This window comes from Anaerobiospirillum sp. NML120449 (genome assembly GCF_023051105.1).
Lineage (GTDB): Bacteria > Pseudomonadota > Gammaproteobacteria > Enterobacterales > Succinivibrionaceae > Anaerobiospirillum.
Genome location: NZ_JALKIL010000017.1, coordinates 1 through 57,671 on the forward strand (window position 1 = coordinate 1; position 57,671 = coordinate 57,671).

A 57,671-nucleotide genomic window follows, 5' to 3' on the forward strand; every position below is an offset into this window, starting at 1 on the left:
TTTCTGCCTTAAGAGAGTCTGTTCTGTCAAAGATTGTACCTGATTGATGATCATTGCCTGGACTGCGCTGTGCAGTCTTGCGGCCCCTGGGCTTGCTCTGCCTTCGTTGAGCGGCTGCTGCCCCACTGGTTCCTGAGGAAGATTCAGTACTCAAAAAGCCTCCAAAAGTTGAATGAAACTTTGTGCTGAGCGGCTGATGAACATACAGCCGGGCTGGTTCTGATACACCAGGTTCAGGTCTTTATGCAGCCTGGGGTACCAGTGGTTAGATTACCAGGAATATGAGCTTATAACCATGATCTGTATCTTGTTTTACGATATTTTCCTGAGCCATCGTTCATGGCTATAACAGCAGGTACATGCCGCTACAGTTAAACCCGGCCTAACAGTTTTCAAAGCAGGATCATATGCTGTTTTGGATACAAGATGGCTACATGAGATGGATCTTATATGGTCAGTAATATTTAAGTACCTTATGCAGCACAAATCAGCTCAATAAGGCATGAATTTCTGTTTATGAGGGGTATTCTTGAGACGGGCGTTATCCAGCTCCTGAAAATTTAGTACGGATCGAACATTTACTTCTATTAATCAATTTCTCGATAAAGCATATAAGAAACAGGCTGTACGGCTCAGCAAAATCAAATCATTGTGTATCACAATGGTCCTCTTTATGCTTTGACGGGCGGCCCTGAATTTTCGATGTTAACAGGGACAAGTTATTCCCATAGTCCACATCAAGGTCAGCTTCAGCTTAGGGCTTTGCAGAGGCTGAAGCCGAAGATAAGCCCCAGGCCCAGGCTGAAGCCCGAGACGATTCAATAATGAAAACAAGGTCATCAGCTTTGCTACTATGCATGGTGAGGGCTCTGTCTGAAGGGGGAGAAATTGAGGATATAGCGGTATTTAGAGATATCGATATTAAATCCGTTTCCAGAGACAGGGGTGAGGTTCTCACCTTATTCAGCCTCATCGCATAGAGCAGCCCGCATAAGCACGTAGCTGCAGGTCTCTGCCTGCAGGGTCAGGGTGAGTTTCACTGGTAATATACAAGGGCAGCCTCGGGCTGCCTTTTTTGTTGTCATGTCACGAACTCTGTGCGTCTGCTGCGATTTGTGTGACTGGCCGCACTTGTCAGAAGGCCGCAGTATATTAGGATTTGCAATGGACATTATCATTGGCCTGTATGCATTTGCATCAACCAGGGGCTGGGCAGTTGTTAAAAAGGAATGCCCTGTCACAACCCCTCCATGCTTGCATGCCTGATACAGGCAGTGCGAGGGGCAGTGAGATCGTTTAACAGCTGTCGGCTTACAGTGACTGGTTCATTGCGACAGGTTCACAGTGACTGGTTCATCGCGGTCGACCCACAGCGATTGGTTTATAGAGGTCGCATTACAGTGGTTGGTTCAAGCGTTCGAACCACAGCGTTTGGTTTATAGCGGTCGGCTCACAGTGATCGATTTACAGGCATAGATAATATAGCAAGTTCGATATTAGAGACCGCAACGGAGAAAGCACATGTTTATGGCTAAAAAGCACAGGGACTCAGAGAGCAGTCCATACAGACAGCTGCAACAGCATGCTCAAAACATCATAAAGACAGGGGAGAGATTGAAGGCGTATGCAGCTCAAATGGACAGTGTCAGATCTGGATCTGCATCTGCATCAGTATCAGCCACGGGTGAGGCACCTGGCGCAAAGCCAGACGCAGAGAACGGCTCTGCATCAGTATCAGCCACAGGTAAGGCACCAGTCACAAAGCCAGACGCAGAGAACAGCTCTGCCAAAAGAGACAGGCAGGATTGACCTGGCAGCTGCATGGTCTGGTTAGGGAGCCAGATGTAATCTGGTACTTAAACAGGCAGCGGCTTCCTGAGTTCCGACAGGAGCCTTAAGTCTGGCACAGTCCTCTGCGGTATCTGCCCCCGTGGTAGCATCTTGTCCATTTAAGGCTCAGATTACAAAAGGGGGACCTGACGGACAGGCAGACCTGCTCCGCATAAACAGTACAGGCATAGCTTACCTGCCCAGCAAGAGGCAATTTCCGGGGCTGCATGACAGTACCTGACGTGCTGAACAGTGTATCCAAACAGTGTGTCTGGATTACTTAACAGGCCCATGTTCCCTGGCAATAATGTTTTTGTATCAGTAGTGATTTTGATGGCACATATACCATATTTTTATCCGTGTTGTTTTGAGCGATTTGACGTGTAGATATTGCCGACACCTGTTTTAAATCTCTCAAAACAGCACATGTTACAAAGATAACTGATTTGATGCCTGTAAACTGTGTATTTATAAGGTTTAACGTAACATTTCTATAAAATCTTGATACATCATAAGACCAGAGTCATTTATCTGTCTTGAAATACCTTTAACTGCCGCATTTTAAAGGCTGCAGCAGTCAGTTTTCTCATGGCGATAGCAAGAAAGTGAGCAAAAACAGGGTCCAAAAACGCCGTCTAATTTAACATATTCTGTATTTACACAGTACTGTAATTATAAAAGAACAGATGCATCAATTAAGTGCATCAATGGGGCATAATAGTGCATTTTTGGTACTGAACAGCAGTACTGCTAAGTACCAAGGACAGCCTTAGCTCCTTAAAACCAGCCATCACATTAATTTATGGCCCTGGCAGAGCTGTCTCATACAGGGGCTATATTGGGCGTGATTTAGCTGTAGAAGATGTGCAAATTACAGGGCTGATGACATAAATGCAAATTAATTACAGGGGTAAGTTAGAACATGAATGGGGTCAACTGGCTGTCCTGGCAGCCCCTGGTTCAGCCTCAATACCGCATGAAACGGGACTGGTGAGGGGCGGCATAATCCCTGATTCGTGACTGCAATGGAGTTCTTAAGTCTAACGTTAACTGCTCAAATCAGGGGTCGCGGTCTACCTGGTCAGTACCAGATAACTGTGATCATGTGACGAGCTTTTTGCTGTATGCAAATGTGCTTGAGAAGTAGCAATATGGTCACCTGAACATGGTGTAGAGCTGACTGACAGGGCCTGTCGTCTGCCATGCAGCAGGGCCCTTAACACCGGTAGCCAGGTGGGGAAGATAAAAGCTCAGTGGGTGTGACTGAGGCCTGGTTTGTGCTTCTGCTGTACCCTGATTTTCAGTATCTATAACAGGGTGGATCATGAACATCATGACGGCTATACTCAGCCTCTTGATGGCAGCTGCGTACTCTCCTTTCCTTCTGAACAAGCCTGCATATGTACCATAATGTACAGCTGCTCAGTATCAAATCTCTGTGACATATAGTAAGGATATTTGAGCTGTGCAAACCATATGTGCAATGGATAAATGGGCCTTTTAAGATACAGGAACAATCAATGGCGAGAGCTGCCGAAAGCAGTGTGGAAGGCAGCTGATCATGGCCTTAAGGTTCACAATGTGCCCTCAGAAAAGAGGGGCGAACAGAGTATGCAGCAGGTGAGTCAGAGAACCTGTATGACGGAGATTACACGCCTGCATCAGCCCTGCTCTATGACCTCAAAATTATTTTACCTGCAGCATGTAAGTTAAGTTCCAATATTGTGCATCAGTACCGGCTGGCCTGCTCTGACTGCAATGGAAAGACAGGTCAAGTGCGCTGCCGGCAGACCATTAGCCAATAGCCGTGCGAGTAGTTTAAACGGTAAATATTCATTTTAATTGGACTCAACAGGCTGGACTGAAAAGGGCAGTTCTGACCTGAACAGGTGGGATTAGAAGCAGTATGCAGGGTTCCAACTGGGGAATGCGATGAGTATGGCCAGGGCCAGGATTCATAATTTTCTGGCTGCTTAAAGGCAGTTTGAGCTCTCCTGTATTGAGGGTCCAGAGCGCCTTCATTACCAGTGTTGGCAGCTGGTGGGGCAGGTATCAGGGCAGGGGTAGAGGGCTGTGGCTACAGCCAGAAAACGGGCAACGTGGCAGGGGATTTGGGACAATTATCCTGGTGTAACAGTATCTGTCAGTTGTGACACGTACTATTAGTAATACAGCAGCCAGCACCGGGATCGGCCAGGGGAAGTCTCCCAAATCCTGGGTATGTAAAGAAGGGAGAGGGAGGAGGAAACAGGGGCTGCGGCATGAGCAGGTTAATGCCAGGCAGCTCTAAGAAAGGTGGTCATAAAGTGGTGATGAGGCAGTGTTGCAGCTCTGCCCTGGGCAGCTGCTTCCGGCGGCTTGAGCATTCTCTATATAGGGACATTACAGATGTCAGTCGGCGTTAACGAGCAATAATTTGTGATAAGGGGGTATGACCATTCTCCGTGCGGGCTGCCCGTAACTTTAACTATATTATTTGTCCAGTTTGGACCTCTGCCCATGGTACTGATTAACGCTCTGCTCTGGTCTCTGGCAGCAGACTTTTACCGGCTGACATGCCCGGGCATTTCCTTTCTGTCCCAGGGGGCCGTCGCCTGCCTGAGAATTTAACATAATGGCAATTATAGGAACCACACAGTGCCACCAGATGCTTATATATCAAATAAGTCAAAATGCGATCTCCTCGACAAATCACCACAACGAGAGTTACAGACAGCTCCCGCAACTCTTGATTTCCCCTCGCCAACATGATCTTCCATCCCCAGAGCCCAGAGCAGCTGCACAGACGTAATCACCCTCAAAGTACTATTAAATTTGTCCAGGCAGCAGCGCTACAGGCAGGGGCAGACAGGGTAGGGGCAGGGCAGAAAATCGGACGGTCGAGAAGAGCAAATTTGATCACTATGAAGCTGCCCTGTCAGATCTTCCCCCTCAGCTATTGATACTATATAGTTTGTCCAAGTTAAGGATCGACCCAGAGGACTTTCCGGCAGGCCAGACTCACTCAGGTATATCGACATAATCTAATATCACCCCCCTGCCAGCATGCCCCTGCCCTGCTCATTGAGCAGCCAGTAATCCCCTCCTCTACTCTTCAGACAGATAGTCCTATGGGCGCAAATTATTTGCATAGAGTAAATTTGCATGTCACAGTATTTTGAGACTTGGTCGCTTGCTGCTGTATAGGGCTCAGCAGGCCATACCTCAGAGTTTTACGGAGGCAGTGACAGCTGCCTTACAGCCCCTGCTCTGACCTGTGCCACTCACTATGGAGGTTCGGAATCGCCTGGTAACCAGTGAGCAAAAGACGGAGTACACTCCCGGCTTTTGTCCCCTTGTAGAGAGCCAGCAGCCACTGTGCAATCTGCCTCTTCCTCTATATAAAGGAAGCATAGTGCCGGGCCAAAACTGGCAAGGACAAATACAGTTGATTTTCATATACAGCGGTCCCGTCTGGCGACAGTATTGATACTGGTATTGCGAGCAATCTGACCGCCATCGAGCCAATGGGCCAGCTCGGGGAAACTCCCCTGTCTGACGACAAAAAGTGTGCCAGTTTGCTTGCTGTTGTACCTGTTGGGGCGGGCCTGCTGGGGCTGATGTCGCAGGCTTCCAGGTGTGCCTGACCTGGCAGCAGGTCTTGCAAAGCAGTGCCGGAGTCACCAGTTTTGGAGGTGGTCAGGAGGGCAGTGACCTCCCGTATCAGGGCGTGAAGAAGGAATCAGGCAGGCAGGATAAGGTCTCCCCTGTCGCCCTGCCCAAGCATGTTTTGAGGACCTGCTTAACCTGCGTATTGCACAGTTTGCACAGAAAATTTAGATCACAAATATTGATACTTTCAGGCTATGTTACAGCTGTCTATGGCTGGCGGCAATCGGCCACAACCACCCTCTTGCCCTGCTATATATAGAAGCTTCCCCCTGGGCCTGTCCCCTCTGGAAAAGCTGCCGCGCGGCAGCAAAATGCATCATTCTCTGTACGCTCAAACGACCCCTGTGAAGGAGGTCAGAGAGCAACGTATTCAGGGTGTTACTGATGGCTTTTCACGCCCTGCGTCAGGAGCAGCACGTGACCATGTTAAGAGCTGCAAGCGTCCCTGTTGTGCAGTGCTGCTTACAAAGAAATGCTAGTTTGCATAGAGAATCAATGATCACACTTAGTGATACTTTTGCTGACTTACAGAGTGATCAAACAGGCCGGTCAGAATCGCGGGATCAGACTGTAATAAGCCTGTGAGGTTACTTCTCAGGAAGGTCTGAATGTACCAGGCAAGTACACTCGTGGCAGCTCAAGAGTTTTGCAAGGAGCCCCGAAAGCTGCTTCTAAAGGTTCAGAAAAGTATCATTGACTGTGACACTGTACTTCGCACAGACGGCCTCAATATTTTGAGCATACTGACAGTCAATTCTGTGCAACCAGGGCTGTCTGCCCCCATGGTCAGGTTCATTTGATATTGCAGTTCTTCCATATGACCCTTGCACTATTTTGTTACCCTGCCCAACTTGCTGTCTGCTAAATATTTAACATATTATTCAAAGCTGAACAGATACAATTTGCCCTGCCACTTTCACCACCTCCCAAACACCATAAAAATACCCCTGCTGTACGACCGCTGAGCTGACTAAGGACAGCCGCACAGTTCATAAAATCGCTCAAAACAACACTAATTTAAAAAACTTGATGCAGATCCCATATATATGCAAAAACTAGATACATGTCACAGATTAGGCGTTTACCTGTCCGATCTCTTCGACTTAACTTTTATAAAATTCGATTGATTTAAGGATGGTTAGCGCCGTCTAACTTGGAGATTACTTTCTAATCTATATAGCTCTATATGTATGCAGGTAACAACTCTTTTGTCCATGTGCAGATTAGTCTATTGCTGTTGCTTCGTAATAAGACCTCTCTCACCTGCTTGATTGGGAGCTGTTGCTGCACTTCAGGCTCTGCAGATATGGCGTATTAGGAAGTCACCATAGCGGACTCTGTATTGGGGGATGGGCTATAAATCCCTACTTAGCTTATATGGGGACTGAAGATGACTGTAACGCAGCTACAAAGAGTCTGTATGCGGCTCTACGAGTGTGCTCTGCACCAGGTGATCATGCCCCCGTACTAAGCGGTAATGCGCTGTATGAGCCTCTGAGAGGCCTCTGAGCAGTATCTCATGTACCCTGCTTTCCCTTCATTCGCTGCGGGCCTGTGACTCGGCTGCCCCATAAATGTACCCTGCCGGGCTTCACAAGAACTCCGTTCCGGCCCAGTGGAAGCGCTTAACAGGCGAGGAATGATGAATAACTCACCTGCATCAGCCAGCATGCATATAGCGTAGAAGAGCCATAAATGGGCTGCATAACATGGCTTGTCCCTGCTATGGGAAGGCTCCCTGTCTGAGCAGCGTTATAGTCTTTTAAGGGCTGCACTCCTAAAGCTCCTATGCCTGCCCAGTACCCTACTGAAGTATGTCGCTCCGACTACCATACATTTGAAGTTCCGACTGAGCGGAAGTTATTCCACGCGCGCTTTTTGCCCCATCACTCAGGGCCATGTCCCCTGTCTACCCCGGCCAAAATAATCATCAATACAGCGCCGCCGAAACTTAGATGCCTGTCTTGTACCCTCCTGAAGTATGTCGCTCCGACTACCATACTTATGAAGTTCCGACTGAGCGGAAGCTATTCCACCCGCGCTTTGAAAGCCCACCCTTTCCCGCATCTTTCCTGTCTCACCCGGTCAAAATCTCTATCAATACAGAGCAGTCGGAACTTCGATGCCTGTCTTGTACCCTCCTGAAGTCTGTTGTTCGGACTGCCATACTTTTGGTGTCTGAGCGAGAGGAGGATTTTCCACCTGCTCTTTAAAAGCTCATCAATTGCGGCCTTATCCTCTGTCTACCCCAGCCAGAATCATAATCAATACAGCGCCGTCGGAACTTCGATGGCTGCCCGGTACTCTCCTGAAGCATGTCGCTCGTACTGCCATACTTTTGGAGTACGACTGAGCGGAAGCTATTCCACCTGCGCTTTGAAAGCCCACCCTTTCCCGCATCTTTCCTGTCTCTCCCGGTCAAAATCTCTATCAATACAGAGCAGTCGGAACTTCGAGGCCTGTCCGGTACCTGCCTGAATCTGTTGGTACGGCCAGCCCCCATCTCTAACCAGGTGCCCTCTATAACCGTGTCTCCGTGCAGGTGCTCGGGCAGCATCTGGTTGGCGGCTGAACAAGCTGCTGGGTGCGCCATGGATGACTTCCCTTCACCCTTTTCGACTCAGTTAATGATGCAGCTGTGATTTTCTGCTAAAAGTGCCTGTCAAAAGTACCTTTTTATCGGCGTTTGTGCATCATAAAACTTGGATCCAAGGGCGGATTTACGGGCTTTTTAGTGATCTCAGATTTGTTACTCTTTTGTACGTAAGAGGTGCACTGAAAGTGACATTTGGCTGTACCAAAACACGATCTGTTTCATACTTTTTAATTAAGCCCTGTCTCCTGTTGAATAAATGTGATCAACTGAAAATTTCGTTTCAGGTGCTTTGCTAAAATTTTGCGCTATTCGAGGATCTGTATGTACCACTCCCGACCATAGTTTGCCCGGGCACGGCGCTGTTGTGCTGAGCTTTTGGGGCTGCGGTATGACCGCCAGGTCTTTACCAGGATATAAGGAGTTTCGGGAGTATCTGTAAGCTGTTGAGGCTTATGCCATTGAGGCTTCGGCTGGAGTTCTTACCGGGGCCTGACAACAGCCGGTACCTGTTTATATGAAGAGATTGCTATGCAGAAAGTTACACTGAAACTGGACTTTGATGGTTTTGCAGCTGAGGCCCAGCAGAGTTCCTTCAAGGATCGTGTCTATACTGATTTCTTACGCCGTTTTGCCTACGGTACTGATGCCTCCTGCTACCGCTATATTCCCCGCATAGTGGTCCGTGCTTTTGATGAGCAGGAAATCCGTGAAATCTACCGTCTGGCCAGCAAGTACGAGACTCCTGTTACCTTCCGTGCTGCCGGTACTTCGCTTAGTGGTCAGGCCTCCTCAGACTCCATTCTGGTACTGGCCAATGCCCGCTGGCAGAAGATCAAGGTAAGCGATGACCGCAGCTCCATTTTCCTTGACTGTGGTGTTATCGGCTGTGAGGCTAATGAGGCCCTCAAACCATTTGGCCTGAAGATCGGTCCTGATCCGGCCACCATCAACAATGCCATGATTGGCGGTATCTTCAACAACAACTCCTCAGGCATGTGCTGTGGTGTCAAGCAGAACAGCTACAACACCATCAAGTCCGTACGTGTCATTCTGCGTGACGGTACCGTACTGGATACCTCTGCCAATGCAGCTGCTGGTGAGGACGTTGCCAGCTTTGCCCAAAAGCACCCTGAGATGGTTGAGGGCCTCATGAAGCTGCGCAACAGCATCCTCGAGGACAAGGAGCTCTGTGCCCAGATCGCCCGCAAGTTCGCCATTAAGAACACAACCGGCTACTCCATCAACTCCCTGCTTGATTACTCTGAGCTCAGAGACATCCTCAATCACATCTTTATTGGCTCTGAGGGTACCCTGGGCTTTACCTCCAGAGTTGAGTATGAGTGTATTAGCGACAGCGCTTTCAAGGCCTGTGCTCTGCTGTTCTACCCTGATCTGGACAAGGCAGCTGTAGCGGTTAAGATTCTGGCCAAAAATCAGGACATAGTAAGCTCAGCTGAAATCATGGATTACGCCTGCCTCAAGTCTGCAAAGGACATTGATGGTGCCCCTGCCGAGCTTCAGACTGCTGTTGAGGGTCAGTGTGCCCTGCTGGTACAGCTTGAGGATGCTACCCAGGAAGCTCTTGATGCAAAGATTGCAAAGGTTACCAGCCTGCTTGAGCCTGCTCCATCCATGTTCGGTACTAACTTTGTATCCGATCCAAAGGTTATGGCGTCTAACTGGACTATCCGTAAGTCTATTCTGCCGCTGACTGCTTCCTTACGTCCATCCGGCACCGTAGTTATCACTGAAGACGTCTGCTACCCTGCTGACAACTTTGCAAAGGGTATTGCTGAGATTACCCGTCTGTTCAAGGAATACCAGTTCGAGGGCTCTATTTTCGGTCACGCCCTTGCCGGTAACGTTCACTTCATCATTACCCCTAACCTCTCCGATGCCAAGGAGTCAGCCCGCTTTGCCGGCTTTATGGAAGCCCTGGTTGAATCCGTATGTCAGCTCGACGGTTCTACCAAGGCTGAGCACGGTACCGGCCGCATGGTAGCTCCATTCGTTGAGCGTGAGTGGGGTAAGAAGGCTTATGACATCAACGTAGCTATCAAGGAGCTATTTGATCCTAAGTACCTTATCAACCCTGATGTCATCATTACCGATGACCAGAACATGCACTCCAAGAACTTCAAGGGCTCTTCTGAGGTTGAGGCCTTTATCGACAAGTGCATGGAGTGCGGCTTCTGCGAAAAAGTATGCCCAAGCCGTGAGCTCACCCTGACCCCACGTCAGCGTATTGCCGTACGTAAGGAAATCGTACGACTTGAGAGCATGAATCACCGTACCGAAGAAGAGACCCAGCAGCTTGAAGAGCTCAAGAAGGGCTATGAGTACTTCGGTATTGAGACCTGTGCCACCTGCTCCATGTGTTCTACCTTATGCCCACTGGAGATCGATACTGCCAGGATTGCAGAGACTCTCAAGCCTCTGATGCGCAGCCCTGCCCGTAAGGCCATTGCCATCGCATCTGCTGAGTCCTATGCCACTACTCTGGGTCTTGCCAAGGCCGCTCTGGTATTTACCAATACCGCCATGAAGGTAGCCGGTGACAAGAAGCTCAGCGACCTGAGCCGTCCAATCAACCAGAAGTTCAAGATTCCTTTCGTACCTGTTTCCATGCCTAAGGCCAATATCCGCAAGTACGAAAACAAGACTCAGGCTGGCAACGATCTCAAGGTGCTCTACTTCACCTCCTGTATTAACCGTATGTTTGCCCCACGTCTTGAGAAGCTCGACCAGCGCCCTCTGCAGGATGTCTTTGAGACTTTGTGCCAGAAGGCCCGCATCGACGTAATCTATCCTGAGAAGCTCAAGAGCCTGTGCTGTGGCAAGTCCTATAAGGACTATCCTGAGGTTCAGAAAAACAAGATGCAGGAGCTGATTGATACCATCAAGGGCATTACCGGCAGCTACAACAACTACATCGTTGTTTGCGACCACTCTGCCTGCTCCTACGAAATTCTCAAGAAGCTCAAGATCGACGGCCAGCCACTCAACTTCTACGATATGCCTGTATTTATCGAGAAGGTACTGCTCGATCGCCTCACCATTACCAGAACTGATGAGGATGTAGCCGTTTACCCAATGTGTGCCACCGTCAAGGGCAAGTGGGACAGCTCCTTGAAGGCTGTGGCTCAGGCCTGTACCACCGGTAAGGTTTACGTCCACGAGCGCACCAGATGCTGTGGCTTTGCCGGCAACAAGGGCTTTAACTGCCCAGAACTCAATGACAGCGCCCTGCGTCTGTTCACTGAGTACTATGAGGGCGAGCAGCGCGCCAATCCGAAGCTGCAGCGTGGTTACTCCAGCTCCAGCACCTGTGAGGTTGGTCTGAATACCCACAGCGACATTGCCTGGCAGAACCTGCTCTATCTGGTGGATAAGGTAGCCTCAGCCAAAGAGTAGTACTGGTAACAAACACAGGCACAAAATCGGACAGCAGCTGCAACCTGTTTTCAAAAAACTCATAAAGGCCCGCAGGCGTTTCACCAGGGCACTTTATCCTCTCGGATAGGTACAGGTACCACCTGCCATAGAAAACGCGCTGTAGCGCGCTCTATGGGGCTGTAGCTGCGATGTTCTGAATTTGTTGATTCAAGGGCCTCTCCTTTTTCAGGGGAGGCCCTTTTTCTATGCCTGTGAACAGCCATAGTTTTACACTACTGTGTAATTATTGAATATGTTATATTGTGTTACATCGATTGATTTTGCTCAAAAAGCTCATATGTCATAATATGACGCATAAAGTCCGTATATATCAGATTTGTGAGCACTACAGTATGCACCAAAGGCTGATTGTGCTGACTGCTATTGAGAATAAAACCGCTTATTTATCAGCTTTTTAAAGCATGATGCAAGAAAGGCATGCCATGAGGTTCTACTGCATCTACGCACCGGTTAATTCATGACAGGTGCGGGCGCCTGCAACTCTCCATGCTTTGCTGGGTATATATTCGTTTGATAAGTAAGCCACCCTGCCAAGGAGTAAGTCGTGCCTGCTATTGAAGAGTTCATCAGCGAGCTGCGTTCTTTTCCCTTTTTCGAACACAGAGAAAGCGCTGACCAATACACCGTGATTAAGTCGGTCTTTGAGGCTGACGGGGTATGGAACGGCTCTATGCTCAGGCACTGGATGAAGCACATTAAGCCTCTTGAGAGCCGTGCTGTTGAGCAAATTGGTGATGAGCAGATTGATAAGGTATTCGAGCAGATATCGGTGGATCTCGGGGACCTGCTCTGGGAGAAGTGGAGTGCCTTTATTGAGCGCGAGGGGCTGGAAAACGAAACCGGACTTGATAACGAGATGCTCGACAACGTCAAAAGAGACCTGGCCTGGGCCTGTGTCGAGCACCTGCTTGAGACCCCGGGATTCTTTACCTCCCTGCTGTCTGTCTATCGCGCAGGCTACCTGCCATGCTCATGGGATGAGGCAAATGAAGGCGGACGCCTTGTGGTGCTGTAGAACTGCCGGAAAGCTGGAGTCCATGCTGTGGCATGGCTATGCAAGGATGTCTTAGCCCCACATGGCAGTTTGATTACAAATAGGCCTGCTAACAGCGATAAAAGCATTAGTCCACGGGTAGAACAAGGACTCCTCCACACATACATCAGAGCTGCATCGCCCTGAATCATTGATCCTGCTCTGACGGACTTGATATATCCCGGCAAACTTGCCCCTGCAATTGCGCTGAGACAGTCAGGGCAGTAAGGTGAAGTTTGCTTACTCTCTTTATCATTCAAGGCGGATCTTAACGATCCGCCTTCTTGTTTGCCTTTATTTAACATGGTGTAAAAATTGCGAGCCTACATACAACACTGACATTTCATAACCAGGCGCTGATCTGCCTGATTATGCCAACCGTTGCAGCGGTTAAAAAGCAAGAAAGAGAGAGAAAAAGAAGATGGCACTTTACGTTAATACGAACGTCAGCAGCATCAATGCCCAAAGAAAGCTGAGCAACGCGACTCTGAACCTCAATACCAGTTACCAGCGCCTTTCTTCCGGCCTGAGAATCAACTCTGCCAAGGATGACGCAGCCGGTCTTCAGATTGCTGACCGTCTCACCTCACAGATCAATGGCCTCAACCAGGGCAACCGCAACACCAACGACGGTATCGCCCTTGCCCAGACCATCGAAGGTGCCCTCGACGAAACCACCAACATGCTCCAGCGCATCCGTGTGCTTGCAGTCCAGTCTGCCAACGGCACCAACTCTGCCTCCGACCGCAAGGCCCTTCAGGAAGAAGTTACTCAGCTCTCCCAGGAAATCAACCGTATTGCCCGCCAGACCACCTTTGCAGGCGCTACTGTGCTCAATGGCCCACGAGTAACTGGTAAAAACGACTACACTAATAATCCAACAAGCCTTATTCCAAGTGTTGGCGCTGCTAATGCCGGTAAGGTTGTTTTCCAGGTAGGTGCTAACGCTGGAGATACCTTAACACTTAACTGGGCGGATGCGTTTACTTTGTCTGGTCTGGCTAAGATGGCTGGAATTGGCGAAGCTAAGAACATTGCTGGTGGTTCTGGCGCTGTTAATCAGAATGGTATCGTAATTGACGGTACAAACAAGTCTGAAGTTCGCTGGACCGTATCATCAGCCAAGCTGGCAACAGACACTCTGACCAAGATTGATGCTGTAATTCAGGCTGTAGACTCCAAGAGAGCCGGACTGGGCGCTTTACAAAACAGAATGGAGAGCGCAATCCGTAATCAGGCCTGTATTTCAGAGAACGAGGCCGATGCCCGCTCCAGGATCAGGGACACAGATTTCGCCGCAGAGACAGCTGCTCTTACTCAGGGAAATATTATTCAGCAGGCATCCCAGACAGTTCTGGCCCAGGCTAACCAGCGCCCTACCATTGCGCTCAGTCTGCTGGGCCGCTAACCCTTTTCCAATATTTCTTACTTTCTCAAGTTTATCAAGGCGGGCACAGACCCGCCTTTTTAACACCTATTAAATTTGGTGTAAAAATTGCTGGTTTTTTGACACATAAGTAAATTATGAGAGACAGGCAGTTGCAGCTGCCCATTTTTGCCGCATGCGGCAAAACAGACTTAAGAGAGAGAGAATGAAATATGGCACTTTACGTTAATACGAACGTCAGCAGCATCAATGCTCAAAGAAAGCTCAGTAATGCGACTTTGAACCTCAATACCAGCTATCAGCGCCTGTCCTCAGGCCTGCGCATCAATTCAGCCAAAGATGATGCAGCCGGTCTCCAGATAGCTGACCGTCTTACCTCCCAGATCAATGGCCTCAATCAGGGCAACCGTAACACCAACGACGGTATCGCCCTTGCCCAGACCATCGAAGGTGCCCTCGACGAAACCACCAACATGCTCCAGCGCATCCGTGTGCTGGCCGTTCAGTCTGCCAACGGCACCAACTCCGCCTCCGACCGCAAAGCCCTCCAGGAAGAAGTTACTCAGCTCTCCCAGGAAATCAACCGTATCGCCCGCCAGACCACCTTTGCAGGTGCTACTGTTCTTAATGGTCAGCGAGTTACTGACAAAACACAGGGCGCTGATAAATATCTAAATAATCCAACCAGTTTAATCCCTAGTGCAGGCAGTGCCAATGCTGGTAAGGTCGTATTTCAGGTAGGCGCTAACGCCGGTGATACCTTAACACTTAACTGGGCAGATGCGTTTACTTTATCAGGCTTGGCCAAAATGGCTAACATTGGCGAGGCTAAGAACATTGCAGGTGGTTCCGGCGGTATTAATCAGAATGGTATCGTAATTGACGGTGCTAACAAGTCTGAAGTTCGCTGGACCGTATCCTCAGCCAAGCTGGCAACTGATACTCTAACCAAGATTGATGCTGTAATTCAGGCCGTAGACTCCAAGCGTGCCGGTCTGGGCGCTTTACAGAACAGAATGGAGAGCGCTATTCGTAATCAGGCATGCATTTCAGAAAATGAGGCTGATGCCCGCTCAAGAATCAGAGACACAGATTTTGCCGCTGAAACTGCAGCTCTGACTCAGGGCAATATCATTCAGCAGGCATCCCAGACAGTTCTGGCCCAGGCTAACCAGCGCCCTACTATCGCGCTGAGCCTGTTAGGCCGCTAACAGATTACACTCTTTCTCTTTATCGTTCAGGGCAGGCGCAAGCCTGCCTTTTTAATTCACGGTATCTAGATATTGAAAAATGGTGCAGAAGTTGCAGCCATTTTTGATATATAAGCAATTTAAGAGAGAAAGACAGTTGCAGCTGTCTACGTTTGCCGCCTGCGGCAAACATACTTAAGAGAGAGAATGAAATATGGCACTTTACGTTAACACGAACGTCAGCAGCATCAATGCGCAAAGAAAGCTGAGCAATGCGACTCTGAACCTCAATACCAGTTACCAGCGCCTGTCGTCAGGCCTGCGCATCAATTCTGCCAAAGATGATGCAGCCGGTCTCCAGATAGCCGACCGTCTTACCTCTCAGATTAATGGCCTCAATCAGGGCAACCGCAACACCAACGACGGTATTGCCCTCGCTCAGACCATCGAAGGTGCCCTCGACGAAACCACCAACATGCTCCAGCGCATCCGTGTGCTGGCAGTACAGTCCGCAAACGGCACCAACTCCGCCTCCGACCGCAAAGCCCTCCAGGAAGAAGTTACTCAGCTCTCCCAGGAAATCAACCGTATCGCCCGCCAGACCACCTTTGCAGGCGCCACTGTGCTGAATGGCCCATATGTTGCCGGTAAGACTGCTGGCGAAGCACATCTAAATAACGAAAACAGCCTTATTCCGGCCACAGGTCCTAGCAAGAACTCAGTTCTTTTCCAGGTAGGTGCTAATGCAGGAGATACACTCGCGCTTAGCTGGGCCGACGCTTTTACAATGTCAGGTCTTGCAAAAATGGCCGGACTTGGCGAAGCTAAAGATATTGGCGCTAACAAGGATGCCCAGAAAGGTATCGTAATTGACGGTACAGATAAATCACAGGTACGCTGGACTATTTCAGCTGCGTCACTTGCTACGTACACACTCGCAAATATCGACAAGGTAATTCAGGTTGTAGATTCCAAGCGAGCTGGCCTTGGCGCTTTACAGAACAGAATGGAAAGCGCTATCCGCAATCAGGCCTGTATTTCAGAAAATGAGGCCGATGCGCGCTCAAGAATCAGGGACACAGACTTCGCCGCTGAGACTGCTGCACTGACTCAGGGCAACATTATTCAGCAGGCTTCCCAGACAGTACTTGCTCAGGCTAACCAGCGCCCAACCATTGCACTAAGCCTGTTAGGCCGCTAATTATTTACTCTCTTTCTCTTTTAATTAAGGCGAGCACATGCTCGCCTTTTTAATGAATTCGATAAATATGAGCTTTATGGCTTGCTTATTGCTTGTTTTTTAATACCTATGCCATTTAAGAGAGAGCGACAGTTGCAGCTGTCATGATATTGCCGCAATTCGGCAAGACAAACTAAGAGAGAGAGTGAAATATGGCACTTTACGTTAATACCAACGTAAGCAGCATCAATGCTCAGAGAAAGCTCAGCAATGCAACTCTGAACCTTAATACCAGCTATCAGCGCCTCGCTTCCGGCATGCGCATCAACTCTGCCAAAGATGACGCTGCCGGCCTTCAAATCTCCGACCGTCTTACCTCCCAGATTAACGGCCTTAACCAGGGCAACCGCAACACTAATGACGGCATTGCCTTAGCTCAGACCATTGAAGGTGCTCTCGACGAGACCTCCTCAATGCTGCAGCGTATCCGCGTCCTGGCCGTTCAGTCCGCCAACGGCACCAACTCAGCCTCCGACCGCAAAGCTATCCAGGAAGAAGTAACTCAGCTCTCCCAGGAAATCAACCGTATTGCCCGCCAGACAACCTTTGCTGGCAACACCATCCTCAATGGCCCGCGTGTAACAGGCAAAGCTGATTACACTAACAATCCTACAAGTATTATTCCAAGTAAAGGTGCTGCTAACGAAGGCAAAATAATTTTCCAGGTTGGCGCAAATGCGGGTGATACTCTTACCTTAAACTGGAGTGATCCTTTTACAATGTCTGGCCTTGCTGTCATGGCTGGCCTAGGTCCTGCTAAAGATACAGCACAAGGTGGTAAGGATTACAACAAGGGTATTGTCTATGATGGCGACAAATCACAGGTTAGATGGACAGTTTCTGCAGCCTCTCTGGCCACATACACTCTTGCTAATATTGATGCCGTAATTCAGGCCGTTGATTCCAAGCGTGCTGGCCTGGGCGCTTTACAGAACAGAATGGAGAGCGCTATTAGAAATCAGGCGGGTATTTCTGAGAATGAAGCCGATGCCCGCTCAAGAATCAGGGACACAGACTTCGCCGCTGAGACTGCGGCTCTGACCCAGGGCAACATCATCCAGCAGGCCTGTCAGACAGTCCTTGCTCAGGCCAACCAGCGCCCTACCATTGCTCTGAGCCTGTTAGGACAAGGCTAAGCATCAAACAAATAAGCATATTTCTCTATCCCTACAAGGCGAGCTGAGTCTCGCCTTTAGGAGCAGATAGAGCTTTGATGTACTTTCAGCTCAGATCTGATAAGTACCATTGAGAGAGAATAGACAGTTGCAGCTGTCCGATTTGCCGCATGCACGGCAAATCCAAGAGAGAGAGTATGAATTATGGCACTTTACGTTAATACAAACGTCAGCAGCATCAATGCGCAAAGAAAGCTCAGTAATGCCACCCTGAACCTCAACACCAGCTACCAGAGGCTGGCTTCTGGTATGCGTATTAACTCTGCCAAAGACGACGCTGCAGGTCTTCAAATCTCCGACCGTCTCACCTCCCAGATTAACGGCCTTAACCAGGGCAACCGTAACACTAACGACGGTATTGCCTTAGCTCAAACTATTGAAGGTGCACTCGACGAGACCACCTCAATGCTCCAGCGCATCCGTGTTCTGGCCGTACAGTCTGCCAACGGCACCAACTCTGCATCGGATCGCAAAGCAATCCAGGAAGAAGTAACCCAGCTCTCCCAGGAAATCAACCGCATTGCCCGCCAGACTACTTTTGCAGGCAACACAATTCTGAATGGCTCAAACAACCCGAACGCCAACGATCACCTGAAAGAGACCAAAAGTATTATTCCCAGTGCTGGTTCAGCTAATGCCGGCAAGATTATTTTCCAAGTAGGTGCAAATGCAGGTGACACACTGGCATTAAATTGGTCTCAGGCATTTACAATGTCAGGACTTGCCAGGATGGCAAATCTGGGTGAGGCCAAAAACATTGCCAATGTTAAAGATGCAAAGTCAGGTATTGTAATTGACGGTAACGATAAAACACAGGTACGTTGGACCGTCTCTGCTGCATCGCTGGCAACATATACACTTGCCAACATTGATAAGGTTATCCAGGCAGTAGACTCCAAGCGTGCAGGCCTTGGCGCTTTACAGAACAGAATGGAGAGCGCTATCCGAAATCAGGCCGGTATTTCCGAGAATGAGGCCGATGCCCGCTCAAGAATCAGAGACACAGACTTCGCTGCTGAGACCGCCACCCTGACCCAGGGCAACATTATCCAGCAGGCCTGTCAGACAGTCCTTGCTCAGGCCAACCAGGGCCCTACTATCGCTCTGAGCCTCTTAGGCCAGTAAATTCTACAGAATCATCACTTTCTCTTTATCGTTCAGGGCGGGCCATTGGCTCGCCTTCTTAAGGGATAGGAGAAGTAATACGAATCTACAGTTTTAATAGTGGATACAGTGCCTGCACTCATCTTAAAAGTTAGATTGAGGAGATTAAAACCAGCTCCTGAACTTCGCAAAGGTGCTTGCCGATATAGACCTGATATTGAGGTCTGGAAAAGTATCCATTGATCCGGTTTTGTCAGCCAAGAGGCTGATATTTATCGTTTCTCTTTCTCTTTTGAAATAAGGCGAGCGCAAGCTCGCCTTTTTCATGAATACTGGCATCATGGCTTGCAAATTGCTTGTTTTTTGACATCTATTCCAATTAAGAGAGAGCGACAGTTGCAGCTGTCGAATTATTGCCGCAAGACGGCAAGACAAACAAAGAGAGAGAGTGGAATATGGCACTTTACGTTAATACGAACGTAAGCAGCATCAATGCCCAGAGAAAGCTCAGTAATGCTACTCTGAACCTTAATACCAGCTATCAGCGCCTCGCTTCCGGCATGCGCATCAACTCTGCCAAAGATGACGCCGCCGGCCTTCAAATCTCCGACCGTCTTACCTCCCAGATTAACGGCCTTAACCAGGGTAACCGTAACACCAACGACGGCATTGCCTTAGCTCAGACCATTGAAGGTGCTCTCGACGAGACTACCCAAATGCTGCAGCGTATCCGCGTCCTGGCCGTTCAGTCCGCAAACGGCACCAACTCAGCCTCTGACCGCAAAGCTATCCAGCAGGAAGTTACCCAGCTTTCAGAAGAAATCAACCGTATTGCCCGCCAGACCACTTTTGCTGGCAATACCATTCTGAATGGTCCAAAGGATACGACCAATCAAAATGCATGGTTAAAAAATGCAACCAGCATCATTCCCAGTGCTGGTTCTGCCAATGCAGGAAAGATTATTTTCCAAGTAGGCGCTAATGCAGGTGATACTCTTACCTTAAACTGGAATGAGCCGTTTACGATGTCAGGCCTGGCCAAGATGGCCAATATCGGTGAAGCTAAAAATATTGCCGCGCAAGGATCAAAAGGTGTTGACCAAAATGGCATTGTTATCGATACAAACAAATCACTTGTTCGCTGGACTGTCTCCTCTGCTAAATTAGCAACTGATACACTGGCAAACATTGATAAGGTTATCCAGGCCGTAGACTCCAAGCGTGCAGGACTGGGCGCTTTACAGAATAGAATGGAGAGCGCTATCAGAAATCAGGCGGGTATTTCTGAGAATGAAGCCGATGCCCGCTCAAGAATCAGGGACACAGACTTCGCCGCTGAGACTGCGGCTCTGACCCAGGGCAACATCATCCAGCAGGCCTGTCAGACAGTCCTTGCTCAGGCCAACCAGCGCCCTACAATTGCTCTGAGCCTGTTAGGTCAAGGCTAATAATCAATCAAATAAGCATATTTCTCTATCCCTTTTAGGCGAGCTGAGTCTCGCCTTTAGGAGCAGATAGAGCTTTGATGTACTTTCAGCGCAGATCTGATAAGTACCATTTAGAGAGAATAGACAGTTGCAGCTGTCCGATTTGCCGCATGCACGGCAAATCCAAGAGAGAGAGAGTATGAATTATGGCACTTTACGTTAATACAAACGTCAGCAGCATCAATGCGCAGAGAAAGCTCAGTAATGCTACCCTGAACCTTAACACCAGCTACCAGAGACTTGCTTCTGGTATGCGTATTAACTCCGCCAAAGACGACGCTGCAGGTCTTCAAATCTCCGACCGCTTAACCTCTCAGATTAACGGCCTCAATCAGGGCAACCGTAACACTAACGACGGTATTGCTTTAGCTCAGACCATTGAAGGTGCACTCGACGAGACCACCTCCATGCTCCAGCGCATCCGTGTTCTGGCCGTACAGTCTGCCAACGGCACCAACTCAGCCTCTGATCGCAAAGCTATCCAGGAAGAAGTAACCCAGCTCTCCCAGGAAATCAACCGAATTGCCCGCCAGACTACTTTTGCAGGCAACACCATTCTTAATGGTTCAAATAATCCAACTGGAACAGGTCACTTAAAAGAAACAAAAAGCATCATTCCAAGTGCAGGATCAGCAAATGCTGGCAAGATAATATTTCAGGTAGGCGCTAATGCTGGAGATACACTTGCCCTAAACTGGTCCGAAGCCTTTACCATGTCCGGTCTCGCTAAGATGGCACAGCTTGGCGAGGCTTTAAAAATTGGCAATGCAAATGCCGGTAAGAATGGCCTTGTAATCAGCGCCGCAAACTCTAAAGATCAGGTAAGATGGACAGTGTCATCTGCATCATTAGCTACTTATACCTTGGCTAATATTGATGCAGTTATTCAGGCTGTTGATTCCAAACGTGCAGGCCTTGGCGCTTTACAGAACAGAATGGAGAGCGCTATCCGAAATCAGGCCGGTATTTCTGAGAATGAGGCCGATGCCCGTTCAAGAATCAGAGAAACAGACTTCGCAGCTGAGACCGCTGCTCTAACCCAGGGCAATATCATTCAGCAGGCCTGCCAGACCGTTCTTGCACAGGCCAACCAGCGCCCTACTATCGCTCTGAGCCTCTTAGGTCAGTAAGCTCAATAGATTAATCACTTTCTCTTTATCGTTCATGGCGGGCTATTGGCTCGCCTTCTTAAGAGCGAAGAGAAGTAATATGGATATACAGTTTCACTCGTGGATACAGTGCATATAGGCATGACGAAGTTCTGTGGTTTGATATTGAAACCAGATCATAAGCATCGCACACATGTCATCCGTCAGACCCATGAAATAGATGCTTCAAAAAGTATCCATTGAAACAGTTTATGTCAGTCGTTCAGGCTGATATTTATCAGATCTCTTTCTCTTTTGAAATAAGGCGAGCGCAAGCTCGCCTTTTTCATGCATCCGGGCATCATGGCTTGCTAATTGCTTGTTTTTTGACATCTATTCCAATTAAGAGAGAGCGACAGTTGCAGCTGTCTAATTATTGCCGCAAGACGGCAAGACAAACAAAGAGAGAGAGTGGAATATGGCACTTTACGTTAATACGAACGTAAGCAGCATCAATGCTCAGAGAAAGCTCAGTAATGCTACTCTGAACCTTAATACCAGCTATCAGCGCCTCGCTTCCGGTATGCGCATCAATTCTGCCAAAGATGACGCCGCCGGCCTGCAGATATCCGACCGTCTTACCTCCCAGATTAACGGCCTTAACCAGGGCAACCGCAACACTAATGACGGCATTGCCTTAGCTCAGACCATTGAAGGTGCTCTCGACGAGACTACCTCAATGCTGCAGCGTATCCGTGTACTGGCCGTGCAGTCCGCCAACGGCACCAACTCAGCTGCTGACCGCAAAGCCATCCAGCAGGAAGTTACCCAGCTTTCAGAAGAAATCAACCGTATTGCCCGTCAGACTACATTTGCTGGTAACACCATTCTTAATGGTCCAAAAGACACGAAAAATGCAAATGCATGGTTACAGAATCCTAATAGCATTATTCCAAGTGCTGGCTCAGCAAACGAGGGCAAAATAGTATTCCAGGTGGGAGCTAATGCTGGCGATACTCTTACATTGAACTGGAAAGAGCCATTCACAATGTCTGGCTTAGCCGCAATGGCAAACATCGGACAAGCCAAAGATATAACTGGTGCAACTGGCTCAAAAGCTGTCGACTCAAATGGCATTGTTATCGATGGCAATAAATCACTCGTTCGCTGGACAGTTTCCTCTGCAAAATTAGCTACTGATACTCTGGCAAACATTGACAAGGTTATCCAGGCTGTTGATTCCAAGCGTGCAGGACTGGGAGCTTTACAGAACAGAATGGAAAGTGCTATCCGCAACCAGGCCGGTATTTCCGAAAATGAAGCCGATGCCCGCTCAAGAATTCGAGACACAGACTTCGCCGCTGAAACCGCAGCTCTTACCCAGGGCAACATCATCCAGCAAGCCTGCCAGACTGTTTTAGCCCAGGCCAATCAGCGCCCAACAATTGCTTTGAGCCTGTTAGGTCAAGGCTAAGAATCAAACAAATAAGCATATTTCTCTATCCCTTTTAGGCGAGCTGAGGCTCGCCTTTAGGAGCAGATAGAGCTTTGATGTACTTTCAGCGCAGATCTGATAAGTACCATTGAGAGAGAATAGACAGTTGCAGCTGTCCGATTTGCCGCATGCACGGCAAATCCAAGAGAGAGAGTATGAATTATGGCACTTTACGTTAATACAAACGTCAGCAGCATCAATGCTCAAAGAAAGCTCAGTAATGCTACCCTGAACCTCAACACCAGCTACCAGAGACTGGCTTCTGGTATGCGTATTAACTCTGCCAAAGACGACGCTGCAGGACTTCAAATCTCCGACCGTCTTACCTCCCAGATCAACGGCCTCAATCAGGGCAACCGTAACACCAACGACGGTATCGCCTTAGCTCAGACCATTGAAGGCGCTCTCGACGAGACCACCTCCATGCTCCAGCGCATCCGTGTTCTGGCCGTACAGTCCGCTAACGGTACTAACTCTGCCTCTGATCGTAAAGCTATCCAAGAAGAAGTTACCCAGCTCTCCCAGGAAATCAACCGCATTGCCCGCCAGACTACCTTCGCCGGCAACACCATCCTTAACGGCCCAAAGAATAATGCCGCTGACTATACCAAAAATCCTACCAGCATTATTCCAAGTGCAGGCGCTGCAAATGCTGGAAAAATTGTATTCCAAGTAGGTGCTAATGCAGGCGATACTCTTACTTTAAACTGGGGGGATCCTTTCACTATGTCAGGCCTGGCCAAAATGGCTGGCATTGGTGAAGCTAAAAACCTAGGTAACGGTTCAGCAGGTTTGAACACTAACGGAATACTAATAGAACGTAACGGCAAATCTCAGGTACGTTGGACTGTATCCACAGCAAAGCTGGCTACTGACACGCTGGCTAATATCGACAAGGTTATCCAGGCTGTAGACTCCAAGCGTGCAGGACTGGGCGCTTTACAGAACAGAATGGAGAGTGCTATCCGCAATCAAGCCGGTATTTCCGAGAATGAGGCAGATGCCCGCTCAAGAATCAGGGACACAGACTTCGCCGCTGAGACCGCCGCCCTTACCCAGGGCAACATCATTCAGCAGGCCTGCCAGACCGTTCTTGCACAGGCCAACCAGCGCCCTACTATCGCTCTGAGCCTCTTAGGCCAGTAAGCTCAATAGATTAATCACTTTCTCTTTATCGTTCAGAGCGGGCCACTGGCTCGCCTTCTTAAGATCAAAGAGAAATAATACGAATATACAGTTTCAGTCTTGGATACAGTGCAAGTAGGCATGTCATAGCTAATTGGTTGGATGTTGATACCAGATTATGAGCATCGCTCACATGCAAGGCGTCAGACTTTTGAGATTGATGCTTCAAAAAGTATCCATTAACATAGTTTCTCAGTCGTTCAGGCTGATACTTATCAGATCTCTTTCTCTTTTGAAATAAGGCGAGCGCAAGCTCGCCTTTTTCATGTATAAGGCAATTATGGCTTACTAATTGCTTGTTTTTTGACACCTAATCCAATTAAGAGAGAAAGACAGTTGCAGCTGTCGAAATATTGCCGCAATACGGCAAGACAAACTAAGAGAGAAAGAGAGAGTATTTAAAAATGGCACTTTATGTTAATACAAACGTCAGCAGCATTAATGCGCAAAGAAAGCTCAGTAATGCTACCCTGAACCTCAATACCAGCTACCAGAGACTCGCATCTGGTATGCGTATTAACTCTGCCAAAGACGACGCTGCAGGACTTCAAATCTCCGACCGTCTCACCTCCCAGATCAACGGCCTCAATCAGGGCAACCGTAACACTAACGACGGTATCGCCTTAGCTCAGACCATTGAAGGTGCTCTCGATGAGACCACCTCAATGCTGCAGCGTATCCGTGTACTGGCCGTACAGTCCGCTAACGGAACCAATTCCCAGTCCGACCGCAAGGCAATCCAGGAAGAAGTAACCCAGCTCTCTCAGGAAATCAACCGTATTGCCCGCCAGACCACCTTTGCAGGTAACACCATCCTCAACGGCTCTAACCACCCTAGTGGTCAGGATCACTTAAAAGAGACCAAAAGTATCATTCCAAGTGCAGGCTCCGCTAATGCTGGCAAGATTATCTTCCAGGTTGGCGCAAATGCTGGCGATACTCTGGCCTTGAACTGGTCCGAAGCCTTTACTATGTCTGGCCTTGCCAAAATGGCAAATCTTGGACAGGCAGTTGATGCAACGAACAAAAACAATCCAGCCAAAAATGGCATTGTTGTAGACGGAAATGCTAAAGATCAGGTTCGCTGGACCGTATCTTCTGCGTCCAATGCCCAATATACCCTTGCAAATATCGATGCCGTAATTAAGGCCGTAGACTCCAAGCGTGCTGGACTGGGCGCTTTACAAAACAGAATGGAAAGTGCTATTCGTAATCAGGCAGGTATTTCTGAGAATGAGGCTGATGCCCGCTCAAGAATCAGAGACACAGACTTCGCCGCTGAGACCGCAGCCCTGACTCAGGGCAACATCATCCAGCAGGCCTGTCAGACAGTCCTTGCTCAGGCCAACCAGCGCCCTACTATTGCACTTAGCCTCTTAGGCCAGTAATCAAACAAACAGAACACATTTACAGCTCAGGGCGACTCATTGCCTCGCCCTCTAATATGAGCAAAGAGAAGAAAGACGCATCCTAAGCGTCTTATAGTTCGCAAAGAGAGCGAACCGACAGTTGCAGCTGTCAGATATGCCTGAAACCGGCATATCTTTAAGAGAGAGAGTATTTAAAAATGGCACTTTATGTTAATACAAACGTAAGCAGCATTAATGCGCAAAGAAAGCTCAGTAATGCTACCCTGAACCTGAACACCAGCTACCAGCGACTCGCCTCTGGTATGCGTATTAACTCTGCCAAAGACGACGCTGCAGGTCTTCAAATCTCCGACCGTCTCACCTCCCAGATCAACGGCCTTAACCAGGGTAACCGTAACACCAATGACGGTATCGCCTTAGCTCAAACCATTGAAGGTGCTCTGGACGAGACCACCTCAATGCTGCAGCGCATTCGTGTACTGGCCGTACAGTCCGCTAACGGTACCAACTCCGCATCCGACCGCAAGGCTATACAGCAGGAGGTCACCCAGCTTTCTGAAGAGATTAATCGCATTGCCCGCCAAACTACATTCGCAGGTAACACCATCCTCAATGGTCCTAATACACCTAATGGAACCGGTTATTTAAAAGAAACTAAGAGCCTTATTCCTAGTGCAGGCTCCGCAAATGCCGGTAAAATTGTGTTCCAGGTAGGAGCTAATGCCGGAGATACTCTTACTTTAAACTGGAATGACCCATTCACTATGTCTGGACTGGCCAAATTAGCGCAGATAGGCGAAGCAAAGAACATAGCTAATGGATCAGGCGGCGTCGGTCAGAATGGTATAGTAATAGATGGCGGCGCGAAATCCTTAGTTCGTTGGACTGTTTCCTCTGCTAAGTTAGCTACTGATACCCTTGCAAACATTGATAAGGTAATCCAGGCCGTAGACTCCAAGCGTGCTGGACTGGGCGCTTTACAGAACAGAATGGAAAGTGCTATTCGTAATCAGGCAGGTATTTCTGAGAATGAGGCCGATGCCCGCTCAAGAATCAGAGACACAGACTTCGCCGCTGAGACAGCAGCGCTTACCCAGGGCAACATCATCCAGCAGGCCTGCCAGACCGTTCTTGCACAGGCCAACCAGCGCCCTACTATTGCACTTAGCCTCTTGGGCCAGTAATCAAACAAACAGAACATATTTACAGCTCAGGGCGACCCATTCCCTCGCCCTTTAATATGAGCAAAGATGAAGAAGGACGCATCCCAAGCGTCCTATAGTTCGCAAAGAGAGCGAACCGACAGTTGCAGCTGTCAGATATGACCAGGTAAGGCATATCTTTAAGAGAGAGAGTATTTAAAAATGGCACTTTACGTTAATACCAACATCAGCAGCATCAATGCGCAAAGAAAGCTCAGTAATGCTACCCTGAACCTGAACACCAGCTACCAGCGACTCGCCTCTGGTATGCGTATTAACTCTGCCAAAGACGACGCTGCAGGTCTTCAAATCTCCGACCGACTCACCTCCCAGATCAACGGCCTCAATCAGGGCAACCGTAACACCAACGACGGTATTGCCTTAGCTCAGACTATTGAAGGCGCTCTCGACGAGACCACCTCAATGCTGCAGCGTATTCGTGTACTTGCCGTACAGTCCGCAAACGGCACCAACTCAGCATCCGACCGCAAAGCGATACAGGAAGAAGTAACTCAGCTCTCCCAAGAGATTAACCGTATTGCCCGTCAGACTACATTTGCTGGTAACACAATTCTTAATGGTCCAATGGTAAATGGTAAAGGCAACTATCTTGATAACCCTAACAGCCTTATACCTAATGCTGGCCCAGGAAAAAACTCAGTTATTTTCCAGGTCGGAGCAAACGCAGGCGATACCCTGACTCTGAGCTGGGCGGACCCGTTCACATTATCAGGTCTTGCCGTCATGGCTGGTCTAGGAGCAGCAAAGAATATCACAGGCAACGACAAAGATGCTAAAAATGGCATTGTCGTAGACGGAGCTGATGATAAAGCTAAAGCTCAAGTTCGTTTTACCGTTTCCGCAGCATCGCTTGCCACTTACACTCTTGCAAACATCGACAAGGTCATTCAGGCCGTAGACTCCAAGCGTGCAGGTCTTGGCGCTTTACAGAACAGAATGGAGAGCGCAATTCGTAATCAGGCCGGTATTTCTGAGAATGAGGCTGATGCCCGCTCAAGAATCAGGGACACAGACTTCGCCGCTGAGACTGCAGCTCTTACTCAGGGCAATATCATCCAGCAGGCCTGCCAGACAGTTTTAGCTCAGGCCAACCAGCGCCCTACTATTGCACTGAGCCTGTTAGGTCAGTAATCAAACATCAGATATCCAGGTTTCTCTTTATCGTTCAGGGCGGGCAACAAAGCCCGCCTTTCTAAGAACACAGAGACCGAGACGCAGTGATAGCGTCCTTATACAGTTCGTGAAGAAAGCGAGCAGACAGTTGCAGCTGTCAGATTTGCCGCAAGCAGCAAATCTTAAAGAGAGAGAGTATGAATTATGGCACTTTACGTTAATACCAACATCAGCAGCATCAATGCGCAAAGAAAGCTCAGCAATGCCACCCTGAACCTCAATACCAGCTACCAGCGACTCGCCTCTGGTATGCGTATTAACTCTGCCAAAGACGACGCTGCAGGTCTTCAAATCTCTGACCGCCTAACCTCCCAGATCAACGGCCTCAATCAGGGCAACCGCAACACCAACGACGGTATCGCCTTAGCTCAGACCATTGAAGGTGCTCTCGATGAGACCACCTCCATGCTGCAGCGCATCCGTGTACTGGCCGTACAGTCCGCTAACGGCACCAACTCCGCATCCGACCGTAAGGCCATTCAGCAGGAAGTGACCCAGCTGTCTGAAGAAATCAACCGTATTGCCCGTCAGACTACCTTCGCCGGCAACACCATCCTTAACGGCCCATGGAACAACAAAAACGACTACACCAAAAACCCTACCAGCATTATTCCTGGCGCTGGTGCCGCAAATGAAGGCAAAATTGTATTTCAGGTAGGTGCAAACGCCGGAGATACTCTTACATTAAACTGGAGTGACCCGTTTACAATGTCCGGTCTTGCTAAAATGGCCGGAATTGGAGAGGCTAAAGACATTACTCCAGGCTCTGGTGGTGTCGTAGCAAATGGCATCGTCATAGACGGTGGCGCAAAGTCATTAGTTCGCTGGACTGTTTCCTCAGCCAAGCTGGCTACTGACACTTTGGCTAACATTGACAAGGTCATTCAGGCGGTAGATTCCAAGCGTGCAGGACTTGGCGCTTTACAGAACAGAATGGAAAGTGCCATTCGTAATCAGGCTGGTATTTCCGAGAATGAGGCAGATGCCCGCTCAAGGATCAGGGACACAGACTTCGCTGCTGAGACTGCAGCCCTTACTCAGGGCAACATCATCCAGCAGGCCTGCCAGACCGTTTTAGCACAGGCCAACCAGCGCCCTACTATTGCTCTTAGCCTCCTGGGCAGGTAATACTCCAGGACCACTTCACAAGTTTCTCTTTATCGTTCAGGGCGGGCCATTGGCTCGCCTTTTTAGTTTCAAAATGCTGCAAGAAAGCTTTAAGCGAATCGATATATCGTGAAATTTGAAATTGTTGGACAAAACTATTGCACTGTCAGCACCATAACAGTAATATAAACAGATATATTCTCTCTTAATCATTCAGAGGCGGACGCAAGTCCGCCTTTTTTATGCCTGCAAACTGCAAAATGTTTTACCGTAACGTAAAATAAAAGAATATTGTTAAATTATTTCAGGCGCCTGAACGATAAATCCAAAATTCTATATTTCTGCCTAAACGCTCTATCAGCCCTCCCTGCTCTCCATACAGCAACGCACCTGACTTCGGCATATGTTGTTACCCCTATGCCTGAGGAAGCGCTCTATGAAAGCCCTGTACGCCTCTCTGGCGTTTCTCTCCATAGCTTTTCTATTCAAGCCTAATATCCGGCCAATATGAGCTGTTCTGTTTATTAGGAAATGCCCTATGTTGGGCCACAGCATGCCTGTCTAATGTCATCTCATCTTCCACCTGGAACTGCATCAAGCAAGCTATTGCCTTCTAATGCTCGCATCCAAGGTGTTGCCAGGTCAATTGCCATGCGCCACTTTGAATCAACGTAGAGCTATCACAGTCGCTCACAGAACGATGACCTGTTCAAAGGTATGGCGATGTACAGGAGACAGCTAAAATCGTCTCTACGAAAGCACAATGGGGCTCTATGCGCGTTCTGTATGCAATTCAACTCTTCCCTGCTCCAGTCTCCTCTGCTACACAAAAAATAAAGCCCCCTTACCGTGATGGCTTGGAGGCTTTGAGAGTAGCTTGTATTGCTACTCAAAACTGAAGCTTTAAAGCTATGTATTTAGCCGAGCAGTGACAGGCCCAGTTGAGGACGGGTGTTAGCCTGCATCAGCATAGAGGTTGCAGCCTGCTGGATAATGGACTGCTGAGACAGATTGGCTGATTCTTCAGCGAAATCTGCGTCACGAATTCTGCTACGGGCGTCAGACTGGTTGGCAGAAACGTTTGCCTGATTGCGAATTGAACTCTCCAATCTGTTCTGGATTGCACCTAGGTCAGCGCGGCTTGAGTCAACTGAGCCAATCATCTTGGTGAGGCCGTCAATTGCCTTATCAATGTTTTCAGCCTTGGTAAAGCTGACCTTGATAGCACCTCCACCCTGCTGACCTGCCTGACCGGCAGACCAGAAAGCCTTCAAATCGTTGTCGTTAATGCCTGCATTCTTAGCGATCTGTGAGAACTTCATGGCATTGACTTCGAAGCTGACGGTATCGCCCTTATTTGCTCCTACCTGTAAAGTAAGCTTACCTACTTCGTCCTTACCACCACCCTGAGGAGGCTGACCACCGGCTGCGCCGCCCTTGGTCATGATTGAACCTGCACCAGCACCGTCGAGGATAAGGGAGCCGCCATACTTGGTCTGCTTGGCGATACGGGTAATTTCCTCAGCCAGAGCAGTGGCTTCCTTACCAAGAGCCTTGCGATCATCCAGGGTGTTGGTTCCATTACGGGCCTGAACTGCAAGAGTACGCATCTTCTGCAGCATACCGGTAATTTCGTCCATGGCTCCTTCAGCGGTCTGGGCAAAAGCAATACCGTCATTTGAGTTGCGGTTACCCTGATTCAGGCCATTAATCTGGGTGGTTAAGCGTGAGGATATCTGGAGGCCTGCTGCATCGTCCTTTGCGGAATTAATTCTCAGGCCTGACGAGAGTCTCTGGTATGTGGTTGTCAGCTGATTCTGTACATTATTCAGATATCTGCGGCCGTTGAGTGAACTGACATTCGTGTTTACGTATACTGCCATGGTCTGTTTCCATCATGTGTGTTGTGTTGTGTGTAATGAACGACCAAGAAATAGTGGCCGTTATTAGCTCAACGGCACTTTCATCCTAGATATATGCAAATACGACCAGCCTTATTTGGATCCTGGATACATGCCATGTAAAACTGCTGATAGATATTATCTGTCAGACTGCCTTTAAAGCCCGTCAATGCGCCATCTGACTAAATTCCAGTCCAGAAATTAGATATTGAAATTTGTGAGTATATGTATTTAATTCCCACTTGTCGCCTCTGCCCCGTGAAAATCTGTCGGGCCCTTATCCGCTAAGAGCCGCCCTACAGCTACTTCATAGTCTCATCCCCTTTGATCTGCTTGCATGCCATCCACGCAGGTAAGCAGCCCTTAAATCCATCATCACAAACGCTTTCAGGTGACATAGTTTAAAGCAGCTTTCCAAAACAATTTGCATATGTGACAAAAGCACTGTATGTTGCTTAAAAATGCTGTTTTTCATAAGTACGATATTTATCGAATTTATGTGTCACCATTCCACGGGATGAATACGCAGTATATTACCCTAATGAAGTGTCATAAGTATCGACACTTTTGAGACATAGTCGTTACAGGCAGAATTCGGCCGATCATTGAAATTATTAACATCAATATATGCCGAAAGATGGCTTATACATCGCATGTATAGAACAAGGTAAAGGCGATTTACCAAGTATCTTCAGGAGCATTTACCCCCCTGACTGCACAATGCCTTCCTAGATGAGCTTCATGCTCTATCACTCATGTCAGAACAAACTGGCCGATTTTCCCCACTATATGGATTTGCATTATGATACTTACAACTCATTCTTGAGAAAAATAAGACTTTATGCAAACGGCTTATTTATCGAATTTAAATATCGACTATCCACGGGATGTATACGCAACATAATATGAGACATTTTCGTCACAACCAATGACACTCTAAAAGTACCATTATGCTTGTGCAGACAATGTGATTTTGAGCCCTCATTACTGTCACGCTCTACAGCTGTTATGCGTGCTTAGAATTTCTGAAGTAAAGTTCTGATGGTCAACTGACGTGCACTCAAAAGGCCCCATAGGGCTTTCTCATGAAGGCAAGCAAAGACGTAACACTCTGCCTCATGAGGTTATACATTCTGCTGCCATAGCACAGACTACTCCTCTCCTCGACTCCGGTAAGCTCCAGAAGTATCCGAAGCTGCTAAATGGTTCTTGTAATTGCCATAGAATTCGTCAGGGCAAGGGCCGGGACGGTCGCTGCATGCCCGCAGCTGTCAGACAGCAGAGGCGTGGTATAGGCTATCTACATGGTCTTATGAGAACAGACATCAGTCCATGAGCAAGAGCTTCGAACCGTGCGCTCATTCCCATCCTTAGTCCCCGAAATGGCCTGATTCCCAGGTCCATCTTAGAACTGACAGCTGCGCGTCCTGTAAGCTCATTGCATTGTGCTAAGAGCCTGGATAGAAGGTCTGCTGAGCCTTAATAAGGTTTCGACATGTGTCAGTGCAGACAGCATCGCGAGTATTGAGTTACCAGGGGAAGTCAGACCATGAACGACTACACACTGGACGATGAGTCATATGACATGCTGAAACCGTCCGCACGACTATTGAACCTGACGCAATTACCAATACCTCGCCATGGTTCTGAACTGCTACAGAGCTTGGTTTTGGGATTAGAAGTGCCTTAGGTCCCATGAAGCCGGCAAAGGCGGCAAAGTAACGATGATGAAGTTCCTTGCAAGCTTGAATATCGACCTGCCAACTACAAAGTTAGGCCTCTGGAAAACAAAAAAGGCCCTGAGGCGGTGAAGCCTGAGGACCTTTGAGACCGGCCTTTAAAAGGTCCGGTCATTCGTCTTTCGTTTGTAAATCTGATTTTAGCCTAACAGTGACAGACCCAGCTGAGGACGGGTGTTGGCCTGCATCAGCATGGAGGTGGCAGCCTGCTGAATAATGGACTGCTGGGACAGATTGGCTGATTCTTCGGCGAAGTCTGCGTCACGAATTCTGCTGCGGGCGTCAGACTGGTTGGCAGCAACATTTGCCTGGTTGCGAATTGAACTCTCCAATCTGTTCTGGATTGCACCTAGTCCAGCACGCTGTGAGTCTACTGCACCGATGATCTTATCCAGGGCTTCAATGGTAGCCTGAGCACCGTCAGCAGTGGACAGTATCAGCTTTTTGTCGGTATGCCAGAATTTTGCAATGTCATTTTGTCCGATACCAGCAAGAGCAATAGCCTTGGTGAACTTCATATTAGAGACGTCAAAGGTGATAGTGTCACCCTTATTTGCGCCTACCTGCAGGGTAAGCTGGCCAGCGCTCTGCTTGGCATTGGTGTAAATTGAGTTGGTGCCGTCATCACCGCCGTCGAGAACGGTCTTGCCACCGAACTTGGTCTGGCCAACAATACGGTCAATCTCGGCAACCAGAGCTGTAGCTTCGGTATCCAGGGCCTTACGGTCAGCCTCGGTATTGGTGCCGTTTGCAGACTGTACTGCCAGAGTACGGATCTTCTGCAGCATGCCGGTCATTTCGTCCATGGCACCTTCAATGGTCTGGGCCAGAGCAATACCATCAGAAGTATTGCGGTTACCCTGATTCAGGCCATTAATCTGGGGGGTTAAACGGCTGGAGATTTGTAAACCTGCTGCATCGTCCTTGGCAGAATTAATTCTCAGTCCTGACGAGAGTCTCTGGTAGGTTGTAGTGAGCTGATTCTGCACATTATTCAGATATCTGCGGCCGTTCAGAGAGCTTATATTCGTATTGACGTATACAGCCATAGTATTCTCCCCATCATGTATGTGAAATAGTAATAAAGACCCGAAAATACGGCCCTTTATTAAGCTTAACGACTTTTCGCTATGACAAGTGTGTAATACAGATTACACAAAATATAATCTTAAACAGATGCGAAAAACAGGCACTTATAGATACATCGCCACGGCCAATAAATACCTCAATTAACCTGATATTTAAGGGAATTTGGTTTTGATATCGGCTATTAGCTAATTTAAATTTTGTGTGCTCGCAGCTCATTAAGAACACTGCTTACTTCCCCCGCCAAAGCCGTAACTATCAGTAACATAAGCCTCTTAAGGTACTGCCATGGCCGTGTGACGCACATCAGACTCTCCCAAAGCAGTCGCTCACCACTACATGCCCATATTCTTCCCTGCGTGCTTCACCGAGCCAATTAGAGAGGGAGGAGCGGATTTATGAAGTTCACGTCTACCTGTCACGTGGTTATAAGGTTCATGTCTACCTGTCAGGTCGTTATGGGCCTTAAGCGGCTTAACGAGTGCGCCTTTGATGCCACCTTACAGCCAGTAAGACAGCATATAAGGCGTTTTCATGCCGTTTTACTCCGGACCTGCACAAACCAGCAACACCGCTTCAAACCTGGAGGCCTCAACACCTCGACTCCTGTCAGGTACTAATCGAAACTTAAACTCCATGCACGGTCCGATTTCAAATTCCGGGCACAAAAAAGCACCCCTTAGGGTGCTTTTTGCGCGATAGGCTTTATTCCAAAGTTTGTCTGCAACTCGTAGCCCATGCTGAGAGCATAAAAAGCGCAAAGCTCTGACTGCATCAGCTGCTCTGTACCGCCTTATGCTGTGATTGCTCTTATCCTAACAGGGACAGACCCAGCTGAGGACGGGTGTTAGCCTGCATCAGCATGGAGGTAGCAGCCTGCTGAATAATGGACTGCTGGGACAGATTGGCTGATTCTTCGGCGAAGTCTGCGTCACGAATTCTGCTGCGGGCGTCAGCCTGATTGGCGGAAACGTTTGCCTGGTTGCGGATTGAGCTCTCCAATCTGTTCTGGATAGCACCTAGTCCGGCACGCTGTGAGTCTACTGCGCCAATGATCTTGTCAATAGCCTCAATAGTTGCCTGAGCACCATCTGCGGTTGAGAGTATCAGCTTCTTGTTTTTATCCCAGAAGGCATTATTATTATTTTTTAAACCGGCCATCTCCATAGCCTTAGTGAATTTCATATTGGAGACGTCAAAGGTGACAGTGTCGCCCTTATTTGCGCCTACCTGCAGGGTAAGCTGACCGGCGCTCTGCTTGGCATTTGTATAAATTGAGTTGGTGCCGTCATCACCACCGTCGAGAATGGTCTTGCCACCAAATTTGGTCTGACCGGCAATACGGTCAATCTCGGCTACGAGGGCAGTGGCCTCGGTATCCAGAGCCTTACGATCAGCTTCGGTGTTGGTGCCGTTTGAGGCCTGTACTGCAAGGGTACGAATCTTCTGGAGCATGCCAGTCATTTCGTCCATGGCACCTTCAATAGTCTGGGCCAGAGCAATACCGTCAGAGGCATTGCGGTTACCCTGATTCAGGCCATTTATCTGGGTAGTTAAACGGCTGGAGATTTGTAAACCTGCTGCATCGTCCTTGGCGGAGTTGATTCTTAAGCCAGAAGAGAGTCTCTGATAGGTGGTTGTCAATTGGTTTTGAACGTTGTTCAGATATCTGCGGCCATTAAGTGAGCTCACATTGGTATTTACGTATACAGCCATAGTGTTTCTCCATCATATATGCAGCCAGACTCAAGAAGTCTTTAAATGTTGTGCTTATATACTTTAACGTTATTTCATTGCCTCTATGCAGAATTTAGATTACACAGAATTTAAACTGCAAAAGATGCAGTTCATACAAGAATATAGATACGACAAGAAGTGTACAGAAAGTGCATTGCTCCGGGATTTTTGATCAAAATTTCAGCATGAATTAAATGTCGACCAATCTAAATCCATCTAACTCACTGTGTCCCAAAATACCAATGAACACTGCTCCCAATATCGACCATTTGCTGAACCTTTATCTGTCTTTCCGCCTGCCTGAACCTTTCGTCAAGGAGATACATATGCCAGCATGCTCAAGCAAAAGAGCTCAGGAATCCTCATAGAGCATGTGCAGATGGTGAAGCAGTTAGTCAAGAGCTGGAGTTTTGACCTGCACAAAGATTTATGCACATTGCTCAGTTTTGCTCATTCGGCCACGTACTGGCAAGCATCTACAAGTTATGGCAGCATCCCACAGCACCTTTCAAATTGAGCATTCTCTATTTCGACCCCTGTCGGGTACCAATCGAAAACTTGAACTCCATGCACGGTCCGAGTTCAAATACCGGGCACAAAAAAGCACCCCTGAGGGTGCTTTTTGTGCTGGACTGGTGGGCAGGTCCTGCCTGGCCGGATGCATCAGCGGCGGTTACCCTGCTGAGGGCGGCGCTGCTGCTGGGCTGAGCCTGACTGACCGCCTGGACGGGCCTGGCTTTGCCCTTGCCCCTGTTGTCTTGCCTGAGCATTGCCGCCCTGGGCGTTAGCCTGATTTGGGTTCTGGCTCCTTCCAGGACGCGCCTGACCTCCCTGACTGCCCTGAGTGCGCTGGACCTGCTGGGGCTGTTGCTGGCCCGTGCCCTGGCCCTGGGCGGGTGAGCGGGCTCCAATGGTTGGAGCACGCTGGCCCATGCCGGCTGCGTTAAGCAGCTGCTGGCTGCGGGAGACATTGCCACGGTTGCCCGAGCCCTGAGATGAGCCTGACTGGCCAGGACGGCCAGCAGTGCCGCTGCCAGGACGCATGCCCTGACCTTGCCCCTGGTTTGGCTGGCCCTGTGGGCGCTGTCCCATAATGCCCTGTGATGGCTGCGGCACAGGCTGGGTATTGATCATGCGGCCTGGACGGGAGCCCTGCTGCATTGGCTGACCTGACTGGCCCTGAGGGCGGCGTGCCTGTTGCTGGCCCTGCTGAGCCTGCTGTCCTTGCATACCCTGCAGATGCTGGCCCTGAGCCTGAGGCATGATCTGACGGCTCTGCTGGCCTGGCAGTGGTCCCTGACCAAGGCCGGTACGGCCCTGTGCAGCGCGCTGCTGGCCCTGTCCTGGGTGTCCCTGCTGTGCCGTCTGGCCCTGAGGGCGGTTGCCGCCTGCCATCTGCTGGCCATGAGCCTGGCCCTGGGTGTTGCCTGGGAGCGGATTGCGGGCACGTATAACGTGCTCTGGCATTGGACGTGAGAACTTGCAGAACTGGCCACTGAGCGCACGGCGCTGGTTGAGCAGCACTGAAATTTCACGCTGGGCTCGGTCAAGCGGTGGCAGCCCCAGACTTTCAAAGAGGCTGTTCTCCCTGGGAGCGCGGGCCAGGAAGAAAGGTACATTCTGGGCGCCTGAGAGCCAGGTGGTCATGTGATCGCCTGGCTTTTTGGCATTCCATACGTTGATGAAATGCTGATCCATGTAGCCATGCAGACGCTGAGTCAGGCCTGCTGGCGGCCAGCGGGTAAAGATGCTGGAGGTATTGCCTCCGGCACGCGAGGTCTGAATGCTCTGGGAAGGGAAGATACGGGCCACTTCCTGAGCATTAAGATTCTCGTAGCACTGAAGCACGTAAGTTACCTGCTTCATGTCCTCACGGGAAAATTCGTTGCCACGTTCGCTGTAGGTGCGGGCAAACTGCTCACGCAGCTGCATACAGTGCTTCTTGTGCTGGTGCACGAGCTGGCTGTTGCGCATCAACTCCTCAGCACCGTGATAGTAAAGCTCCAGAATGAGTACGCCATACTGAGGGTTTACTATCACTACTGGCAGATGCTGACCATTGAGCTGCATGTCTACGATCAAGGCATCATTGCCGGTAATGTTGTGACAGAAGTATTCCTCAAGCATACGGGCCTTGAGGCTGATAAGCGGCCCCAGAGACTCAAGCGAGACAGTTGGACGGGCCGAGGCCTGAGGAGCAGGTTCCTGCTGACGTGGCTGAGGCTGGCTCATGGAGCGGCCGGTAGCGGCAGCAATAAGATAGGCAGCAGCCTCAGCGCCATCATCGTCACCAGATGAGCCCAGAGGTCCTCTGTTTGAGGTGGCTGCGGCCAGGGCAGCCAGCTCGGCAGCACTTTGTGAAGCTGGCATACCTGACTGAGCAGCACGGGCTGCAGCCACGGCGGCCTGCTGTACCTGCTGGAGCTGGGAGTGTACCTTGGCGGCAAAGTCAGCAGCCTTGGTAACAGTAGCTCTCTGAGGCTGGTCCGGTTCTACAGGTGAACGTTCCTGAGCTGCTGGAGCAGAGCTTGCGTCTTCCTGACCTTCAGGGTCATTAAGATCACGTATCATGCTCTGGTCGTCATCTTCAGGTGCACGTGGGGCTCGGGTTACCAGGGCTCTGGGAGGTGATGATGGTGGAATGGTAGCCACCATTTCAATAAGGGGAGCGGTGATAACCTCATCGCGTTGCGGCTCTTCGTACTGGGAGCTGCGGCCATAAGAGTCACCTGGGGCCGGGATCTTGCCGGCACGGTGTGCGGCCATAAATGAGGCCAGATCGGCTGCCTGTGACTCCTCACCCCAGCTGCCACCTTCGCCTCCGGCGGACCTTTCATCATCAAGAGAGATGAATGACGGACCACTGCCAGTGCTAAAGGACTGAATACCATTGTCCTTAAGGCTGGAAGTCTGATCGGCGCTTAATGCTGAGGAGGAATCGGCTGATGATGCTGATGAGGATGAATAGGATGAGGAATTCATGCCCATGGAACTGCTGTCTCCAGTGCCTGTGGCCATGGAGTCAGAGGAATCCTGAGCTGAAGAATAGGAGTGGTCAGAAGCATACTGATCGCGTGAGGCAGCCTCGGCAGCGGCAGCGATTTCGTCGCGGCGGGCCAGCTGGCTGTCACCTGTGGACCAGGTATCGGTGGTTGTCGGCCAGGCTGGCTGGCCGCGCGGAAAAGTCAGGCGTGCAGAAGCAGCGCTGCTTCGAGAAGAGCGCTGAGCACCAAAGCGCTCATCATACCTGCCTTTCACTCTGATATCTCCGGATAATCCAAGAAAGTTCTGACGTTGAGCACGCACTCAGGCCGCAAGGGACCGACAGCGCAGTACCTGTCAATCCCTGCAGGACATGACAGTGCGCTGACAGCCATGTTGAGGCTGCCCGTGCCGTGGACAGACAAGGGCTTACGTCCTGTCTGAGTTGAACTGATTGTTGCAGAGGCTCTAAATTTCAGGAGAGACCTCTGTTGTTATTCTGTACAAAAGCTGAACCTGTCAGCTGTCGGTGATGCCTGTAGTGCCGACCGCAGCAGCTTGAGGCCATATGGCCCTGCCCCTGCCCGTCTGAAAGCAAAAAGCCCAATGCCTGGTACCTGGACCCGCAGCCCAGTGACCACAGTACTGTGACCACAGCCCTGTTACCGGGTGCCCTATGCTGGGAATCTGGACAGGCCCAGTTCCTGTGCAGTTCTGGGTCAGCTCAGCTGCGCAGTTAACATCTTAACCCGCAGCTAACTGCAGGACAGCCCCGCAGGGCAGGCTGTGGCTCTGGTGCCAGGTACGATGGCCTGTGATGGCCATCCGGGGCTCAAATGCAACACAGCTGCAAAACAGCATTGCGGCATTACGGCATTAATACCGTACGCGGCAGGAGCATATGCTCCGCATCGGACAAAGAAAAACTGGTTTACCAGTTTGCTGATAACAATGCATTAATGACCTGGCTCCATTATGGAGCAGGCATCAACGAATGCCATCAGGCCAGTCTTAAAAAATGGTACTTTCAGGTGACATAAGCGCACTTTAAGTACCGGGTGAGGAAAGTCATATCCACAGCAATAAAAAAACTGCGGTGATTTCCCCTAACATTAAAACTCAGTCTGCTAATTGTAAGGAAAAGGACAGCAATATGCCACACTTTGGCGCATAAAAGGCCGCCTGCCCAGGGGGCATAAGAGCGCAGTCAGTCCTGCACTCTCCGCCATAGCCATGAGTGAGCTGCGTAAAATAGCACAAAACGAGCGCCCTGCACCCCACCAAATCCCACCAAAAGCCCAAAAAGCTTCCTCACGGGCGTGCCTTGAAAAAGTGCACTGCCGCCAAGTCTGCAGCTCCCGCCAAAACCTGCCAGTCCTCCCCTGCCCAGCCTGCCTGACATACCTGCGCTTACCAGCCATGCCCTGCCCGAACTGTATTGCACTGCCAGTGCCAGATTCAACACTGAAGCGACTGGGGTTGTTTTCCCTCCAGGGCTGACAGGCTTCCAGACTGACAGTCTTGCATCATGCTGAGGGACGCGTGCTGCATGGTGCAGGCGGCTTTGCCTTGCTAAAAGCATTGCCTGTAAGCATAGTTTTTATGGCACCGGCCCCTGGCATCTGGCTCTTTGCCGCCCAGTATGCATTGTGCTCAGATAGCAATAATACCGACTGGGGCTGACTGCTCGCTGTACAGCTGCATTAACAGGGTCAGTTTCAAGAAGGACGAATATGCTTGCCCTGATGAAGCCGAACCGCATGGCATAGGAAACCGGACAGCCGTAGAGAAACAGGTCACTGGCTGGCGCGCCTGCCAGGCTGGCTGACTGACTTCAGAGTTGAATCTCGAATCGTAGCGTTAGCCAGAGCAGGCATTGGTGCACGGATAAATGGCTGCATGTTAAGGTCAGTCCCCCATTGCGGGCCTGAGTATCAGTCCGTCATCCATGCGGGTGATGAACCCTGCTGCAAGGCTGGGCACAGCGCGTGGCAGTCGGTGGACTGCGTGACTTGTGTGGCCGGCTGGCGGTGAGATAGACGAAAGACGGTCAGGTCGCAACCGTGTCTGAATATGGCCTGACGTGCCCAGCTGCACATTTTTCTGATCCATCTGGTACCTGTTGTAAAGAGGCTGTGGTACACGAGCTGTAAGACACCTGAGACCAGAGGCGCTCCCTGGTATGGTGGGGGCACGTTTTGGGAGCACCTTTACCAGCGACTGCTGCCGCGCGGGCAGCGGATGCCGCTGCTTAATCAGTATCTGCCGCATCTGAGGCGGCTGCGGTTGCTTTGGTCCTGGCTGTCCTGGTGGTCCTGGCAGTCCTGGTGGCGCTGGCGGCCCTCTTTCCTGATCGGCTCCTCGTGCCTGATGGGGCTGCACCTGTGTCTGCAGCAGAGGATGCAGATCCTGTTTTATCAGCAGACGCTGCCGCAGCCTTTCCAGTGGCGGTACTCCTGGCTCTGGCTGACGGCTTGGAGGCAGATGCCGGGGAGTCGGGGCCTGGGGATGAGGCGGCAGCCGGGCTGCCAAAGAGCCCCATAGCCTCATAATCAGTATGAACTACAGGTGTCAGGTCAAAGCTCATATTGAGCAGGTCTTCAGCCGATGGCATATCCCCGGCTGAAGCTGGTGATGATGCGGTTGACGAAGCAGTGGCACAAGCGGAGTCAGGGGAGTCTGCCATGTCTGCACCACAGGCTGAGGCCAGTGTGTCTGCCCAGAAGGCGATGCCTGAAAGACTTCCTGCTCCAGACCCGGCGGCTGAGGCCCGGGCAGCTGTGTCTGATCCGGAAGTTGCCGGGTAATCCTTTGTATTGAGCCTGCTGCCGGCAGCAGCATTCAAGCCGCCTGAGATAGCGCTGGCACCTTCAGAACGGCTGTTTCTGCCCTGGCGGGTGCCGGACTTGCCCGTAGCTGTTTGAGATGCTGCAAACGAAGATGATGCTGAGGCAGAGGCTGTCCGGGATCTGGACTTGCCACTGGTGGCTGCCTTACGGTCTCTGTCATCCTCACGCCATGAGCCAATACCGGCAATACCAACAAGGCCAGTATTGCCACCTGAGCGTGATCTGAGGCTCAGTCGTCCTGAGCTCCTGCCACTGTCTGCAGCGCTGCCAGAGGCTGCGCCGGCAGCAGCGCTGGAATCGGCACGGCCAGCCGGGCTCAGTGGGTCATGCCCCATAGAGCTGTCAGCTGCGTCAGCAGCTGAGTAAGCGTCCGGGTCACAGGCCGGAGCAGAGTTGCTCAGGCGGCCGGCCTCTGGTCCGTAGAGGAAGTGAGGAGTAGCGCAGCCTGACAGGGCGCACATGGTAATGCGTTTGATGTTAAGGCTGTCAAGACGGCCAAGGCGTGACCACTGATCAGCAATATAGGCAAAGCTGTCATAATCATAGACCAGAAAGTCCACTATCAGGGAGCGATCGGTCTGAGTCCAGCCCAGATAGAGGGCGGACAGATCATGACTGCTGTTGCTGTTTACCTCACCAAGGGTATTACGCTCCGAGGCCAGCACTGGACGGTTAAAGCGCAGATCAATGGCAGCGGCACGGCAGTCATGGCCTGCCTTGCCGGCTCCGGCCGCTCCGGTAGATCTGGCTGCTGCCATGCCGGCAGTGCCGTCCTTTGAGTCTGTGGTCTTACCACTGGCAGCGCGAGCCGGGCTGGCGGAGTCATAGTCGAGGAGCTGGGCTGGCAGATCGGACTGCAGGGCTCTGATGAGCATGAGCAGCTCATCAGGCAGTACCATACGGCCAGTTTTGCCCACTGTCTTGCCATCTGTCTTGCCTGCTGTCTTTCCAGCTGCTCTACTCGCTGCTTTGCCCGCTGTACTGCTCTTAATGGCCATGCCTGGAGTAAGGCCTGAATCATCAGCCAGAGGCTGATTGAACTCTATCACCACATAATGGAGGCTTAAACCTGCCTGACAGGCAATCTGCTGATGGTAAGGATGCAGTATGTACAGCAGCTGAGCTGAATCAACTGGTAACAGGCTGCTCATGGCCTCAATCTGCAGGGCTGCAGCCAGCGGGCTGGACCATGCACGAGGGTTGATGCGCCTTGGGCACATAACATCTTCAGGGAAGTTAAGACGCCAGCTGTGATAGCGCAATATGAGCATATTGAGCCAGTCCATCACGGCAGCGTCACTGTATACGCGCCTGCCAGCTTTAAGCGCAAGAGCGTTGCCGGAGGTACGCCACTGCAGCTCTTCATGCATGCTCAGGACATAAGGGGCTCCAGGATAACGTGTTACCGGAAGGGTTATATTGTCGTAACTCATACCCCTGTCACGCACCTTGACTCTCTGGTCAAGATCACCACAGCCCTGGTTTTGAGTCCCGTCATTGACACGGAATTTTCTGACCAGCTCCCTGACAGTGCGGCTGCCAAAGCCGCGTATTTTTATATCGTATTCAGGGATGTCATAAATAACGACATCGTTTTCAAGATATCTTTCGTCTTCCAGAAGGGCAGCAATACTCTGTCTGTCAGGGTCGATTTCGTCATATTTGCCCTGGTCGCAGAAATAGCGAACCATGGCATAAAGTGAAAAATCAGGCGAACAAAATGGCATCTCACCATCGTTCAGAGTGCCAAAAGGACAGCTTTTCTGGGCCTCCTCCTCATACTGTCTTACTTTAAGACATTTTGTGATCGCCTCGCGCACAGTACGGGCGTCAGGATAACGGCTGGCGATCTCTGGCAAATCCCAGTAGACAGCCCTGAGCAGTGATACTCGTGCCCCAGGATTAGAGTCATAGAGCATCTGGTATTCATTAAGAGATTCATGGCTGACAGCGATCCTGTGAAATTGTCCATGAAGCTCATACCAGGCAATAATCCTGTAAAGATCAGTCTCCCTTTTGTCGGCAGCTTTAAGAACATCCTGGGCACCTGGCAACCGGCCGTAAAAACTGACATCACTATTGCGCTTGTGATAGTTATGCCTGTTGTACTGAGGGCCACAACGTTCAAGGTACAGGTAATTATAAGAGGTCTCCGGGAGGGCACTTTCTGGCCTGCTTCTGGCCGGAACTTTTACCTTTTGTTCGAGGCGGGTATTTTTAGTTTTGAACTGCTCATACTGTTCAAAACTGCAACGCAGCATCCCCTCAGGAGCAACAGCCTTTGATACCTCCTTATCAGCAAAGTCATCATCACTGACTTGCAGAGTAATAACATCTGAAAGGGCGGCATTAACGATGTGGGCAAAGCGCCTTGCAATAACAAGGCGCAGAGCATTACTCCAGGAAAGCGACTGATTTTCAGTGACAACCTCATTTTCAATACTGTCAATGCGATTGTCGGCAAAAGGCTCATTAAGAACAGTTAATGGTGTTCCGGGCTTCCATGGCAGGAGCTTAAAGCACACAGGGGAGTCAAGACGGGTGCTGGCAGCCTGACCACCTGAGACAAATGATCCTGATACCTGATGCATCTGAACGAAAGGGCAGAACTGGGCAAGCCACTGATTGAGATGCTGCTGGAGGCTGAGCATAATCTTACTTGCCCTGGCCGCAGGCGTTCCCTTTGTTACAGGGGTGCGGCTGTTGCTGAAGCCTCCGGCAGCAGCTGCATTAATACATGCTTTGACATCTGGTTTTACCAGCTCGTCAAAGCTGCTGACCAGATCATGACGGGTAAGACACTGACCGGATGGAGTTGACGCAGCAGCGGCAATATCAGGCATAAGAGAATTTGCCAGAGTAAAAAGTCTGGAACATACTTCAGGAGTAGCGCCAAAGCTTTGCGGGAATACCAGCTTCTGCTCCTTCAGCTTTTTCATGGCTCTGTTTTGTGGTTCAGTGTAACGTTCGTAACACTTGAAGACCATAAAATCGGCACGGAAGTAACCACGGGCAACAGTAAAGGCATGCAGGGCAAGGCTGTCGGCTCCGGTCAGGAAGTACCACAGTCCCTTAAGATAGAAAAAGCCGCAGGAGTAGCCAAAGTAAGGTTCACACCTGTCAAAGAGTTCTTCTATTTGATTAAAGCCCGCAAATGCCTCAGCAAAGGTCCTGCCCTTTTCATCAACCAGCACGCCGTTTTCCGTCAGCACATAACATCCCATAATCATGGCTGTCAGATAGGCGTAGTCATACTCAGGTATCAGCCCCACGGTAACAAACCTGCAGTAGCGAGTATCAAGGAGCTTAAGATTACCCCAGCTGTAGAGACTGCCATTGATTATGCTGGCGGCCAGAGAGTAAAAGTCGTCCTTTCTGCTGCTCGTTACGGGCAGGATCACATCCATAATGCATTCAACAGGAACGCTGCGGCCAGTCCAGCGTGCTTCAGTTGGAGGATGGTCATATTGCTTATATGAAGCCAGCTCATCGAAGTACCTGGAATCGGCAGCATCTTTAATATCGAAGTCACCATCATCAGGCCACTGCCAATTTTCCTTGTCGCCATCAAAACCGTTCATACGTGCCTCTGACCCAGAATAAAATCAAAGCGCCTATTTTACCAAAAAAGTCCCGCCCTCCCCCAACCACACGCACCCTGCCGCGCAGGCATCCCCCAGCCCGCAGCACGCAGCACGCTCACCTTCCGCGTCCTCGCACCCGGCCGGCACTTTATCCGGCTTCTTGACCCGGCAGAGGCCGGCCAGGCAATAGTCAAAGAACACTGACGCCAAAGTCCCAGGGATAAAGTCCCTTTGAATTTTCCCTGCGCCCTGGGTTGAGCAGCTGACTTGCTGGGTGACTGGCTTGACAGCTGTCTGGATGCATGGGCCACTGCCCTGCTTAAAGCCTGCTTGAATGATTGAGTGACTGAGGGGGTAAGGGACAGGAGTACCAAATGTATGCATACAGCAAACTAAAGGGTATCAACCATGCTCCGCTGGAAAAACGGTCACTGGCACGATTCACCAAACCTCTTATCCCTTCCGCTGCTGCCACTGTTACAGGGTGGCTTTTAGCGGCAAACTGCCTGACACGCAGCAGTACTGGTTCCGGTGCTGGCAGGGGGCTGTGCTGGCTGGTAGACAGCGGACAGGACAGCATAGTCATTGGTTTAGCTATTGAGATTTTGCCATGACATTGACCTCTGACTACGCTGATGGCCCCTGAGCTGAAGCTGCACTGGCAACGACACAGCATGGCGGCCGGCAATTGTAAGTTGCCATGCAGACAGGAATGAATGAATGCAGGCCGGCAGGCATAAATGCATGCTCCCATGTGAGCTAAGCGTATTTCCCGATAGGATGCGGAGGCAATAGCCGCACAGTGGGAGAGGTAGTGAGCAGCGTGACGCCTGCGCAGGGTGCAGCGTCATGACAGGACGCTTATCTTTTGCGTATGACTGGAATGAAAGGCTGTTTTCAGGCATGATATCGCCCTGAGCTCCTGTTCACTTGCTTAAATTAAGCCTTAATACGGACGGCAGGAATGCTTTTTCCGTTTTATCAGGCAGCAGATACTGATTCCATAATCAGGACCTTATCTCGGCCCTCACACAGTACTACCTGAGCGTTCCCTCCACCAGTGCCGAGCTGTCCCTGGGCAGGCTGTCGATGCCGGACCTGTGAGACTGAAAGAGCTCAGAGGCTGATGTTTTTCAGGACAATTATCTTTCGGGTGATTTGATGACCAGTAAACCCCATAACAGCAAGCTGTTCCGTCAGATTATGCGCTTTGCCGTAGTAGGCGGTCTTTCCTTTGTTATCGACTTCACTTTACTGCTGGTGCTGACCGAATATGTCGGTCTGAACTATCTGACCTCGGCAACCATCTCCTTTATTGCCTCAGTAATAGTCAACTACATACTGAGCATTGCCTGGGTATTCACAGCCCGCAAGAATGTCACAAGAACCCGTACCCGCAGTGCCCTTGAGGTAGTACTGTTCTTCGTACTGGCCGTATGCGGTCTGTTTATCAACAACGGCATCATGTGGGTAAGCGTAGAGGTTCTGGCTATCAGCTACATCACAGGTAAGCTCTTTGCCACGGCTGTGGTCATGGTCTTTAACTTCATCACCCGAAAGATTCTCATCGAAGGCCGCCTGCGCCACAGTCACGATCACGACCAAGGGCAGCCCGCCGCCCCTGCGGCTGACGCCGCAGGGCCATCCGTAACAGACACATCGTCCACTGCAGCATCTGCTCTGGAAACCAACAGCACTGCAGCCAGGGATGAGCAGAACAGGGCCAATCCTTAGGCTGCGCCTGATGCTCTTGCAGCTCAGCTATCCTGACTCCATCGCGGAGCCATCCCGGCTGGCAAAGACACAGCATAAGCCCGGGCAACCAGTACAATCCCGGACCAGATAAGCAAGGCCCAGCCCAGACAAGCCCACCCCATAAGTCCAGTCACAATAAATCAATCTCACAGCAGCGCCACCCGGCGCTGTTGTGCTTTTCAGAACCTGCAAAGCCGGGCCTGGCTAAGCCAGGCAACACGCAATGTAACGTCCAGGCAGCTTACCATCATCACTGCCATCACCCTGCCCTCTCCTTCCTCACTATCTCACTCCTAAAGGCCATAAAGTCGCTGATTAAGGCCCGCAATTCAACGCCTGTGCTGAGCCCCCCCTGATCTGCCCTGCAGGCCCGAACAACCTGGCAGTGCCGCGCTTCACCATTCAACGCCATGCCACGCCACACCATGACGTATCCTGTAAGGCCTTAAATGACCTGCAGTCCCTTGCAATGCGATTATGACCTGGCCTCTTTCTGACTGGGTAAGACCTGGTATAGCCTTGCAAGACTGGCAAGACAGGGTAAGACGTGATAACCATGTGCCGCGCGCGGCTCAAATTTGGACTTCACACCAGGAAAAGCGGCAATGCCAGTCAGGCAACACACAGTGGTGCCGCCACTGAGCTCCAATGCTTAACTCGAAACTCCAGGCCTGCAGTCCCCAACTCGCAACTCCCAGCTTCCAGACCCAACTTAAAAAAACTCAGCTCTTAACGCCCATCTGCTGACCTGCAGTTAAGGGCATGAAGTACCGGGAGAGTATTACCTTTATCTGCGGCATCTCTACATGGCTCATACAGCTGATCCTCAAGCTGCCAAGTCATGATGTCAGCAAATGCCATTACTCTGTTTTTCTCTGTCTTAAAAGCCCGCCCAGACAGATCTGTCCTGCAGCTCGGTCGCCAGGTCAGACATTTGTTTAGTCAATCGTCTCATGCCCTATCCGGGTTAAAATGATAATCATTATCAACATTTGTAAAACGTCCTTTAAACACAATTCTTTTGATAAACGGCGCACATCAGGGATTTATCAGGCTGCCTAGTTATAGCTTCCATTCAAGTGTGATGCGTAATTCAGGTCATTTTTCATCATGCAGGGGCTTGCCAATACAGGGCTAATAGCAACAATACAGTGCCGAACATTTACCCTGAGGTCATTCAGCCTGTCCGGGACAGTGCGTGTAAAGCAGCATTCTGGTTATCCAGCCGTTCCGGCAAAGACAGTCAAGGCTGCAGAACCTGGCAATCGTCAGTTCACCTGAAAAGATCTCGTGTGCAGGGAGCCTGGCCCCTGGCAAATGCCTCTGACAGCTGCACATAGCCCCAGGTCCAAGGCACCTGATCCAGAGCACCGGGTCCATGGTACAAGGTATTGTTCAAATGCCAGGCAGAAAGAGCAGCAGTCTGAAAATGACGCAGGTGCTCTGACCGCAGTTGCACAGCAGATAATAAGTGACACAACCAGCACTTCAGTTGCCAGGAACTGGACAGCCAGGCATTACACCGGTATGCTGCAACGATCACCAGGTTTACTGTGCCGATGTTATCTGTACTGCAAAGTGGCTCTGTTTTGAGCATAAATGCGATACCCGCCCCGGAGACTGGACATGTGGTGAGTACCAGTTCTTATAAGGCAGGAAGCAGTAAACCTCTGCTGAACCGTATTTTTACTGGGACAGCTATGACAACCAGACTGATATCCTCAGGAGCTCCTGTTTGTAATATGGCAATTAATACATGCCATACAGCCTGATAATCAAACTGCGGCAGTCTGTGCAGCTGTTGCCTTAAAGGCCATGTATCACGACTTCAGGTTTAAATGAAAGCTGTAATGCAGCTGTCAGCTGTCGGCCTCAGGCCTTAAAGAGCCGCCCACAGAACCGGCTCAAAGCTCATAAATATTGTTGCAGCTCATTAACCGGGTATTTGATGACCTGCTCTGCCGATCTGTGCAGATCAGGTTTCCATCGCTGATTCGGGCAGCCCTGCCAGTTACGAACAGATATACTATTTTTTCCCTGTGGCACTGCAGTACATTCATAAAATGCCGTTACACACGGATAAACCCTGCAGCCTTGCTGTCAGGAAGCCAGATAATGTATGTGGCCAGACCTGTCCATGGTCCCCATACTAAAAGCCATGTTTCGCTCACCTGTGAAGTCAGGACAGAACTGACCTGACAAGGCAGCCCTGCCTTAACCGTTTAAGCGGCTGACAAGCCCTCATACGGCTGCCTGGGTAAACTTGATGCCATTGAAGACCTGCATTGAGCTTACTGAGCGAAATAACTGTACATGGAGAGAAATGTAAATGCGCTGGTCTTACGTGCTAATCATCCTTGGAATAAATGCCGTCTCTTTTGGCGTCCTGTACTTGACGCATACAGGGCTGGCCGCTCATATAATCATTCAGACCATTGTATTTATTGCAGGATTAATAGGCGTATCCTTATTCCACAAGTACAAAAGTACCCGCTTCCCTGTGCCATCTCCACAGATTCTGGCAAGCTATCGCAAGTACTACAGCCAGTGTGATTTCTTTGCCATGACCTCCCGTGGCAAGAAAGGCGGCCTGTACGACTTCTCCTCAAATGATATTCATCCTGCTCAGTGCTTTGACCATATCAGTGCTCTGCTTATGCACTCAAATCGCGAGGCCACCTTCACCCCTGGCCAGATCTGCGTAATTTCCGCCAGCTGGGCCACCACCATGCTCAAGGGCTGTCATGTAAACAACTACCCTCATATCGACACCCGCTACAAGCGCGATATGAACAAGGAGCTGTGCATTGGCGCCTGCTATAACGGTATCTACCGTGCCCTGCAGCCTGACTTCTCCCCTACCGATGATGTTCAGTGGTGTATAGACAACTCCAACGTTGCCAACTACATCCTCAACATGCTTGAGTACTTCCAGCACCACCCTGCATTCTTCCTCAACGAGGCCAAAGGAACACTTGAGACCCTGGACAAGCTGCGCAAGTACCTCAAAGCCAAGCTGAGCTGATAAAGCGCGGCAGACCCAACCATCAACGCCCCGAACTCCCCCGAGTCCGGGGCGTTGTGCATTCAGCCCCGGCACTTCAAACGCCCCACGGCTCACAACCAGCGCCACAAACAGCATGCACTCCGCGACCGGCCCGAAAAGCCAACCCGCCAGTCAGCCCCCACCTTAGAGGACCAACCAGCGCCACACCGGCCCGTCCTGGCAAATAGTCATACCTAACGCAAAGAGCGTCCTGACCATGGCCCACATACAGCCGCAAAGCCATAGCAGAGTAAACGACCATGATGACGGCAGTATGAGAGCACAGGATAGATCCATGATGCCGGCAGTATCAGAGCACAGGGCAGGTCCTGATTCCGGAAGTATCAGAGCACAGGGCAGGTCCTGATTCCGGAAGTACCAGAACAAAGAAAAGGCCCCTGCTGCCAGAAGTAAGCAAAGGCAAGGACTGTAATGCCGGGAGTACTTGCCGCCTTTTGCCGTTGCATTGCCGCATTAAATCACACCGGCAAACAGTTCAGCCAAAGGCGGCAAGCAGATACCTTGCACAGAGCAGAAAAGTGAGGATCCCACGTGCAGCATCAGGCCCCGGGATCACTGGATTTAAGCCTGTTTTACGCATTCTTTTTATCTTATCTATAGTGGCATATGCATTGCATGGTCAATTTTTGCCAGGATGACAAAATCGCATACCATCCGGCCATACATGCTACCGAAGAGAGTTTAGTCACAGAGCTCCTCCGGAAAAGAGAATTAGAGAGAAAGAGAGAAAAGCGTATGGCACTTTACGTTAACACGAACGTCAGCAGCATTAATGCTCAGCGCAAACTGAGCAATGCTACGCTGAACCTCAATGTATCCTATCAGCGCCTCTCATCTGGCCTGAGAATTAACTCTGCCAAAGATGACGCCGCCGGTCTGCAGATATCAGACCGCCTCACAACCCAGATTAACGGTCTCAATCAGGGCAACCGCAACACCAATGACGGTATCGCCCTTGCCCAGACTATTGAAGGTGCTCTCGACGAGACCACCAACATGCTCCAGCGCATCCGCGTGCTGGCCGTCCAGTCAGCCAACGGCACCAACTCAGCTTCCGATCGCAAGGCCCTCCAGGAAGAAGTAACCCAGCTTTCCCAGGAAATCACCCGTATTGCCAAGCAGACCACCTTTGCTGGTCAGACCGTCATCAATGGCAAGTACAAGCAGAATACCAATGAAAATTCACTCATTCCTGCTGATGGTGTACTGAAGTTCCAGGTAGGCGCCAATGCAGGCAACACCCTGTCACTGAACTGGGGTGATGAGTTTACTTTAAGCGGCATTGCTCTTCAGGCCAAGCTTACACAGAATGATATTGATAATACAAAAGCCCCTGTAGGACTCGTAAAGAGCGGTGGTGCCATTCGTTTCTCTCTTTGTACTGCATCAACTGCAACCAACCTGCTTGCCAATGTGGACAAGCTTATTCAGGCTGTAGACTCACAGCGCGCTGCGCTGGGCGCTTTACAAAACAGAATGGAAAGCACTATCAGAAATCAGGCCAATATTTCTGAGAACCAGTCTGATGCCCGCAGCCGCATAAGAGACACAGATTTTGCCTCTGAAACAGCCGCGCTTACCCAGAATAACATTATCCAGCAGGCATCTCAGTCTGTACTGGCACAGGCTAACCAGCGCCCAACTATTGCGCTGAGTCTGCTGGGACGATAAAGAATAATATTTCTATCTCTACTCTCTTTATCATCCTCTCTTATTTCAATATTTCTTAATATCGTGTCATGCCCCAGTATACAGTATGACTGGGGTATGTTTACTAAATGGTTTTATAAAGTAAAACCCAAAGTGGACGCCCGGCGCCGTCGATGGCAGCCGTGCAGATAAAGCGATTTCAGAATAGACATATCCTTGTACGGAATTCTTTCTTTACTCTCTTTACCACTCTCTTATTTCAATAACATTAATCAATATCGTGTCATGCTTCAGTTACAACAGTATGGCTGAAGCATGTTCCTATTCCCATAACTTGCAGCTCCCGGAATCGGGTGCAAGTTCAAAGCTGCGTTAACAGTTCAGAAAGCTACGGCATCTGTGCGCTGATACACGATTACAGAGGAGATACTTACTATGGCCTTATACGTAAACACGAATGTCAGCTCCATAAATGCCCAGCGCAAGCTGAGCAATGCCACCCTGAACCTGAACACCAGCTACCAGCGACTCTCCTCAGGCCTGCGCATTAACTCTGCCAAGGATGACGCAGCCGGCCTGCAGATTGCCGATCGCCTGACCTCCCAGATCAATGGCCTCAACCAGGGCAACCGTAACACCAATGACGGTATCGCCTTAGCCCAGACCATTGAAGGTGCTCTGGACGAGACCACCAACATGCTCCAGCGCATCCGCGTGCTGGCCGTGCAGTCCGCCAACGGTACTAATTCACAGAAAGACCGCGATGCACTTCAGGAAGAAGTTACTCAGCTGTCAGCTGAAATCACTCGTATCGCTAAGCAGACAACATTTGCAGGTGATCAGGTACTTGATGGTGCAGGCGCTGGTTTAATTCCTGGTACTGGCAACAACAAGGGCAAGATCGTATTCCAGGTTGGCGCAAACGCCGGCAACACCCTCGACCTTAACTGGTCTGCAGCTTTCACCATGTCAGGACTTGCCAAGCTTGCTCAGCTTGGTGCTGGCAACGATGCAAAAGACAATGGCATCCATAAAGTAAACAATGCTTTTGGTGCTAACAAGCACGATTATCGTTGGTCTGTATCATCAGCAAGTACTTCTACCAAGACTCTTGAGAACATCGACAAGATGATCCAGGCTGTTGACTCCAAACGAGCAAACCTAGGCGCTTTACAGAACAGAATGGAAAGCACTATTCGTAATCAGGCCAATATTTCTGAGAATCAGTCTGATGCCCGCAGCCGCATAAGAGACACAGACTTCGCATCAGAAACTGCTGCTCTTACCCAGAACAACATTATTCAGCAGGCCTCCCAGTCCGTACTGGCACAGGCTAACCAGCGTCCAACTATTGCTCTGAGCCTGCTTGGCTAAACAATTTTTACTGCAGGTAATCATACCGGTTCCCTGCTTTCCTCTCCTGTTTCTATGCACGCAGTAGTACATACTGCGTTTAAACCTCTGTAGTCGATGGACGTGAGTCCTGAGAAAGGCAGATAAGTGAGCTACCAATGGCTTTATACGTTAATACAAACGTCAGTTCCATCAATGCCCAGCGCAAGCTGAGCAATGCCACCCTGAACCTGAATGTCTCCTATCAGCGCCTTTCTTCCGGTCTGAGAATCAACTCTGCCAAGGACGACGCTGCAGGTTTACAGATTGCTGACCGTCTGACCTCCCAGATCAATGGCCTCAACCAGGGCAACCGTAACACTAATGACGGTATTGCCTTAGCCCAGACCATTGAAGGCGCCATGGACGAGACCACCAACATGCTCCAGCGCATCCGTGTGCTTGCTGTTCAGTCCGCCAACGGCACCAACTCCCAGGCAGACCGCAAGGCCCTCCAGGAAGAAGTAACTCAGTTATCTGCTGAAATTACCCGTATTGCCCGCCAGACCACTTTCGCAGGCGAGCAGGTACTTGATGGCGCCGGTAAAGGCCTGATCCCAGCTAAGAATCAAATGCTTAATTTCCAGGTAGGTGCTAACGCAGGCAACATCCTCGGCATTACCTTATCCCAAGGCTTTACACTTTGTGCCATTGCCGGCGGCGCTAATGTAACTGTACAGCAGGGTGCTGCTAACTATTCAAAATCAGGTGTAGTAAAGAGCGGTGCCAATAGTCCGGTCAGATTCTCTATTTCTACAGCTGCAACAGCGACTGCTGTCTTACAAAATATTGATGCCTTAATTCAGAACATCGACTCTCATCGAGCCAACCTGGGCGCAATCCAAAACAGAATGGAGAGTACCATTCGTAACCAGGCCAATATTTCTGAGAATCAGTCTGATGCCCGCAGCCGCATAAGAGACACAGACTTCGCATCAGAAACCGCTGCTCTTACCCAGAACAACATTATTCAGCAGGCCTCCCAGTCAGTACTGGCACAGGCTAACCAGCGTCCAACTATTGCGCTGAGCCTTCTGGGCTAATCAAAACAGGCAGCCATTATGTTTTAGACAGTATGGCTGCCACTTTGAATTTGTATAGACGTAGCACACAGCCTACGTATAAATCTGCGATCAAATCAGACATTGGTCCAGACATAAGCAGATAAGAGAGAGTGAGAAAATGGCTTTATACGTTAATACGAACGTCAGTTCCATCAATGCCCAAAGAAAGCTGAGCAATGCAACTCTGAACCTCAATACCAGCTACCAGAGACTGTCTTCTGGTCTGCGTATTAACTCTGCCAAGGACGACGCTGCAGGTCTGCAGATTGCCGACCGTCTGACAACTCAGATTAACGGCCTCAACCAGGGCAACCGTAACACCAATGACGGTATCGCCTTAGCCCAGACCATCGAAGGCGCACTGGACGAAACCACCAACATGCTGCAGCGTATCCGTGTGCTGGCTGTTCAGTCTGCTAACGGTACCAATTCCCAGAAAGATCGTGACGCTCTTCAGGAAGAAGTAACTCAGCTGTCAGCTGAAATCACTCGTATCGCTAAGCAGACAACATTTGCAGGTGATCAGGTGCTTGATGGCGCAGGCGCTGGCTTAATTCCTGGTACTGGCAACAACAAGGGCAAGATTGTTTTCCAGGTAGGCGCAAATGCCGGTAATACTCTTGATCTTAACTGGTCAGCCGCTTTCACCATGTCAGGTCTGGCAAAGCAGGCCGGAATTAACAACCCGGTAGCCAAGGATAATGGACTGCATAAAATCACCGATGCTTTTGGTGCTGGCAAACATGATTACCGCTGGTCTGTATCATCAGCCAGTACTTCTACCAAGACTCTCGAAAACATCGATAAGATGATCCAGGCCGTGGACTCCAAGCGTGCCAACCTTGGTGCTTTACAGAACAGAATGGAGAGCACTATTCGCAACCAGGCCAATATCTCCGAGAATCAGTCTGATGCCCGTAGCCGCATAAGAGACACAGACTTCGCTTCAGAGACTGCTGCTCTTACCCAGAACAACATTATTCAGCAGGCCTCCCAGTCCGTACTGGCACAGGCTAACCAGCGTCCAACTATTGCGCTGAGCCTTCTGGGTTAATCAAAACAGGCAGCCATTATGTTTTAGACAGTATGGCTGCTACTTTGAATTTGTATAGACGTAGCACACAGCCTACGTATAAATCTGCGCTCAAATCACACACTGGTCCAGACATAAGCAGATAAGAGAGAGAAGAATATGGCTTTATACGTTAATACGAACGTCAGTTCCATCAATGCCCAAAGAAAGCTGAGCAATGCGACTCTGAACCTCAATACCAGCTACCAGAGACTGTCTTCTGGTCTGCGTATTAACTCTGCCAAGGACGATGCTGCAGGTCTGCAGATTGCCGACCGTCTGACAACTCAGATCAACGGCCTTAACCAGGGCAACCGTAACACCAATGACGGTATCGCTCTGGCCCAGACCATTGAAGGCGCTCTGGACGAAACCACCAACATGCTGCAGCGTATCCGTGTGCTGGCTGTTCAGTCTGCAAACGGTACCAACTCTGAGTCTGACCGTAAGGCCATCCAGGAAGAAGTAACCCAGCTTTCCCAGGAAATTACCCGTATTGCCCAGCAGACCACTTTTGCTGGTCAGACCGTAATTAATGGCAAGTATGTGCAGGGTAAGAACGATAACTCCCTCATTCCTGGTGATGGCAAGCTGGTTTTTCAGGTAGGCGCCAATGCTGGTAACACTCTCACATTAGACTGGACATCTGCATTCACCCTAAGCGGAATCGCTTCCCAGGCTAAAATTCCTGATGCAAATATCATTGATAAGACTAAAGGCCTTTACAAGAGCGCTGGTGGCACAACAAGATTTACCGTTTCAACTGCTGAACTTGCAACAAAGACACTGGAAAACATCGACTCCCTGATTCAGGCTGTTGACTCAAAGCGCGCTAACCTTGGCGCTTTACAGAACAGAATGGAGAGTACCATTCGTAATCAGGCAAACATCTCCGAGAATCAGTCTGATGCCCGCAGCCGCATAAGAGACACAGACTTCGCCTCTGAGACCGCAGCTCTTACCCAGAACAACATTATTCAGCAGGCTTCCCAGTCCGTACTGGCACAGGCCAACCAGCGTCCTGTTATTGCACTTAGCCTGCTTGGCTAAACATTTTAGACAGCAGATACTGCATCTTTTATCTGCTGTCCATTCCGATTTCTATGTTTGCAGCACCATATGAAGTGCTGGCATAAATCTGTAGTGAAATCAGACATTCGTCCTGAGAAAGGCAGATAAGAGAGAAGATTATGGCTTTATACGTTAATACGAACGTCAGTTCCATCAATGCTCAAAGAAAGCTGAGCAATGCGACTCTTAACCTCAATACCAGCTACCAGAGACTCTCTTCTGGCCTGCGTATTAACTCTGCCAAGGACGACGCTGCTGGTCTGCAGATTGCTGACCGTCTGACAACTCAGATTAACGGCCTCAACCAAGGTAACCGCAACACCAATGACGGTATCGCTCTGGCCCAGACCATTGAAGGTGCTCTTGACGAAACCACCAACATGCTGCAGCGCATCCGTGTGCTGGCTGTCCAGTCTGCTAACGGTACCAACTCCGCATCTGACCGTAAAGCCCTCCAGGAAGAAGTAACCCAGCTTTCCCAGGAAATCTCCCGTATTGCCAAGCAGACGACCTTTGCTGGTCAGCAGGTTCTTGATGGTGCAGTAGGCCTTATTCCATCTAATGGTAATAATAAGGGCAAGCTTATATTTCAGGTAGGCGCAAACGCAGGCAACACTCTTACCCTTAACTGGTCAACTGGTTTCACACTCTCAGCTATAGCAACTGTTGCCGGCATCGCAGCAGCAGATCAGAAAAACACAAAGAAAGGCTTAACAGAAGACGGCCCTCAAGGTGCCAAATTCATTAGATTCTGTGTTTCTACTGCAAGTACTGCCACCCATACCCTGGAGAACATTGATAAGCTGATCCAGGCTGTTGACTCAAAGCGTGCTAACCTGGGCGCTTTACAGAACAGAATGGAGAGCACTATTCGCAATCAGGCAAACATCTCAGAGAATCAGTCTGATGCCCGCAGCCGCATAAGAGACACAGACTTCGCCTCTGAGACTGCAGCTCTGACCCAGAACAACATTATTCAGCAGGCTTCCCAGTCCGTACTGGCACAGGCTAACCAGCGTCCTGTTATTGCACTTAGCCTGCTTGGCTAAACATTTTCGACAGCAGATAGTGAGTGATTTATCTGCTGTCCTTTACGATTTCTATGTTTGCAGCACCAGATGATGTGCTGACATAAATCTGTATTTAAATCAGACAATCGTCCTGAGAAAGGCAGATAAGAGAGAAGATTATGGCTTTATACGTTAATACGAACGTCAGTTCCATCAATGCCCAGCGCAAGCTCAGTAATGCAACCCTGAATCTGAATGTCTCCTATCAGCGCCTCTCTTCAGGCCTGAGAATCAACTCAGCAAAGGACGACGCTGCAGGTCTGCAGATTGCCGACCGTCTGACAACTCAGATTAATGGCCTAAACCAGGGTAACCGCAACACCAATGACGGTATCGCTCTGGCCCAGACCATTGAAGGCGCTCTGGACGAGACCACCAACATGCTGCAGCGCATCCGCGTGCTGGCTGTCCAGTCTGCAAACGGCACCAACTCTGCAGCCGACCGTAAGGCTATCCAGGAAGAAGTAACCCAGCTTTCCCAGGAAATTACCCGTATTGCCAAGCAGACAACCTTTGCTGGTCAGCAGATTCTTGATGGTGCTGTAGGCCTTATTCCTAATCAGGGCAATAACAAAGGTAAGCTGGTCTTCCAGGTTGGTGCAAATGCCGGTAACACCCTGGTTTTAGCCTGGTCATCTGCTTTCACAGTTTCAACTATCGCCAGTCAGGCAGGTATTGCTGCTGGTGATATGGACGCGACTGGTAAAAAGGGCCTGGTAAAGTCAGGTACAAATCCAATTCGCTTTGGTGTTAGCACTGTATCAGTTGCTACTGCTACCCTGGCCAACATTGACTCCATGATCCAGGCTGTTGATTCCAAGCGTGCTAACCTTGGTGCTTTACAGAACAGAATGGAAAGTAC

General features: G+C 50.0%; 30 protein-coding genes (1 of these 30 running past the window's edge). 25 read left to right on the plus strand and 5 right to left on the minus strand.

All coding sequences use genetic code 11. The features are described 5' to 3' along the window. Positions 1-8,605 precede the first annotated feature (8,605 nt). From MXE41_RS06455 to MXE41_RS06525, 15 genes are all read left to right on the plus strand, one after another. The gene (locus MXE41_RS06455) at positions 8,606-11,491 is read left to right on the plus strand and encodes an FAD-binding and (Fe-S)-binding domain-containing protein (protein WP_247099907.1); all 2,886 of its coding nucleotides are present in this window, start codon (positions 8,606-8,608) and stop codon (positions 11,489-11,491) included. Between the two features lie 586 nt (positions 11,492-12,077). Further along, entirely contained in the window at positions 12,078-12,548 is a 471-nt protein-coding gene (locus MXE41_RS06460; protein ID WP_247099908.1) for a hypothetical protein, read from the plus strand. A 439-nt stretch (positions 12,549-12,987) separates the two neighbouring features. Next, a complete protein-coding gene (locus tag MXE41_RS06465) occupies positions 12,988-13,974 on the plus strand; it encodes a flagellin (RefSeq protein ID WP_247099909.1) in 987 nt (328 codons plus the stop codon). 191 nt (positions 13,975-14,165) lie between these two features. Continuing rightward, complete coding sequence (locus MXE41_RS06470) at positions 14,166-15,164, plus strand: flagellin (protein WP_247099910.1); 999 nt, start codon at positions 14,166-14,168, stop codon at positions 15,162-15,164. Between the two features lie 193 nt (positions 15,165-15,357). Continuing rightward, complete coding sequence (locus tag MXE41_RS06475; protein ID WP_246978731.1) at positions 15,358-16,344, plus strand: flagellin; 987 nt, start codon at positions 15,358-15,360, stop codon at positions 16,342-16,344. 191 nt (positions 16,345-16,535) lie between these two features. Continuing rightward, complete coding sequence (locus tag MXE41_RS06480; RefSeq protein WP_247099911.1) at positions 16,536-17,519, plus strand: flagellin; 984 nt, start codon at positions 16,536-16,538, stop codon at positions 17,517-17,519. A gap of 183 nt (positions 17,520-17,702) precedes the next feature. Further along, positions 17,703-18,683 (plus strand): flagellin, encoded by a 981-nt coding sequence (locus tag MXE41_RS06485; RefSeq protein WP_247099912.1) that lies wholly within the window; start codon positions 17,703-17,705, stop codon positions 18,681-18,683. 434 nt (positions 18,684-19,117) lie between these two features. Beyond that, on the plus strand, positions 19,118-20,110 hold the full coding sequence (locus MXE41_RS06490; protein WP_246978734.1) for a flagellin: 993 nt from the start codon (positions 19,118-19,120) through the stop codon (positions 20,108-20,110). Between the two features lie 185 nt (positions 20,111-20,295). After that, complete coding sequence (locus MXE41_RS06495) at positions 20,296-21,279, plus strand: flagellin (RefSeq protein ID WP_247099913.1); 984 nt, start codon at positions 20,296-20,298, stop codon at positions 21,277-21,279. Between the two features lie 436 nt (positions 21,280-21,715). Then, positions 21,716-22,711: a flagellin gene (locus MXE41_RS06500; RefSeq protein WP_246978737.1), complete on the plus strand. Its 996-nt coding sequence runs from the start codon at positions 21,716-21,718 to the stop codon at positions 22,709-22,711. Positions 22,712-22,894: 183 nt separating this feature from the next. Beyond that, the gene (locus MXE41_RS06505; RefSeq protein WP_247099914.1) at positions 22,895-23,878 is read left to right on the plus strand and encodes a flagellin; all 984 of its coding nucleotides are present in this window, start codon (positions 22,895-22,897) and stop codon (positions 23,876-23,878) included. Between the two features lie 443 nt (positions 23,879-24,321). Continuing rightward, entirely contained in the window at positions 24,322-25,305 is a 984-nt protein-coding gene (locus tag MXE41_RS06510) for a flagellin (protein WP_247099915.1), read from the plus strand. A 179-nt stretch (positions 25,306-25,484) separates the two neighbouring features. Then, positions 25,485-26,471, plus strand: a complete 987-nt coding sequence (locus MXE41_RS06515; RefSeq protein ID WP_247099916.1) for a flagellin — start codon at positions 25,485-25,487, stop codon at positions 26,469-26,471. Positions 26,472-26,651: 180 nt separating this feature from the next. After that, complete coding sequence (locus tag MXE41_RS06520; protein WP_247099917.1) at positions 26,652-27,641, plus strand: flagellin; 990 nt, start codon at positions 26,652-26,654, stop codon at positions 27,639-27,641. 186 nt (positions 27,642-27,827) lie between these two features. Next, on the plus strand, positions 27,828-28,811 hold the full coding sequence (locus tag MXE41_RS06525) for a flagellin (RefSeq protein ID WP_247099918.1): 984 nt from the start codon (positions 27,828-27,830) through the stop codon (positions 28,809-28,811). Between the two features lie 896 nt (positions 28,812-29,707). Here the strand turns inward: MXE41_RS06525 and MXE41_RS06530 are convergent. The 3 genes from MXE41_RS06530 to MXE41_RS06540 form a co-directional block, all read right to left on the minus strand. Further along, entirely contained in the window at positions 29,708-30,673 is a 966-nt protein-coding gene (locus MXE41_RS06530) for a flagellin (RefSeq protein WP_247099919.1), read from the minus strand. A gap of 1,897 nt (positions 30,674-32,570) precedes the next feature. After that, positions 32,571-33,479: a flagellin gene (locus MXE41_RS06535; RefSeq protein WP_247099920.1), complete on the minus strand. Its 909-nt coding sequence runs from the start codon at positions 33,477-33,479 to the stop codon at positions 32,571-32,573. A gap of 847 nt (positions 33,480-34,326) precedes the next feature. Continuing rightward, a complete protein-coding gene (locus MXE41_RS06540; RefSeq protein ID WP_247099921.1) occupies positions 34,327-35,232 on the minus strand; it encodes a flagellin in 906 nt (301 codons plus the stop codon). A 215-nt stretch (positions 35,233-35,447) separates the two neighbouring features. Between MXE41_RS06540 and MXE41_RS06545 the strand changes: the two genes are divergently transcribed. After that, positions 35,448-35,621 (plus strand): hypothetical protein, encoded by a 174-nt coding sequence (locus tag MXE41_RS06545; RefSeq protein WP_247099922.1) that lies wholly within the window; start codon positions 35,448-35,450, stop codon positions 35,619-35,621. 295 nt (positions 35,622-35,916) lie between these two features. Here MXE41_RS06545 and MXE41_RS06550 read toward each other — a convergent pair whose 3' ends face one another. Beyond that, the gene (locus MXE41_RS06550; RefSeq protein ID WP_247099923.1) at positions 35,917-38,511 is read right to left on the minus strand and encodes a hypothetical protein; all 2,595 of its coding nucleotides are present in this window, start codon (positions 38,509-38,511) and stop codon (positions 35,917-35,919) included. 1,975 nt (positions 38,512-40,486) lie between these two features. Then, complete coding sequence (locus MXE41_RS06555; protein WP_247099924.1) at positions 40,487-44,665, minus strand: hypothetical protein; 4,179 nt, start codon at positions 44,663-44,665, stop codon at positions 40,487-40,489. 1,164 nt (positions 44,666-45,829) lie between these two features. Here MXE41_RS06555 and MXE41_RS06560 point away from each other — a divergent pair. From MXE41_RS06560 to MXE41_RS06600, 9 genes are all read left to right on the plus strand, one after another. Next, positions 45,830-46,402 (plus strand): GtrA family protein, encoded by a 573-nt coding sequence (locus MXE41_RS06560; RefSeq protein ID WP_247099925.1) that lies wholly within the window; start codon positions 45,830-45,832, stop codon positions 46,400-46,402. Between the two features lie 2,413 nt (positions 46,403-48,815). Then, positions 48,816-49,448, plus strand: coding sequence for a hypothetical protein (locus MXE41_RS06565; protein WP_247099926.1), 633 nt, complete (start codon positions 48,816-48,818; stop codon positions 49,446-49,448). A 777-nt stretch (positions 49,449-50,225) separates the two neighbouring features. After that, positions 50,226-51,161, plus strand: a complete 936-nt coding sequence (locus tag MXE41_RS06570) for a flagellin (RefSeq protein WP_247099927.1) — start codon at positions 50,226-50,228, stop codon at positions 51,159-51,161. 414 nt (positions 51,162-51,575) lie between these two features. Then, positions 51,576-52,514 (plus strand): flagellin, encoded by a 939-nt coding sequence (locus MXE41_RS06575; protein WP_247099928.1) that lies wholly within the window; start codon positions 51,576-51,578, stop codon positions 52,512-52,514. A gap of 137 nt (positions 52,515-52,651) precedes the next feature. After that, positions 52,652-53,575: a flagellin gene (locus MXE41_RS06580; protein ID WP_247099929.1), complete on the plus strand. Its 924-nt coding sequence runs from the start codon at positions 52,652-52,654 to the stop codon at positions 53,573-53,575. A gap of 139 nt (positions 53,576-53,714) precedes the next feature. Further along, complete coding sequence (locus MXE41_RS06585) at positions 53,715-54,650, plus strand: flagellin (protein ID WP_247099930.1); 936 nt, start codon at positions 53,715-53,717, stop codon at positions 54,648-54,650. Between the two features lie 138 nt (positions 54,651-54,788). Further along, positions 54,789-55,718 (plus strand): flagellin, encoded by a 930-nt coding sequence (locus MXE41_RS06590; RefSeq protein WP_247099931.1) that lies wholly within the window; start codon positions 54,789-54,791, stop codon positions 55,716-55,718. 140 nt (positions 55,719-55,858) lie between these two features. Beyond that, positions 55,859-56,788, plus strand: a complete 930-nt coding sequence (locus MXE41_RS06595) for a flagellin (RefSeq protein WP_247099932.1) — start codon at positions 55,859-55,861, stop codon at positions 56,786-56,788. Between the two features lie 140 nt (positions 56,789-56,928). Further along, on the plus strand, positions 56,929-57,671 hold the 5' portion of the coding sequence (locus tag MXE41_RS06600; protein ID WP_247099933.1) for a flagellin. It continues 181 nt past the right edge of the window; 743 of the gene's 924 nt are visible here — the first part of the coding sequence; it begins with the start codon at positions 56,929-56,931; the stop codon falls past the right edge of the window.

What these genes read in the sequence shown, in the direction of transcription:
- MXE41_RS06595 (WP_247099932.1), top strand. Translation starts at nt 55,859, where the DNA reads ATGGCTTTATACGTTAATACGAACGTCAGTTCCATCAATGCTCAAAGA.
- MXE41_RS06585 (WP_247099930.1), top strand. Translation starts at nt 53,715, where the DNA reads ATGGCTTTATACGTTAATACGAACGTCAGTTCCATCAATGCCCAAAGA.
- MXE41_RS06475 (WP_246978731.1), top strand. Translation starts at nt 15,358, where the DNA reads ATGGCACTTTACGTTAACACGAACGTCAGCAGCATCAATGCGCAAAGA.
- MXE41_RS06505 (WP_247099914.1), top strand. Translation starts at nt 22,895, where the DNA reads ATGGCACTTTACGTTAATACAAACGTCAGCAGCATCAATGCTCAAAGA.
- MXE41_RS06490 (WP_246978734.1), top strand. Translation starts at nt 19,118, where the DNA reads ATGGCACTTTACGTTAATACGAACGTAAGCAGCATCAATGCCCAGAGA.
- MXE41_RS06555 (WP_247099924.1), bottom strand. Translation starts at nt 44,665, where the DNA reads ATGAACGGTTTTGATGGCGACAAGGAAAATTGGCAGTGGCCTGATGAT.
- MXE41_RS06545 (WP_247099922.1), top strand. Translation starts at nt 35,448, where the DNA reads ATGTCGACCAATCTAAATCCATCTAACTCACTGTGTCCCAAAATACCA.
- MXE41_RS06495 (WP_247099913.1), top strand. Translation starts at nt 20,296, where the DNA reads ATGGCACTTTACGTTAATACAAACGTCAGCAGCATCAATGCGCAGAGA.
- MXE41_RS06515 (WP_247099916.1), top strand. Translation starts at nt 25,485, where the DNA reads ATGGCACTTTATGTTAATACAAACGTAAGCAGCATTAATGCGCAAAGA.
- MXE41_RS06455 (WP_247099907.1), top strand. Translation starts at nt 8,606, where the DNA reads ATGCAGAAAGTTACACTGAAACTGGACTTTGATGGTTTTGCAGCTGAG.
- MXE41_RS06485 (WP_247099912.1), top strand. Translation starts at nt 17,703, where the DNA reads ATGGCACTTTACGTTAATACAAACGTCAGCAGCATCAATGCGCAAAGA.
- MXE41_RS06500 (WP_246978737.1), top strand. Translation starts at nt 21,716, where the DNA reads ATGGCACTTTACGTTAATACGAACGTAAGCAGCATCAATGCTCAGAGA.
- MXE41_RS06535 (WP_247099920.1), bottom strand. Translation starts at nt 33,479, where the DNA reads ATGGCTGTATACGTCAATACGAATATAAGCTCTCTGAACGGCCGCAGA.
- MXE41_RS06480 (WP_247099911.1), top strand. Translation starts at nt 16,536, where the DNA reads ATGGCACTTTACGTTAATACCAACGTAAGCAGCATCAATGCTCAGAGA.
- MXE41_RS06470 (WP_247099910.1), top strand. Translation starts at nt 14,166, where the DNA reads ATGGCACTTTACGTTAATACGAACGTCAGCAGCATCAATGCTCAAAGA.
- MXE41_RS06465 (WP_247099909.1), top strand. Translation starts at nt 12,988, where the DNA reads ATGGCACTTTACGTTAATACGAACGTCAGCAGCATCAATGCCCAAAGA.
- MXE41_RS06590 (WP_247099931.1), top strand. Translation starts at nt 54,789, where the DNA reads ATGGCTTTATACGTTAATACGAACGTCAGTTCCATCAATGCCCAAAGA.
- MXE41_RS06510 (WP_247099915.1), top strand. Translation starts at nt 24,322, where the DNA reads ATGGCACTTTATGTTAATACAAACGTCAGCAGCATTAATGCGCAAAGA.
- MXE41_RS06575 (WP_247099928.1), top strand. Translation starts at nt 51,576, where the DNA reads ATGGCCTTATACGTAAACACGAATGTCAGCTCCATAAATGCCCAGCGC.
- MXE41_RS06570 (WP_247099927.1), top strand. Translation starts at nt 50,226, where the DNA reads ATGGCACTTTACGTTAACACGAACGTCAGCAGCATTAATGCTCAGCGC.
- MXE41_RS06540 (WP_247099921.1), bottom strand. Translation starts at nt 35,232, where the DNA reads ATGGCTGTATACGTAAATACCAATGTGAGCTCACTTAATGGCCGCAGA.
- MXE41_RS06520 (WP_247099917.1), top strand. Translation starts at nt 26,652, where the DNA reads ATGGCACTTTACGTTAATACCAACATCAGCAGCATCAATGCGCAAAGA.
- MXE41_RS06580 (WP_247099929.1), top strand. Translation starts at nt 52,652, where the DNA reads ATGGCTTTATACGTTAATACAAACGTCAGTTCCATCAATGCCCAGCGC.
- MXE41_RS06525 (WP_247099918.1), top strand. Translation starts at nt 27,828, where the DNA reads ATGGCACTTTACGTTAATACCAACATCAGCAGCATCAATGCGCAAAGA.
- MXE41_RS06530 (WP_247099919.1), bottom strand. Translation starts at nt 30,673, where the DNA reads ATGGCAGTATACGTAAACACGAATGTCAGTTCACTCAACGGCCGCAGA.
- MXE41_RS06560 (WP_247099925.1), top strand. Translation starts at nt 45,830, where the DNA reads ATGACCAGTAAACCCCATAACAGCAAGCTGTTCCGTCAGATTATGCGC.